At 66.0% G+C, this 57002-nt stretch carries 58 protein-coding genes (1 of these 58 running past the window's edge); 30 read left to right on the top strand and 28 right to left on the bottom strand.

Translation table 11 applies throughout. From position 1 onward, the window contains the following. The 7 genes from yihA to VGM20_00260 all read left to right on the top strand — a co-directional run. On the top strand, positions 1 to 280 hold the end of the coding sequence (gene yihA / locus VGM20_00290) for a ribosome biogenesis GTP-binding protein YihA/YsxC (GenBank protein ID HEY4099293.1). Its footprint begins 326 nt before the window's first position; 280 of the gene's 606 nt are visible here — the last part of the coding sequence; its start codon lies off the left edge, out of view; it ends in the stop codon at positions 278 to 280. After that, a complete protein-coding gene (locus VGM20_00285; GenBank protein HEY4099292.1) occupies positions 277 to 918 on the top strand; it encodes a hypothetical protein in 642 nt (213 codons plus the stop codon). The genes yihA and VGM20_00285 overlap by 4 nt, the downstream gene beginning before the upstream one ends. Continuing rightward, positions 915 to 1760, top strand: a complete 846-nt coding sequence (locus VGM20_00280; protein ID HEY4099291.1) for an acyltransferase — start codon at positions 915 to 917, stop codon at positions 1758 to 1760. The genes VGM20_00285 and VGM20_00280 overlap by 4 nt, the downstream gene beginning before the upstream one ends. Positions 1761 to 2183: 423 nt before the next feature. Then, positions 2184 to 6716 (top strand): RHS repeat-associated core domain-containing protein, encoded by a 4533-nt coding sequence (locus VGM20_00275; protein ID HEY4099290.1) that lies wholly within the window; start codon positions 2184 to 2186, stop codon positions 6714 to 6716. Beyond that, complete coding sequence (locus VGM20_00270; GenBank protein HEY4099289.1) at positions 6713 to 7009, top strand: hypothetical protein; 297 nt, start codon at positions 6713 to 6715, stop codon at positions 7007 to 7009. Before VGM20_00275 ends, VGM20_00270 begins: the two co-directional genes overlap by 4 nt. Before the next feature lie 218 nt (positions 7010 to 7227). Beyond that, complete coding sequence (locus VGM20_00265) at positions 7228 to 7863, top strand: hypothetical protein (protein ID HEY4099288.1); 636 nt, start codon at positions 7228 to 7230, stop codon at positions 7861 to 7863. A gap of 73 nt (positions 7864 to 7936) precedes the next feature. Further along, positions 7937 to 9541: a serine/threonine-protein kinase gene (locus tag VGM20_00260; protein HEY4099287.1), complete on the top strand. Its 1605-nt coding sequence runs from the start codon at positions 7937 to 7939 to the stop codon at positions 9539 to 9541. A gap of 58 nt (positions 9542 to 9599) precedes the next feature. Here the strand turns inward: VGM20_00260 and VGM20_00255 are convergent, their stop codons facing one another. The 6 genes from VGM20_00255 to VGM20_00230 all read right to left on the bottom strand — a co-directional run bounded on the left by VGM20_00255 (position 9600) and on the right by VGM20_00230 (position 16641). Continuing rightward, positions 9600 to 10058: a hypothetical protein gene (locus VGM20_00255; GenBank protein ID HEY4099286.1), complete on the bottom strand. Its 459-nt coding sequence runs from the start codon at positions 10056 to 10058 to the stop codon at positions 9600 to 9602. Next, complete coding sequence (locus VGM20_00250; GenBank protein HEY4099285.1) at positions 10055 to 10462, bottom strand: hypothetical protein; 408 nt, start codon at positions 10460 to 10462, stop codon at positions 10055 to 10057. The genes VGM20_00255 and VGM20_00250 overlap by 4 nt, the downstream gene beginning before the upstream one ends. 31 nt (positions 10463 to 10493) lie before the next feature. Further along, entirely contained in the window at positions 10494 to 11579 is a 1086-nt protein-coding gene (locus tag VGM20_00245; protein HEY4099284.1) for a hypothetical protein, read from the bottom strand. A 162-nt stretch (positions 11580 to 11741) separates the two neighbouring features. Beyond that, complete coding sequence (locus VGM20_00240) at positions 11742 to 12209, bottom strand: NUDIX domain-containing protein (GenBank protein HEY4099283.1); 468 nt, start codon at positions 12207 to 12209, stop codon at positions 11742 to 11744. Between the two features lie 45 nt (positions 12210 to 12254). Further along, positions 12255 to 14516 (bottom strand): type II/IV secretion system protein, encoded by a 2262-nt coding sequence (locus tag VGM20_00235; GenBank protein HEY4099282.1) that lies wholly within the window; start codon positions 14514 to 14516, stop codon positions 12255 to 12257. A gap of 112 nt (positions 14517 to 14628) precedes the next feature. Continuing rightward, positions 14629 to 16641, bottom strand: coding sequence for a hypothetical protein (locus VGM20_00230; GenBank protein HEY4099281.1), 2013 nt, complete (start codon positions 16639 to 16641; stop codon positions 14629 to 14631). Between the two features lie 33 nt (positions 16642 to 16674). Between VGM20_00230 and VGM20_00225 the strand changes: the two genes are divergently transcribed. Together VGM20_00225 and VGM20_00220 are read left to right on the top strand one after the other, a co-directional pair. Next, positions 16675 to 17214 (top strand): hypothetical protein, encoded by a 540-nt coding sequence (locus VGM20_00225; GenBank protein ID HEY4099280.1) that lies wholly within the window; start codon positions 16675 to 16677, stop codon positions 17212 to 17214. After that, on the top strand, positions 17211 to 18704 hold the full coding sequence (locus tag VGM20_00220) for an anthranilate synthase component I family protein (protein ID HEY4099279.1): 1494 nt from the start codon (positions 17211 to 17213) through the stop codon (positions 18702 to 18704). Before VGM20_00225 ends, VGM20_00220 begins: the two co-directional genes overlap by 4 nt. Positions 18705 to 18707: 3 nt before the next feature. Here the strand turns inward: VGM20_00220 and VGM20_00215 are convergent, their stop codons facing one another. After that, positions 18708 to 19280, bottom strand: a complete 573-nt coding sequence (locus tag VGM20_00215; protein ID HEY4099278.1) for a Maf family protein — start codon at positions 19278 to 19280, stop codon at positions 18708 to 18710. Further along, a complete protein-coding gene (gene dtd, locus VGM20_00210; GenBank protein ID HEY4099277.1) occupies positions 19277 to 19723 on the bottom strand; it encodes a D-aminoacyl-tRNA deacylase in 447 nt (148 codons plus the stop codon). The genes VGM20_00215 and dtd overlap by 4 nt, the downstream gene beginning before the upstream one ends. A gap of 77 nt (positions 19724 to 19800) precedes the next feature. Between dtd and VGM20_00205 the strand changes: the two genes are divergently transcribed. The 3 genes from VGM20_00205 to VGM20_00195 all read left to right on the top strand — a co-directional run bounded on the left by VGM20_00205 (position 19801) and on the right by VGM20_00195 (position 21483). Continuing rightward, positions 19801 to 20412 carry a YdeI/OmpD-associated family protein gene (locus VGM20_00205; GenBank protein ID HEY4099276.1) on the top strand — a complete coding sequence of 204 codons (612 nt, stop codon included), beginning with the start codon at positions 19801 to 19803 and terminating at the stop codon, positions 20410 to 20412. 66 nt (positions 20413 to 20478) lie between these two features. Further along, positions 20479 to 21081 carry a hypothetical protein gene (locus VGM20_00200; protein ID HEY4099275.1) on the top strand — a complete coding sequence of 201 codons (603 nt, stop codon included), beginning with the start codon at positions 20479 to 20481 and terminating at the stop codon, positions 21079 to 21081. A 42-nt stretch (positions 21082 to 21123) separates the two neighbouring features. Continuing rightward, positions 21124 to 21483: a hypothetical protein gene (locus VGM20_00195; GenBank protein HEY4099274.1), complete on the top strand. Its 360-nt coding sequence runs from the start codon at positions 21124 to 21126 to the stop codon at positions 21481 to 21483. A 21-nt stretch (positions 21484 to 21504) separates the two neighbouring features. Here VGM20_00195 and glmS read toward each other — a convergent pair whose 3' ends face one another. The 3 genes from glmS to VGM20_00180 are packed head-to-tail and all read right to left on the bottom strand — an operon-like array spanning position 21505 to position 25817. Then, positions 21505 to 23331: a glutamine--fructose-6-phosphate transaminase (isomerizing) gene (gene glmS, locus VGM20_00190; GenBank protein HEY4099273.1), complete on the bottom strand. Its 1827-nt coding sequence runs from the start codon at positions 23329 to 23331 to the stop codon at positions 21505 to 21507. A gap of 33 nt (positions 23332 to 23364) precedes the next feature. Then, complete coding sequence (gene glmM, locus VGM20_00185) at positions 23365 to 24717, bottom strand: phosphoglucosamine mutase (protein ID HEY4099272.1); 1353 nt, start codon at positions 24715 to 24717, stop codon at positions 23365 to 23367. Positions 24718 to 24752: 35 nt separating this feature from the next. After that, positions 24753 to 25817, bottom strand: a complete 1065-nt coding sequence (locus tag VGM20_00180) for an HD domain-containing phosphohydrolase (GenBank protein HEY4099271.1) — start codon at positions 25815 to 25817, stop codon at positions 24753 to 24755. Positions 25818 to 25896: 79 nt separating this feature from the next. Here VGM20_00180 and VGM20_00175 point away from each other — a divergent pair, with 79 nt between their 5' ends. From VGM20_00175 to VGM20_00155, 5 genes are all read left to right on the top strand, one after another. Next, complete coding sequence (locus VGM20_00175; protein ID HEY4099270.1) at positions 25897 to 26745, top strand: site-specific DNA-methyltransferase; 849 nt, start codon at positions 25897 to 25899, stop codon at positions 26743 to 26745. After that, positions 26742 to 27908 carry a cystathionine gamma-synthase gene (locus VGM20_00170; protein ID HEY4099269.1) on the top strand — a complete coding sequence of 389 codons (1167 nt, stop codon included), beginning with the start codon at positions 26742 to 26744 and terminating at the stop codon, positions 27906 to 27908. The genes VGM20_00175 and VGM20_00170 overlap by 4 nt, the downstream gene beginning before the upstream one ends. Positions 27909 to 27985: 77 nt before the next feature. Beyond that, positions 27986 to 29014, top strand: coding sequence for a M48 family metallopeptidase (locus VGM20_00165; GenBank protein HEY4099268.1), 1029 nt, complete (start codon positions 27986 to 27988; stop codon positions 29012 to 29014). Beyond that, positions 29011 to 30285, top strand: coding sequence for a phosphoribosylamine--glycine ligase (gene purD, locus VGM20_00160; GenBank protein ID HEY4099267.1), 1275 nt, complete (start codon positions 29011 to 29013; stop codon positions 30283 to 30285). The genes VGM20_00165 and purD overlap by 4 nt, the downstream gene beginning before the upstream one ends. 8 nt (positions 30286 to 30293) lie before the next feature. Then, complete coding sequence (locus tag VGM20_00155; protein HEY4099266.1) at positions 30294 to 31376, top strand: hypothetical protein; 1083 nt, start codon at positions 30294 to 30296, stop codon at positions 31374 to 31376. 21 nt (positions 31377 to 31397) lie between these two features. Here VGM20_00155 and VGM20_00150 read toward each other — a convergent pair whose 3' ends face one another. Continuing rightward, complete coding sequence (locus VGM20_00150) at positions 31398 to 31700, bottom strand: helix-turn-helix domain-containing protein (GenBank protein ID HEY4099265.1); 303 nt, start codon at positions 31698 to 31700, stop codon at positions 31398 to 31400. A gap of 22 nt (positions 31701 to 31722) precedes the next feature. Between VGM20_00150 and VGM20_00145 the strand changes: the two genes are divergently transcribed. From VGM20_00145 to VGM20_00135, 3 genes are read left to right on the top strand one after another with little or no spacing between them, the layout of a single operon-like run. Further along, entirely contained in the window at positions 31723 to 32163 is a 441-nt protein-coding gene (locus VGM20_00145; protein HEY4099264.1) for a VOC family protein, read from the top strand. Between the two features lie 27 nt (positions 32164 to 32190). Further along, a complete protein-coding gene (mutM, locus tag VGM20_00140; protein ID HEY4099263.1) occupies positions 32191 to 33015 on the top strand; it encodes a bifunctional DNA-formamidopyrimidine glycosylase/DNA-(apurinic or apyrimidinic site) lyase in 825 nt (274 codons plus the stop codon). Between the two features lie 9 nt (positions 33016 to 33024). Beyond that, a complete protein-coding gene (locus VGM20_00135) occupies positions 33025 to 34113 on the top strand; it encodes a hypothetical protein (GenBank protein ID HEY4099262.1) in 1089 nt (362 codons plus the stop codon). Between the two features lie 15 nt (positions 34114 to 34128). On the opposite strand, the gene VGM20_00130 is transcribed toward VGM20_00135, so the two are convergent. Genes VGM20_00130 through VGM20_00110 form a run of 5 tightly spaced genes read right to left on the bottom strand, consistent with a single transcriptional unit; the run spans position 34129 to position 38317 of the window. Beyond that, entirely contained in the window at positions 34129 to 34623 is a 495-nt protein-coding gene (locus tag VGM20_00130) for a metallophosphoesterase family protein (GenBank protein ID HEY4099261.1), read from the bottom strand. Between the two features lies 1 nt (position 34624). Beyond that, the gene (locus VGM20_00125; protein ID HEY4099260.1) at positions 34625 to 35209 is read right to left on the bottom strand and encodes a flavin prenyltransferase UbiX; all 585 of its coding nucleotides are present in this window, start codon (positions 35207 to 35209) and stop codon (positions 34625 to 34627) included. Next, a complete protein-coding gene (locus VGM20_00120) occupies positions 35209 to 36114 on the bottom strand; it encodes a UbiA-like polyprenyltransferase (protein HEY4099259.1) in 906 nt (301 codons plus the stop codon). The genes VGM20_00125 and VGM20_00120 overlap by 1 nt, the downstream gene beginning before the upstream one ends. Then, entirely contained in the window at positions 36111 to 37586 is a 1476-nt protein-coding gene (locus VGM20_00115; GenBank protein HEY4099258.1) for a menaquinone biosynthesis decarboxylase, read from the bottom strand. Before VGM20_00115 ends, VGM20_00120 begins: the two co-directional genes overlap by 4 nt. Beyond that, entirely contained in the window at positions 37583 to 38317 is a 735-nt protein-coding gene (locus tag VGM20_00110; protein HEY4099257.1) for a ubiquinone/menaquinone biosynthesis methyltransferase, read from the bottom strand. Before VGM20_00110 ends, VGM20_00115 begins: the two co-directional genes overlap by 4 nt. A 69-nt stretch (positions 38318 to 38386) precedes the next feature. Here VGM20_00110 and VGM20_00105 point away from each other — a divergent pair, with 69 nt between their 5' ends. The 3 genes from VGM20_00105 to VGM20_00095 all read left to right on the top strand — a co-directional run bounded on the left by VGM20_00105 (position 38387) and on the right by VGM20_00095 (position 40571). Further along, on the top strand, positions 38387 to 38995 hold the full coding sequence (locus VGM20_00105) for a sigma-70 family RNA polymerase sigma factor (protein ID HEY4099256.1): 609 nt from the start codon (positions 38387 to 38389) through the stop codon (positions 38993 to 38995). 69 nt (positions 38996 to 39064) lie between these two features. Continuing rightward, positions 39065 to 39646: a hypothetical protein gene (locus tag VGM20_00100; protein HEY4099255.1), complete on the top strand. Its 582-nt coding sequence runs from the start codon at positions 39065 to 39067 to the stop codon at positions 39644 to 39646. Next, positions 39633 to 40571 (top strand): hypothetical protein, encoded by a 939-nt coding sequence (locus VGM20_00095; protein ID HEY4099254.1) that lies wholly within the window; start codon positions 39633 to 39635, stop codon positions 40569 to 40571. Before VGM20_00100 ends, VGM20_00095 begins: the two co-directional genes overlap by 14 nt. Here the strand turns inward: VGM20_00095 and VGM20_00090 are convergent. The 6 genes from VGM20_00090 to guaB all read right to left on the bottom strand — a co-directional run bounded on the left by VGM20_00090 (position 40568) and on the right by guaB (position 46489). Continuing rightward, positions 40568 to 41002, bottom strand: a complete 435-nt coding sequence (locus VGM20_00090; protein ID HEY4099253.1) for a hypothetical protein — start codon at positions 41000 to 41002, stop codon at positions 40568 to 40570. The genes VGM20_00095 and VGM20_00090 overlap by 4 nt on opposite strands. Next, positions 40999 to 42096 (bottom strand): Mrp/NBP35 family ATP-binding protein, encoded by a 1098-nt coding sequence (locus VGM20_00085; protein ID HEY4099252.1) that lies wholly within the window; start codon positions 42094 to 42096, stop codon positions 40999 to 41001. Before VGM20_00085 ends, VGM20_00090 begins: the two co-directional genes overlap by 4 nt. Continuing rightward, complete coding sequence (locus VGM20_00080; protein HEY4099251.1) at positions 42093 to 42344, bottom strand: NifU family protein; 252 nt, start codon at positions 42342 to 42344, stop codon at positions 42093 to 42095. Before VGM20_00080 ends, VGM20_00085 begins: the two co-directional genes overlap by 4 nt. Before the next feature lie 56 nt (positions 42345 to 42400). Further along, positions 42401 to 43405 carry a bifunctional oligoribonuclease/PAP phosphatase NrnA gene (locus VGM20_00075; GenBank protein ID HEY4099250.1) on the bottom strand — a complete coding sequence of 335 codons (1005 nt, stop codon included), beginning with the start codon at positions 43403 to 43405 and terminating at the stop codon, positions 42401 to 42403. Positions 43406 to 43480: 75 nt separating this feature from the next. Beyond that, entirely contained in the window at positions 43481 to 44989 is a 1509-nt protein-coding gene (locus VGM20_00070) for an amino acid permease (GenBank protein ID HEY4099249.1), read from the bottom strand. A 42-nt stretch (positions 44990 to 45031) separates the two neighbouring features. After that, the gene (gene guaB, locus VGM20_00065) at positions 45032 to 46489 is read right to left on the bottom strand and encodes an IMP dehydrogenase (protein ID HEY4099248.1); all 1458 of its coding nucleotides are present in this window, start codon (positions 46487 to 46489) and stop codon (positions 45032 to 45034) included. 162 nt (positions 46490 to 46651) lie between these two features. On the opposite strand from guaB, the gene VGM20_00060 reads away from it, so the two are divergent. Beyond that, complete coding sequence (locus VGM20_00060) at positions 46652 to 47467, top strand: sulfite exporter TauE/SafE family protein (GenBank protein ID HEY4099247.1); 816 nt, start codon at positions 46652 to 46654, stop codon at positions 47465 to 47467. Next, entirely contained in the window at positions 47467 to 48570 is a 1104-nt protein-coding gene (locus tag VGM20_00055; protein ID HEY4099246.1) for a cis-3-hydroxy-L-proline dehydratase, read from the top strand. The genes VGM20_00060 and VGM20_00055 overlap by 1 nt, the downstream gene beginning before the upstream one ends. Before the next feature lie 11 nt (positions 48571 to 48581). Here the strand turns inward: VGM20_00055 and VGM20_00050 are convergent, their stop codons facing one another. Further along, complete coding sequence (locus VGM20_00050; GenBank protein HEY4099245.1) at positions 48582 to 48962, bottom strand: hypothetical protein; 381 nt, start codon at positions 48960 to 48962, stop codon at positions 48582 to 48584. A 10-nt stretch (positions 48963 to 48972) separates the two neighbouring features. Next, a complete protein-coding gene (locus tag VGM20_00045; protein HEY4099244.1) occupies positions 48973 to 49968 on the bottom strand; it encodes a hypothetical protein in 996 nt (331 codons plus the stop codon). Between the two features lie 141 nt (positions 49969 to 50109). Between VGM20_00045 and gpmI the strand changes: the two genes are divergently transcribed. Genes gpmI through glp form a run of 5 tightly spaced genes read left to right on the top strand, consistent with a single transcriptional unit; the run spans position 50110 to position 54813 of the window. Further along, a complete protein-coding gene (gpmI, locus tag VGM20_00040) occupies positions 50110 to 51630 on the top strand; it encodes a 2,3-bisphosphoglycerate-independent phosphoglycerate mutase (GenBank protein HEY4099243.1) in 1521 nt (506 codons plus the stop codon). 8 nt (positions 51631 to 51638) lie between these two features. Then, positions 51639 to 52343 carry a hypothetical protein gene (locus tag VGM20_00035; GenBank protein ID HEY4099242.1) on the top strand — a complete coding sequence of 235 codons (705 nt, stop codon included), beginning with the start codon at positions 51639 to 51641 and terminating at the stop codon, positions 52341 to 52343. 23 nt (positions 52344 to 52366) lie between these two features. After that, the gene (locus VGM20_00030) at positions 52367 to 52735 is read left to right on the top strand and encodes a 6-carboxytetrahydropterin synthase (GenBank protein HEY4099241.1); all 369 of its coding nucleotides are present in this window, start codon (positions 52367 to 52369) and stop codon (positions 52733 to 52735) included. Positions 52736 to 52761: 26 nt separating this feature from the next. After that, on the top strand, positions 52762 to 53583 hold the full coding sequence (locus tag VGM20_00025) for a hypothetical protein (protein HEY4099240.1): 822 nt from the start codon (positions 52762 to 52764) through the stop codon (positions 53581 to 53583). 3 nt (positions 53584 to 53586) lie between these two features. Next, on the top strand, positions 53587 to 54813 hold the full coding sequence (gene glp, locus VGM20_00020; protein ID HEY4099239.1) for a gephyrin-like molybdotransferase Glp: 1227 nt from the start codon (positions 53587 to 53589) through the stop codon (positions 54811 to 54813). Here the strand turns inward: glp and VGM20_00015 are convergent. Genes VGM20_00015 through VGM20_00005 form a run of 3 tightly spaced genes read right to left on the bottom strand, consistent with a single transcriptional unit; the run spans position 54810 to position 56919 of the window. Beyond that, positions 54810 to 55841 (bottom strand): SH3 domain-containing protein, encoded by a 1032-nt coding sequence (locus tag VGM20_00015; protein ID HEY4099238.1) that lies wholly within the window; start codon positions 55839 to 55841, stop codon positions 54810 to 54812. The genes glp and VGM20_00015 overlap by 4 nt on opposite strands. A gap of 57 nt (positions 55842 to 55898) precedes the next feature. Beyond that, entirely contained in the window at positions 55899 to 56384 is a 486-nt protein-coding gene (locus tag VGM20_00010) for a hypothetical protein (protein ID HEY4099237.1), read from the bottom strand. Between the two features lie 37 nt (positions 56385 to 56421). Continuing rightward, entirely contained in the window at positions 56422 to 56919 is a 498-nt protein-coding gene (locus tag VGM20_00005; protein HEY4099236.1) for a hypothetical protein, read from the bottom strand. Positions 56920 to 57002: the final 83 nt, after the last annotated feature.

Below are 57002 nucleotides of genomic sequence, written 5' to 3'. Positions count from 1 at the left end.
GACGGGGGTGGTCTGGCTTCTCGATGTGCGCCACTCGCCGTCAAGCGACGACGTCGAGATGCAGACGCTGCTGTCGAGCTCGGCGGCGCCGGTGCTGGCGGTTCTGACCAAGGCCGACAAGCTTTCCCGCAGCGGACAGACGGCCGCACTCGAGGCGAGGAGCCGGGAGTTGGGGCTGGAAGCCGACCAGATCCAGTTGGTGAGCGCCCGCACCGGGCTCGGCATCGCCGACCTCGGCGCCTCTTTGCTCCAGGCGGCAACAGTGGGGGAGAATCGATGAAGATCGTACAACGCGCGATGGTGGTGTTCGCCGCGAGCATCGCAATGGCAGCGTCCGCAAACGCGCAGGCTGTGGTGACCGACACGTCGCGGACCGACAATCTGCCGATCGGGATGGGCCAGATGAGCCTGTCGAATGCCACGATCAACCTGATGAACGGCAATCTCGAAATCGTCTTCGTGCCGCTCGACGAACGGATCCTGCGGCTGCTTACCAAAGACTCGTACCTGGCGATGCAGCGCCTCGTCTCCGAGTACCGGACCCAGATCGATTCGGTGGGATCGCTCGATGGGGTGACCGATCCGGGAATTGCGCTGGTCTCGTTCCATGCGACCGCACAGAACACGCGCTTCGACCCGGCGCTCGTCACGCTGACGTTCCATGGCCAGCAGTTTCGTCCCGTCGGCTGGGTGCCGCTCTCGGCCGATTTCTCGAACCTGCAGCTCGACGTGCGCCAGCAGGTGCAGGCTTTGCTGCTCTACCGGCGCGACATCCCGGTGAAAGAAGCGTTCACCCTCTCATACCTCGCCGCGACGAACGACGACTGGGCGAATCGGCTGACCCGATTCGATTCGGAGCGCTCGCGCATTCAGGGGCGGGCCCGCCTGCATGCCGACACGAGCGGAGGACACCATTGATGGTCATGCTCCCGCTCAAGCAGGTCGACATTCCGGACCAGGCGCGCGCACTCCGTGACGCGTGGCTCTCCGATCTCGACCAGCGGCTCAACGCGCCGGGCGCCGACTGGAACGTCATCGCCCGCGACACGATCTTCGAGCTCGCCTATCCCGGACAGGGCGGGTGGGAGGAGCGCGCCGACGATGCGACGCTTCCGGCTGCGATGCGGATCGCGGTCGCAGCGTGCGATCCGCGCAACATCACGCTGGAGCCGGAGTACTACGGCGATGTCGATGCGGAGAAGTTTGCGCGAGTCAAGCCGATTCTCTGGCTCTGGTATTCGTTCGATCGCCTCCCGTGCGGCGGGCAGAATGTCGACCTGGGCGTCGAATTCCGGCGGATCCTGGCGCCGCTGCTCTTTGCGCGCGTCGGGACGAATTTCAAATGCTTCCAGCACGTCGAGTTCTCGTTCGGCTATCAGCTCGAGGTCGGCGACGACGTCGTGGTGCACCGGCACGTCCTGCTGGACGATCGCGGCGGGATCACGCTGGGGAATCGCGTCTCGATTTCGGATTACGCCAACATCTACTCGCACACGCACAGCATCGTGGAGCAGAAGGATGTGACGTCGATCCGGACGGTGCTGGAGGATGATGTGCGGGTGACGTACCACGCGACGGTGCTCGCGGGTGTTCGCGTGGGGCGCAACGGGATGGTAGGCGCGTCAGCGCTGGCGACGAAGGATGTGCGGCCGTACCACGTGCACGTGGGGATTCCGGCCAAATCGATCCGGGTGAAGCCGAATGCGCCGGCGGAGGTGTTCCAGACGCACCGGGATCCGGATCGGAAGCGGGAGAGCTGAGGGGAGTCAGGCAGCGGCGTCGAGTCGCGCGCTGAAGATGCGCTGCGAATGGGAGAACCCGGCAGAAATGCCGGGTTCTTGACGTTTTGGGACCGATGAATCGTGGAACTTTCGGGCGGGTTGACAGGGGGTCAGGAAGCGCGTAAATCTGGTCCGTTGTTTCGGTTTTTATTCGGTTACCCCCTGACCGAGGTTGTCCAGATGAAGCATCCCGTTTTGGCGCCGTCCGGCGCCGCCTTGACCGTCGCCTATCCGGCGGCGGCGCTCCACCACCCACCCCGGCCATTCCCAGGCTGGACGCAGTCCCCCCGGACCTCTCCCCCTGAGGACCGGGACCGCCGTTCTGGCGCGCTCCATCGGCGCCGGAACGGTGCCCACCTTTGGAGGCGAGTCGTCGGTGCGCTCTGCACTGGCGCACTCGCCATGGCGGCACATCTCACGGCAGGCGCCGCTCAGGTCCCGATCCGCCGGACGCCGCCACCGCCGGCATCGGGGTCGGTTGACGTCGAGCCAAAGGATGGCGGGCCAGTGGGCGTTTCGGCGAACGGGGGCGGCGAGGTCACCTTCACCGTCACCAACAACCGCGGCTTTACCACTACGTACACGCCCTCCTGCGATGGGACCGGCGTCGTCACCAGCTGCGGGACGACACCGGACGACAACATCACCCTCGATCCGCTCGCGAGTACCGACGTCACTGTTGGCTACTCGGTGACCGGAACCAGCGGCTCGGGGCAAGTCGTCCTGCACATGACCGGTATCGTGTCAGACTCCGGCTGGTACGATGTCAACATCGTGTCGCCGATCGCTCCGACGCTGACTCAACCGCGGCAGAACGATTCGGTCTTCAACCGGGCACATTGTCTGACGAGTTCGGCGGGAGTCGCAGACTGGTCATGCGGCGACGCCCTGCTGATGCTGAGCACGCCAGGGTACACCACGCTCGATCGCACTCGGCGGATGACACTGACGTATGCGTCCGCTACCGCTGCGCCTCAGCCACTCGTTGCCGCGAACGTGTCACTCGATCCGGGCGAACCGACACTCACGCGGATTACGGCCGTGCTCTCCGTCCACGACACCGTCCGTACAACTGCGACCTATTCGCCGTGGAGTGCCGGCGGCATTCGGCAGCTAGTGCTGGGTTGGAACGCGGGTTCGGCGCCCACGGGGGCTTATTCCTACACGCTCACCGTCTACGCGGTGGCGGGCAGTGACTCGATGGGGAGTTCGGTCAACGGCCTTCTACAAGTCGTGAACCGAAGCACCGGGAACTACGGTGCCGGCTGGGAGTGGCTTGGCGTGGAGCGCTTGGTGCTTCATCAGCCGGTAGGAACCGGACAGTCGCAAATCTTGTGGGTCGATGGTGATGGATCGAGCAAGTTCTATCATCAAATCAACAGCACGACATGGATCGCGCCGTCGGAAGCTTTCAAGGACACGATCAAGCTTGCGAGCGGCCAATACACGCGAACCCTTCCGCACGGAATCCAGGTCGTCTTCGATAGCACCGGACGACATATCCGCACCAGCAATCGGCAAACGCAGGTCACCACTTTCTTCTGGCGGAGCGCAACCCAGCTCGACAGTGTCCACGTGCCACCCGCCGGGTCTGGCGGTAGGACATTCGTGATGCACTACAATGGCTCGGGCTTCCTCGATAGCGTGCGCGTCGGCGGACGTGATGTGGCCGTGTCGACAAGCGGCGGCAAGATGACACTCTGGCATTGGCCCGACGGAACAGCATTCTCGTTCGACTCGACGACCGGTGGCCGGATAGGCAGGGCTATCAGTCCTCAAGGAGACACGACTGTCCTGCATTATGCTTCCAACGGGTTGGTCGATTCAGCGAAGGTTCTCTACGGGACTGCCACAAACGCGAAGACCGCGGTGACGACGTTTGCGCCGTGGCAGGCCGCCGGATACGTCGGCCAGACTCCCGCGGATACCTCAACGGCCGTCACGACCATTGACGGGCCGCCGAGTGGCGAGGGGTTCACGTCGATATTTCACGTCGACAAGTGGGGCGCCCCGATCGTGGAACGCGACGCCTACGGATCGATAACGACGTATAGTCGTGCGAACTCGGCGGTGCCGGCGATGCCGACACGGATTCTCTACCCGAATGGCCGCCGTCTGAATCTGGGTTATGACGCCAACGCCAATCTGACCTCCCTGCAGGACAGCACGACCGATGGGCTGTCGCCACGTACCACTTCGTGGCTTTATGGCGACGCCAACGATCTGTTCTCGCCAAGCCAGGTCACCGATCCATCGGGGCTCGTCACCAAGTATTTCTATAACTCGCTCGGTCTGACCGACTCGGTGATCGACCCGCGGAGCCATCACACGGTGTTCGGCTATGCCAGCTCGGACGATTCCGTCCGCGGACAGATCACCAGCGTGACCGATCGGAGCGTGACGACATGGATCCAGAGTCTCACCGCCGACCGTGACACTGACCTCGTGACGACCATCAATTACAACAGCACGGGAAACCCAGTCGAGGTCAAGAATCCTGCCGGCGGCGCGACGCTGTACTACTACGACGCCGCCGGCCGGATCACCTCATCCAGCAACCCGCTGCACTACCGGCTGTCCTACTTCTACGACTCGATGGATCGTGATACCCTGATGGCCTCAAATGGTGCGACGGATTCCACGGCGGCCGGGTGCCTCTCCAGCGAGTTCGTCTGCAACGATAACAATATCCTCAACAACCTCGCGTTCGATCCAGTGTATACGAAGCGCTTCTACACGAACGGATTGCTGAGTGAGGTGGATGACTACAGGAACGTCTCCCACAAATACCGGTACGATCCGCGAGGCCTGCTGATCGCCGACATCGACGAGCAGGGCGTCGCAGACTCGAATTTCTACGATAGCCGCGGCTTGATGACCAGCCGGAAGACGCGCAAGGGGCAAGTCTTGACGTTCAGCTATGACTCACTCGGTCGCGAAACCCGTTGGACGATGCCGATCGACAGTATTGTCATGTTCGGCGAATTCTATGAGACACCCGCCGACACGGTCACCAGCGCGTATGATGCTGTCGGGAACCTGCTCGTTCACCGAAGCACTCGCGGGGATATTACCCGCAGCTACTTCCAGAACGGCGACGTTCACACCGAAGCCATTCATCCGAACACCGCGCTCACCGGAGTGCGAGCGCTTGCGGCGGATTCGGTGCGCACTCACTACGATGCCGGCGGGCGCGTCGACTCGCTCCTCTGGCGCGTCGGCGACATCTGGCACTATGTGTACAAGAGCACAGGTGATCTCGATACCTTGGTGGCGAAGCTGGTGAACAGCGACAGCGTGCAGCGGCAACTGTACGAGTTCACCTGGGACCAGCTCGGCCGTCGGCAGACGATCGTCTATCCGTTCGATACCACAGCGCAGCTCAACGTGACGTCGCACTACGACCGTCTGGGCGTGCTGCGGGAGCTGGTATCTCGAGACACGGGATCGCTCATCCCGAACCGCTTCTACTTCACGATGGCGCAGGATAGCGTGGACGCCATGGGGCGCCCGCTGCATCAGACGATGAGCTGCCGCGACGGCGCGTTCTTCGCCGACTCGATGCCGGGCGACCCGTGCGGCGACTGGCTGCCGAGCGAAGCGATCACCCGGTACTTCCGGACCGGGGCGATCGCGGTCCAGACCCTCACCGGCCGCAGCGGTTCGATCACGACGACCGACAGCTTCACATACGATCCGTCGGGGAATCGCACCAAGCAGATTCATCTCGGCGGAATTACGCAGGTGATTACCAACATTTTTCCGGCCAACAGCAATCGGGTGGACAGCCAGGTGACGGTATCGTCACTGGGCACGTCGGTCCGCCACTATGAATACCTTGCCGATGGCAGCCGGTGGGCTGACTACCTTCAGGACGCGGTCCACACCGTGGCGGCGGACGTTTACGAGTACCAGTACGATGGTGCAGGCCGAATGGCCGGTGAAGGGCATGACTTCTTCACCGCGCCCAACACCTGCGGCTACGATCCCGACGGCCGCACCTTCGAGCCGTGCGGCCGCGGGCCGGTCGTGTTCCTGGGCGACAACGTCGTCCGTGATCCCGACAACTTCTGGACCTATGTCCCGGCGCCTGGGCTCGACGAGCCGCTCAGCGCCGTACGGCGGATTACCGGCAATGTGCAGCAGGCGCAGCTCTTCCTGGTCTCGGATGGCCTCGGCCAGTTGCTGGCAATTGGTGACTCGATCGGGGCATTCAACACAACGTACGAAGGACCACAATCGTACGCCCCCGGCACATGGGCCACGTCGGGGATCACCACCCGGGCGCAGACCTTTGATCCGCGGCGGGTAGCGATTGACTCCACGGCGAACATCTCCAGCTTCCGCACGCGGCAGTATGATCCGGCGACTGGGACGTGGCTGCAGGAGGATCACGCGGGAATCGCGGGCGGAGGTAACCTCTATCAGTACAACGGGAATGACCCCAACAGCTTCACAGATCCGTTTGGCCTGTGCCCGCCACGCGACAGTTCGGCCTGTACCGTCGGAGACATCTTGACCGGAACGGTCTCCGCAGGATTTCAGGGAGGAATCTCGATATCGAGCGGATTAGTCGGAGCCTATGCCGAAGGCTCGGTTGGGGGCGTGGCTTCGATTGACCTCTCTGCAAAATACCCCGCCGAATTGACGGTCAGCAGCGGCTCGCCGAAGATCGAGTTCGGCGCGGAGGTTGTCGGACAGAGGGGCGGCGTAAAGTTGGATTTGGCGAAGTCGCCCGAGTTGACGGGAGCGCTCCGCGCAGGGAGTCAGGACTTGGGTGCCGAGCATCGAGAGCAGTTGCATGGCAAGAGCACGACAATTGGCGTAGCCGTCGGGCTTGGCTTCGACGTGACAATCAATTGGACTGCGCTTCGGGCAGTCGCAGCTCGCGCTGTCCATCAAGCTCAAACACTGATTCGGAGCACTCTACCATGATCCACAGTGGAAAACGCATCGCCATTCTAGGGATGGTTGCCTCCCTGGTCGGCTACTGCGCAATTCGTCTTTCGAGTAATCAGTGGCAAAGCCTGCCGACACAAGCACAATACGCGATCGCATCGATCGGGTTAGTCGGTGTCGTGTGCTCGCTGTGGTCGTGGTGGCTCGCGTTTGTCGATTGGTATCGAAGTAAGCCGCGCTCTTTCATTTTGGGGATTGCCTTAGCGCTGCTAAATGCGCCATTTGCTTGGATCTATTGGATCTTCGACCTCGGCGAGCCACATCGATGATGCATCGCGAGGCGAAGAGTTGCCGTCGGCCTGCAGTTCGGGGTTCGGCGGCAACTCCGCGACCGACGCGAACTGGCCATCCTGCACCACGAGCTGACACAGGGAATTCGAATCGAGTGACGAAGGATCTTGTTGAATCCTACGGATCAGATTGGGCACCAGGCAGATTCATCATAGGTGAGCATTTCGGCGCCCTGCCAAGTGCAGGAGACAGACACATGAACACGTCAAAACCACCAGACGAACATTCGATCAATGACCAACGCGCTGCAATCGAGCACCTGCTCGAGCAGTTGCCAGCCACGAAACACGCCATACGCCTGCGCGCCGCCCTGCTTCGGGAAGCGGCTCGGGCAGCCGCACAGCGTGACTCCGTGACGCTTGAGCGACTCCTTCGCGAGGTCACCACCCTGTGCGAGTCACTCGGCATCGCGTCGGGAGGGGCGATCTCTCGACCACGCCCGACCGCGGATCCAGCTGACGCTGTTATTCAGCATGCCCAACATCATCCGCCGCCAGTAATTCGTCGCGCGGCTGGTCCCGGACTTCCTGAATGGGGCCAGCCGCAGCGGTCACGATCCGCCAGTTGGCGTCGCCCGCAAGCTCCGATCACCTATCCCTACGGCGATCCGCCGACCGGTCCAGACACCCGGAAGCCCGCCTCTGACATTCTGCCGTCACCGCCGCTCTCATCGATGCCATTGAGTCGCCGGAATACGGTTCACGCAATTCGCTACCAGCGCTACGAAGAAGCCGACGCCCGCATGGACGCCCTGCAGCGCATCGGGCATCTCGATCGCTGCGGCGCCGACGACGATCAACCGGTCTGGGCTTGGCCGTACCAGCCGGACTAGAATCGTCGAGAACAGTCGGCTCGCTCTGCCACCTTGCGCCCCTCCGCGCGCCGCTGTCGATTTCGGCCTCCTGATGCCAGCCACCAGCACCCTCGACCAGGTCCGCGCCCGCTTGGGCGACCGCTATGCCGTCGACCGCGAACTCGGTCGCGGCGGGATGGGCGCGGTCTACCTCGCACGCGACGTGCAGCTCGACCGCCCGGTCGCGCTCAAGGTCCTGCCGCCCGAGTTCGCCGCTGATCCGTCACTTCGCGAACGCTTTCTCCGCGAAACCCGGGTCGCCGCGTCGTTCTCGCATCCCAACATCGTTCCGGTCTACGCCGTCGAGGACCGCGACGGGCTCCTCGCCTTCGCGATGGGGTACGTCGAGGGTGAATCGCTCGCCGAGCGGGTGAAGCGTGCCGGACCGCTGGATATCCGGACGATCGTGCGGGTGCTGCAGGACATCGGATACGCTCTCGCCTACGCGCACGGCCGGGGGGTGGTGCATCGCGACATCAAGCCCGACAACATCATGATCGAGCGCGCCACCGGCCGCGCCCTGCTGATGGACTTCGGAATCTCGCGACCGATCACGTCGACCGCCGCCGCGCCGGGGCTCACCCGCGTCGGCGAGGTTGTCGGCACGCCGGAATTCATGAGCCCCGAGCAGGCGTCCGGCGACACGGTCGACGGCCGCACCGATCTCTATTCGCTCGGCCTGGTGGCGCTGTTTGCGCTGACCGGCACGAAGCCGATCACCGGGACGTCGACGCAGCAGATCATCGTCAAGCAGCTCACCGAGGTGCTGCCGCCGGCGTCGACGCTTCGCAGCGGGATCCCCGCGGCGCTCGGTGACTCAATCGATCGCTGCGTCGCCAAGGCGCCGGACGCCCGGTTCCGCACCGCCGAAGCGCTGGTCGACGCGATCGACGCCGCCCAGCTCGCCGCGCCGGAAATCCCGCTCCCGATCCGCCTGTTCGCGCAGGATCTCGGCACGCTGTCACTGGTCGCGTTCTTCCTTCTGATCATGTTCCCGCTCATCGCGCGAGGAATGTCGGCTGGCGGACTCTTCGACGCCGCAATCCCGGTCCTGCTCATCACCGCGGTGATCATCACCCGTGCGATGATGAGCTTCTCCTCGGCGCGCCGCCTTGCGGCCGACGGTTACAGCGCCGACGACATCCTCAAGGGGATGCGCGCGGTCGCCGAGGAACGTCTGGTGGTGCGGGAAGCGTATCGCGCCAATCCGGCAGTGCTGGCGCACCGGAAGAAGACGCTGCGGATCGCGTCGGTGATGGTCGTGACGGCGGTCGTTCTCGTTGTGGTGGTTGCGAGGAGCGCAGTCAAGGCCGGGCCGGCGCGCTACCACGTCGGCCTCCTGGGATTGATCGCGTTGGTCGTGGCGGTGATCTGGTTTGGCGTGGGAATGATGTTGCTGCTTCGCAGTCCGTTCCGCGCGCCACCCGGTGACCGGATCTTTGAAACGGTCTGGCTCGGTCCGCTCGGACGAGGATTCGTCCGCCTCGCCGCGCGGAATGTCCCGCGCACCACGACGCCCGCGCGTGCAGTGCCGGCAGCGGCTGCGGTGCCCGCCGCGACCGCTGCACCATCCGCCATTGCGCCGGCGCCGGCCGCCCAGGTTGACCGGCTCGCTGAACTCGAGGCACGACTGGCGGCGCTCGAAAAGAAGGATTGAGCGCGGACGGTACGAGGGCATACCTCGTGACAGGGATGCCCTCGTCACGTCACTGGAGCTACTGCATTCCCTTCGCCGTCGCGTCATCTCTCCCGATATACGCCGGTCCGAAGCTTTCGCTCTGCTGCGCCTTGTGGAGACTGGCGGCGGTCACCAACCGGCGCGCCGACTCGGGGGCGTTGTCGCAGAGTCGTGCCTCGCCGACGTGCGACCCATCGGGGCCGAGGACCGCTTCGTCCTCACCGCAGAGCTTCATGGCGCATCCGTATGGTTCGCGCCAGATCCCGTCGGCGGCGCAGCCTTCGAACTGCTGGACGCCGTCAAACGCCTCGTAGCAGGCATACCCCGACGCACTCCCGTCGGAGCCGGTGCTCCAGTAGCAGTGCCAGGTGCACACGACCGGCGTCATCATCTGCGGGGCGGCACCCCCTGCTCGAACCTGGGCTTGCAGGGTGCGGGGACCGAGCGCGACGGTCAGGCACGCGACTGCAGCGAGGGCGACTGCGAACTTCTTCATTGCGTTCTCCTGGCAAAGGTGGTGGAAACGGTGACGGACCAATCAGGGTCGCCACCGGCGGAGCGCGAGGTCTGCAGCGCAACTGCAACGGCGTGATCGAGCTGGCAGGCGGGTGCCGCGGCGAGGACCACGCCATCGGACATGGTCAGCGTCGCGACATGACAATTGCTGAGCGAGCAGCCGGCGTCGGTGTTCGACGTGCATGCCTTGAACGTGGTATCGGTGCCCGTGTTCTCCTGGCAGCCGTCGAACTTCGGACCGTTGTCACCCATCTGGAAGGTTGCGCAGCCGAAGTTGCAGAGATTGCTCTGCATCAGGGGCTGCATCCGGCCCGGCGCTATTGTCTGCGCTCCGAGCGCGCAGGGAACGAGGACCGCCAGTGCGGCGGCGATGCGTGCGATCATGGATCGACTCCTTGGGTTGGGGGTGTGTGGTTTACTGCGGAGTTCGGGCAAACGTGACCGACCAGATGCCGTCGACATCATCCCTGGAGCCTGACGCCCACAGGGTATTGCGCGTCGCGTCGTAGCCGAACCCGGAGATCTCGGTGAGCGGCTTGGGGAGCGGCGTCTCGGCGATCCGGCGTCCGGTGCGGCGGTCGAGCAGGTCCCAGACGACATGCGCTTCCTTGGGAGTCGCGATCCGCCGCCCGGTGAGGATCCAGTTCTGGCCGATATCGATCGCGCGGAGCGGGTACACGATCGTCGCATCCGGGTTCCGCCGAATGGTCACGGTCTCCTTGTCTTCGGTGATCGACACCGCCGAATCGGCACCCATGATCAGCGTCTCGGGCCCCGGAATCACTCGCACCAGCGTGCCATCGAGACGAAACTCCGAGATGTCCCAGGGAACGCGGCGGGTGTAGTAGAGATTGCCGTTGGCCGCGACGGTGACGACGCCAGCGCCCCAATGGTCGATCTTTTCACGGACGGAATACGCCGGGAGCCGGCCGAAGGCGCGGACCAACTGCATCGGAGTGCCGCTGCCGACCCACTTGAAGAGATGGAGCGCGCTGTCGCGGGCAGGAGAGGCAATCGAAGTCACACCGCAGAAGACCACACGATCCTCGCCCAGCGCGACCATGTTGTCGACCTGCCGGAAGAAGTACGGCAGGGCGGCGCGACCGGTGAAATGACCGGCGGCATCGAAATGCGATAATTGCTGAGACTGGAAATCCCACACCCACATCGCCTGTGATGGTGTGAAGGCGACGCGGTAGGGTGCGCGGAATTCGCCGGGTCCTTCACCATTGCGGCCGATTTCGACCCAATGATCGGGATTGCGGACGAGACAGTGAATCATCTTTTCGCTGAAATCCGCGGCGCAGATTCGTCCATCGCGGCCAATGGCGCCGTCGAGGAGGTTGCCGACGCGATCCGAGTCGGTCTGGAAGGACGCGCTCGCGATGTGCAGCGGGAAGTGTGGATCGAGCGCGACCTGGGCGCGCGCGTTTCCCGCGAAGAGGATCACTGCGCCGGCGGCTGCGCACACCACCAGGGAGTTGGGGGAGATGGCTCGCATCGGGCTCGCTCTGAAAGATTGTCGATACACACGGACGACGGCGACCACCGAATCGTGTGGCGCCGGAGGTCATAGCACGTTACGTGAGAATTGGGATGCGGCAAGGCGAACAAATTGTCAAATGAAGGGAGAACGGATCAGATATTCTGTTTACGGATCTTTTTAACGCACGCGGAGGACCTCCTCCAGTATTCCCGCGCCGCCGCTGCCCAGCAACGCGATCGCATCGTCAAGCGCGCGGCGCGCGCGCGGCCACGTCAGGCGCTCGCGCGCCGGGTCGGGCTTCATCCAGAGCAGTGTGTCGTGCTCGTCGCTGAGGCGGACGACGGCGTCGCCGGCAAGGAACGCCACGAAGACGGGAATCATTGCAACCCGGTCCTCGGTGTGCAGATAGAACTGCTCGACGCGGCTGAGATTGTACAGCGCCAGCGGATGGCACCCCGTTTCTTCATGGAGTTCGCGCACCGCCGCGTCGACGGGCGACTCGCCGGGATCGATCTTTCCATGCACCCCTTCCCAGGTGCCTGCACGGACGCCACGCGGTGCGCGCCGGAGGAGCAGCACTTCGAGCTCCTCACCGCGCCCGCGCAGGACGTAGACATCAACCAGGGAAACGGATACGGTCGTCATGACATTCCATTGACGGATCAATGGATTCTGCCGGCACCGCCGTGGCTATCTGCCCCGGCGTGCCAGCGTCGCTTCGAGACGGGCCGAGAGCGCTTTCGGCCGGAACGGCTTGGAGAGGAAATCGGTGGCGCCTAGCCGGAGGACCTTCACCTCGTTGTCCTCATCGCCGCGGGCCGAGAGGATCACGACGGGAAGGTGCTCGGTCCGTGGATGGGCGCGGAGCTTCTGCAGCACGGTGTAGCCGTCGATGTTCGGCAGGTTGAGGTCGAGCAGGACGAGGTCGGGGTTGTGCCGGTCGACCTGTTCCATCGCTTCGGCACCGTCGCGCGCCTCGCAGATGTGATACCCCTCCTGCTCCAGCAGATCCTTGATCACCCGTCGCAGCGACTCCTCGTCCTCGACGAGCAGGATCGTCGCGCGCGACGGCTTGGCCTGATCGGCCGGGGCCGGCGCTTCCGGCTCATCGACCAGTTCGAGCCCGGCAAAGAGTTCGTCGGTGCTGTGTTCGTCGGTGGTCTCGATGTCGGTGCCGGCCGGCGAGGCGGTCGAGGAGGTCTGCTTCCCCTTCCCCTTCGCCTTGCCGCGTCCCTTGGCGGGTGGCGCGTCGTGGCTCTGCGGGACATCGGTGACGCGGAGCAGTTCGTCGATCGAGGTGTGCCCGTCGATCAGATGCCGGAGTCCGCATTCGAAGAGGCTCCGCATGCCGTGTTCCTGCGCCGCGCGGCCGATCTGGTCGGCGTTGGCGTTGTTGCCGACGAGGCGCTCGAGATCGGGGTTCATCGCCAGGATCTCGACCACCGAGAAGCGGCCGCGATAGCCGGTCTGCGAGCATTGGCCGCAGCCGACCGCTTTCCAGAGCTGGGCATCACGCGACAGGAACGGACGGAGCCGCTCCGGTACCTCGGTGTGCGCCTGCTCGACACGGCACGAGGGGCAGAGCTTGCGCATCAGCCGCTGCGCAATCACGCCGCGCAGTGCCGCGCCGATCTTGAACGCTTCGAGCCCCATGTCGACGAGACGGGTCACCGTGTTCGGCGCATCGTTGGTGTGCAGCGTCGACAGGACCAGATGGCCGGTGAGTGACGCCTGCACTGCGACCTGTGCCGTCTCGATGTCACGAATTTCGCCGACGAGGACAATGTCGGGGTCCTGGCGGAGGATCGACCGCAGTGCGGCCGCGAAGGTCAGTCCTGTCTTCTCGTTGGTCTGCACCTGGACGACGTTCTTGCCGAGGCGGTATTCGACCGGGTCCTCGACGGTGACGATGTTGATCCCTTCACCTTCGATGGTGCGAATGCACGAGTAGAGGGTGGTCGTCTTTCCCGACCCGGTCGGGCCGGTGCAAAGAAGAATCCCTTCCTTGCTGTTGAGGAGCCGCTTGATCAGCGTCTGCTCGTCGTCGTAGAGGCCGAGCGAATCGAGCGACAGCATCGTCGACTGGGTGTTCAGGATCCGGATGACGACCTTTTCGCCGTGCGTCGCGGGGAGCGTCGACACGCGCAGGTCGACCGGGTTCCCCTTGATCTCGACGCGCGCGCGCCCGTCCTGCGGCCGCAGCCGGTCTGCGATATCGAGTCCCGACATGATCTTGATGCGCGAGATCAGCGGCGTGCCGGCCTTGCGGGGAATCGTCATCGCATGGCGGAGCACGCCATCGATGCGGTAGCGCACCACGACGGCCTGCTCGCCCGATTCGATGTGGATGTCGCTCGCCCGGCTGGTGACACCGTCGTCGAGGAGGACGTTGACCAGCTTGATGATCGGCCGCGAACTCGCTTCTGCCGCGGCGGCATCGGCGTCCATCTCGTCCTGCTCGTCTTCGACGGTGCGGACGTCGGCCGCTTCCATCCCGGTGAGGATGTCCTTGACGCTCCCCTCGCGACGGGCGGCACCGTAGAGCTGGTCGAGCTTCTCGCGGATCCGCGGCGGCGAAGCGAGCAGCATCCGCACTTCGCGTCCGGTGGCAAAGGCAAGCGCCTGCTCGGCGCCGATGTCGAACGGATTGCTGGTCGCGACCTCGAGGAGGACGTCGTTGACCGTGAGCGGCACGATGCTGTAGCGACGGGCCAGCGGCTCGGGGACGGCGTCGCGTGCCGCTTCGCCGGCCAGCTTGAGATCGGCGATCGGGAGCTTGCAACGGGCGGCAACGGCGTCCAGGACCTGCACCTCGGTCAGGAGGCGGGCGTCAAGAATCCGCTCCCAGAGAGAGGTGGATGATTCGCGATCATTCTGCAGCCGCTCCAGCTTCTCCACCGGGACGAGCGGCCCGAGGACCACGGCTGTCCATTCGTCGTTGTAGTTACGCACGAGCCCCTTCGATACGGGTTTCCAGCCGGTTCATTGCAATCTAGGTGCCTCTGTCGCCACATGACATCTCGCTGTCAGGATGTGACCGGATTGTCGCACTGGCGCGGCGCCGCTAGAGGATTGCCCACCAATCGGGATGGGCATCGAGCGAGATGGTAACCCGCCCGGTTCGCAGCGAAATCCCCGATTCCACGCGGATCAGCGGCCCCCAGGCATCGATGCGGAGGCCGGCCACCGGTTCGATGCTCCCGGTCGCTCGCCACGGGGCGAGCGCGAAGTCGCCACCGGCAATTCCGGCGGCCAGGAACGGCTCCAAGATGCTTGGAAGCGTGACGTATTTCGAATACGGAAAGGGAGGTGTGGGGAGCCGGACCGGAAGCGCCCAGCCGACCGAAGCCATGGCCATCCTGCGGCCGCCGAGCTCGCGAAACGGGAGCCCGGGGAGGGTCCCTTTTCCGCCGAGGAGAAAGCTTCGATAGACAGGGAGATCGGCGCTCCCCCACCCGGCCGTGCCGCTCAGTTCGATCGAGCCGGTCCCGATGGCGATCGCGACGTTGCCCGCCGCCCGGATCCGGGCCCATTCAGTCGTACCAGCACCGGCTTCGCCGTCGATGGTCCAGCCGTCGCCGGCGGTGCCTTGCCGTGACAGCGACAGCCGCGCGATCGCCGCGCTGCTTCGTGGCAGGAGCGGATTGGGGAGCACCGAGTCGGTGAGCGGCGTGAAGGCGGCCGCGGCCGGACGCGATTCTTCCCACCCGCCCGCGATGGTGACGAGAGTGCGCCCGGACGCGATCGTCGCGGCGGCAGTCGCTCGATCGAGGAGGGTGTAGTCGCCCAGATCGGTTCCGGCGACGGCGGTGGCGACGGAGTTCACCACGCCGCTGATCATCGGGAGATCTCCGACGTCGGCAACGCTGCGCGTGGCGCCGACCGACCAGCGCGCCGGGCCGCTGCGCTTCGCCACTTCGCCGGCCCAGATCATCCGGTCATCGCTCAGGCCGATCCCGGCGCGGGCGCGGAGGTTGAAACCGCGACCGAGTTCAAGGGAGCTTCCCGGCTCGATTGTCACGCCTTCGACGCGGTTGACGCGCAGCAGATCGCTCAGGGCTCCGTCGACGACCCGGAAGCGCGGCAAGCCGTCGAGCGAACGTCCGCCGATCGATTGCGATGCGCGGCGCGCCACCTGGGCGACGTCCAGCTCGGTCTCCGGGAGGTCGCTGAGTTCGTTCGCGATCGGCGCCGTCCATCCCGAATCGACGGGCGCCGTGCGGCCTCCGATCGGGGGGCCTGCAAAGAAGACCGGCGGATGCACCGTGCCGAAGCGGTAGTCGTCGATCACCCAGTCACCGCGAATCACGGTATGGAGCGGCGTATCGAGCCACGGCGTCGCGCGGCGGATCACGATCGACTGGCGCCAGGGGAGCCAGCGAGCGTTTTCCTCGAGGGCGTTGTCGAGGGTGACGGTGATATCCTCGACGGTGCGATCGCGATAGGCAGGAGGTGTGAAGGTGAACTGGAAGCGGACCAGCGCGGCGCGGTCGATGTCGATGTAGAGGGTCCCGATCGTTCCGGCGGTCCCGGGGTCGCTCGGCCGCACGTCGATTGCGACGACGCGGACCGTTCCGCGCGGTGCGGTCAGCCGCAGGGTGTCGCCGAGCGCGAAGCGGTAGAATGAGAGACCGGCGGCCGAGAGCGGATGGGGGACGTTACGGACCTCGTCGCCCTGGCCCAGCCGGATCAGCGGTCCGAAGTCGTTCGCGACGATGCCGAGATGGTCGCGATGGTACTGCATCTGGTTGGGAAGGAAGGAGGTGTCGCGCCAGGCGACGATATTCTGCTTGCTCCAGTTCGGGGCCTCCCCGTACACTTCGACCCGCAATTCGTCGGCCCGAATCACCCGTTCGACAGGACCATCGCCGTGATCGATGACCGAGGCAAACCGCAGGAACCCGTGCGCTTCGGCTTGCCACGAGGCGAGAAGGGTATCGGCATCGCGGCTGGCGCGGTGAGCAACCGCCGCCTGGATCAGCGGCAGCGAATCGCCGGCGACCCAGCGCTGCGCGGTGAGCGGAGCCGCAACGACCGTGGCGAGAAGCACCGCGATGCCGGCCGATCGACGAAGCATCGCCGGAAGATAGGCGTCGCCGCGCTGGCGCTGGTGGCCGCCTGCCATGGAACCAACGTCAACGTCGGCGCGGTCCCAGCCACGATGGCGATCGCGCCGGGGACGCAGACGACGACCGACAAGGTGTGGATGCTCGAAACCTCGGGGGGCGTGGTGCGTGACACGCAGGTCGTGTTCGCCCGAGCAGCAGGGCGGACGATCGTGATGAAGCATGCCGACGATCAGGCCATCTTCCTGATGCTCCATTTTCCCGCCGCCCATGATTCGACTCCCTCGCGCGATTCGATCCGCGTCGAAGTGCATCCCGTCGCCGGCCAATACGCGGTGACGATCTCGCTTCCCGACAATGTGCCGACCGGTTCGACCGGAACGTTTTCGTATGCCATTCATTTCAAGACGCCATCCGGCGCCGCCGCAACCCATCCGAGCCCCGGACAATTCGAACAGCTCGTCGCGCCGGCCCTGGTGACCGACACCCATGTCAAGTTCCTCGCCGGGAATCGTCCCGCCGCCGACATGATGCGCTTTCCGCTCACCACGTCCGGCGTCTACGCGTTGCTGGCCCTTCGATGAGCGACCTGCGATCGCGCTGCCGCGATGCCGCGCGCAACGGATTCACCCGCGTCCCCGTGACGCGCGAGGTGGTCCTCGACGGCGATACACCAGTATCGGCATTCGCGAAGATTCATCGCGGCGAGTACGGCTTTCTCCTCGAATCGCTGGAGGGTGGCGAACGGTGGGCGCGGTATTCATTCCTCGCGACTGAACCGGGCGCGATCTATCGCTACCGCGGTCGCCGCTGCGAGATGTCGACGGACGGTGATGACTGGGTTCCACGCAACGACCCGATCGCCCCGCTGGCGCATCTGAGCGAGATGCTGCGCGCCGATCGGTCGGTCGAGGTTCCCGGATTGCCGCGCTTCACCGGCGGCGCGGTGGGGTTCTGGGGCTACGATGTGGTGCGCACGATCGAGCGGCTTCCCGATCCGCCGCGCGACGACCGCGACCTTCCCGATGCCGTGGTGATGCTGGTCGACACGCTCCTCGTGCTCGACAATCTCTTTCATCGGGCAACGGTGATCGCCAACGTCGCGGTGGACGAGCGTCTCTCGGACGCCGATCTCGACGCACGGATCGCCGATGCCGAGCGGCGGTGCGACGAATGGGTCGCGCGGCTCGATGCGCCGAACCATCTCGCGCCGCTGGCGATCGACGGGGTCCACCGTGCGGCCGCCACCGCGAACTTCACCGACGCCGACTTTCAGCGCGACGTGCAGCGCTGCCGGGATTACATCGCTGCGGGCGACGCCTTCCAGATCGTGCTGTCGCGCCGCCTCGACGTCACGCCGGCGCCCGATCCATTTCTGGCGTATCGCTGGCTCCGCGCGCTCAATCCGGCGCCGTACTGCTATTTCCTGCGGCTCGCGGGGATCACCATTGCCGGCGCGTCACCGGAAGTGCTGGTGCGCGTGGAGCACGATCGTGTCACGGTGCGCCCGATCGCGGGAACCCGCCCGCGCGGCGCGACCCCCGAGGCCGACCGCCAGCTCGAAGCGGAAATGCGTGCCGACCCGAAAGAAGTCGCCGAGCACACCATGCTCCTCGATCTCGGCCGCAACGACGTGGGACGGGTGGCGCAATACGGATCGGTCCACGTCGCGGAGCGGATGGTGGTCGAGCGCTATTCCCATGTGATGCACCTCGTGAGCGAAGTTCACGGAACGCTCCGCCCCGAGCTGGATGCGCTCGACGCACTGGCGGCGGCATTCCCAGCCGGGACGGTGAGCGGCGCGCCGAAGGTGCGCGCCATGGAGATCATCGACGAACTCGAGCCGACGCGGCGCGGGCCGTACGCCGGCGCGGTGGGGTACGTCGGGTGGGGGGCCCGCACCCTCGACACCGCGATCGCGATCCGGACGGTCATCTTCCACGGGAACATCGCGAGCGTGCAGGCAGGTGCGGGGATCGTCGCCGATTCGGTGCCGGTGGGTGAATTGAACGAGACGAGCGCCAAGGCGGGCGCGGTGCTCGCGGCGCTTGGCCAGGCGATGAAGGATCGCTAGCCACTATCGCGGGAAGCGGTACTCGTATCCCGCCTGACGGAGGAGATCGAGGACCAGACGCACCGGCAGGCCCATCACGCCGAAGAAATCTCCGTCGATTCGCTCGACAAGTGCCGCGCCCCATCCCTGGATCCCGTAGGCACCGGCCTTGTCGTGCGGTTCGCCCGTGGCGATGTAGTCGAGCAGCATCGGCTCGCCGCAGCGGCGGAAGGTGACGCGGGTTTCGTCGGCGGCGTGATACTCGGTGCCATTGGCGATCAGGCAGACCGCGGTAATCACCACGTGGCTCCGCCCCTGCAACCGGCGCAGCATCTGCAGTGCGTCGGCATCGTCCGCCGGCTTCTCCAGCACGTCATCATCGACCACGACGATCGTATCCGCACCGAGAACGAGCGCGCCCGGGACGGCGCGGGCCTTGTCGCGGGCGAGACGGCGCGAGTAGGCGGGCGGCGCTTCGCGCGGCAGGCGGATCTCCTGCACATTCGCCGGAGCGACAATCACCGGAATGTGCAGCATGTCCATCAGCTGGCGACGGCGCGGCGACGCCGACGCCAGGACGATCGTCGGCATTGTCATCGCGGCGGATACTCCAGCATCAGTGTCACGGGGCCGTCGTTGACCAGGGCGACCTTCATGTCGGCGCCGAAGGTGCCGGTCGCCACCGTGAGGCCGGTGGTGCGAAGGTTCGCGACGAATTGCTCGTATAGCGGGATCGCCGTCTCCGGGCGCGCCGCGCCGATGAAGGAGGGCCGCCGGCCGGCAGTTGCATCGCCGTAGAGGGTGAACTGCGAGACGACCAGCACCGCCCCGCCGATCGAGGCAAGATCGAGATTCATCTTCCCCTGCACGTCGTTGAAGATCCGGAGCCCGGCAATCCTGCTCGCCATCCACGTCAGGTCGGCCGGTGTGTCGGTGGGAGCGATCCCGACGAGGACCAGCAATCCGGCACCGATCGCGGCCGATACTTCTCCGTCGATCGTGACCGATGCTTCCGTGACCCGCTGGATCAGGCAGCGCACGCGGAGAAGGTAATGGAATCAGATCGACGGCCTTGCGCCGCGTCGTAGCTTTGACCCTCGTCCGGAGAGGATCGATCATGGGAACCCGCGACCCGCGCGTCGACAAGTACATCGACAACGCTCCCGAATTCGCCCAGCCGATCCTCACCCGGATCCGTGCCGCGGTGCACCGCGGCTGCCCCGACGTCGAAGAGACGATCAAATGGGGGATGCCGTCGTTCAACTTCCACGGCATTCTCTGCGGCATGGCTGCGTTCAAGGCCCATGCGGCGCTGGGGTTCTGGAAGAGTGCACTGGTGGTGACGCCGTCGGGCCAGCGCGCTGACGAGGCGATGGGTCAATTCGGCAAGATCACGACGATGGCCGACCTCCCGCGGATGAACACGCTGGTGGGATATGTGCGGCAGGCGGCGCGGCTCAATCGCGAGCGGATCAAGGTCGCCAAGCCAAAGCGTGCGCCCAAGCCAGTTCCCAGGACGCCGGCTGATTTCCAGGGAGCGCTGAAGCGGAACCGGAAGGCCTTGTCGTCGTGGGAAGCGTTCGCGCCAAGTCACCGGCGCGAGTACATCGAGTGGATCACCGAGGCGAAGACCGACGCGACGCGGACCAGGCGCCTTGCCACCGCGATGGAATGGATCAGCGAAGGGAAGCAGCGGAACTGGAAGTACATGCAGAAACCGAAGCCGTAGCGTTCGCGTTGATCGACCGTTGACGCGGTGGTGCGATCGTGTGCACCACTTCATCCGGACGGTCCGATGCGTCGCGCGCTTCTCCTCATCCTCCTTCTCGCCCTCCCCGGCCACACTCCGCTTTGCGCCCAGTGGAGCGCCACCCTCCTCGGTGGCTCCATCACTTCGCGCGGGGACGCACGGGACGCGCTCGATCCCGATCACCCTGAAATCCGCGCCGACCGCCTCGCCGTGGTTACCGTCGCGATCGGGCGCACGATCGGTCGGTGGCGAGTGGGACTCGAGGGGCGCCACGCCGGCGCCGATCTCTCCGAAGCGAGCGCGGCGGCAGTTGTTACCACACCCGGGGTGCTGAGTGCATGGGGCGCCGGCTTCGAGGTCGCCACCCGAATCGTCGGCCGCGCCCCCCGGCCGTCGCTCGAAGTCGCCCTCGGCGCCGGCGCCGACCGCTGGTCATTCGACCTGTCGGATGATTCGCCGCGGTGGCGGAGTACGCTGCGGGGCGCGCTCGAAGCGAGTCTTCCGCTCGGCGGCCGCTGGGATGCCGTGATCCGCGGCGAAGTGACCAGGTCGCCATCGATCTTCCGCACGGCGGAGCTTCCTGAGGGATTTCAGTCGCTGACCGCGTGGCGGCGCGGGGTAGTGCTGGGGATCAGGCGGCGGTGGTGACCGCCCTCCCGGTCGCCGATGGTCGGTGTGGTAGATTCGGCGATGCGCCGCGTCTTGTTCGCCGTCGCCATGCTGGTGGCTGCACTCACCGTTGCCGGATGCGCCCACTGGCAGCCGGTTGAACCGGCCAGGCAGCCGGTGCTCAAGGAACGCGACGTCCTGCAATTCGATTTCGTCGGCGAGAAGGTGCGGCTGCATTCCGTCCGGTTCACTGCGGATTCGGTCAGCGGAATCCCGTGGCTTCGCAATCCGGCCTGTGATTCGTGCCGGACGTCATATCCGTTGTCGCGGGTGGACAACCCACGCGTCGGGAGGCCAGAGGAGAACCTCTGGTTCCTGATGCTTCCGGTCGGATTGGGGTTCGGGTACCTGGTGATCTACGCCGTGCGCGGCACCCAGTGACCGCGCCCGGAGTGATCGCTGTTATTCGACGGTTACCGACTTGGCCAGGTTTCTCGGCTGATCCACGTTGCAGCCACGGTTGACGGCGACGTAGTACGACAACAGCTGCAGCGGAATGATCGTCAGCACCGGCGTCAGCAGGTCCAGCGTCTCGGGCACAATGAATGTCGCTTCGGCGAGCCGCGCGATCTCCTCGTCGTTTTCATTGACGATCGCGATCACCTTTCCTCCCCTCGCCCGTACCTCCTGCACATTCGACACGATCTTGCTGTGCACGGCGTCGCGCGGGGCGACGACGACGACCGGCATGTTCTCGTCGATCAACGCGATCGGCCCGTGCTTCATCTCCGCCGCAGGGTATCCCTCGGCGTGGATGTATGAGATCTCCTTCAGCTTGAGCGCCCCCTCCAGTGCCACCGGGAAGTTGACACCGCGTCCGAGATAGAGGGCGTTGGTCATTCCGTCGAACCGCGACGCGAGCGCCTCGACCTCTTCGGCGCGGTCGAGAATCTGGCGGACCTTCCCCGGCAACTGCTGCAGTGCCTCGATGTAGCGCCGTCCTTCGAGGAGCGACATCGTCCGCAGCCGCGCGAATCGCAACGTCACGAGCGCCAGAGCCGCGACCTGCGAGGTGAACGCCTTGGTGCTTGCGACGCCGATTTCCGGACCACATCGCAGATAGAGGCCGCCGTCAACTTCGCGCGAGATCGTCGAACCGACCACGTTCACCAGGCCGAGGACACGGGCCCCGCGCTGCTTGGCCTCCATCATCGCGGCCAGCGTATCCGCCGTCTCGCCCGACTGCGAAATCGCGATGACCAGCGTGTCGGAATCGACGACGGGATTGCGGTAGCGGAATTCCGAGGCGTATTCGACTTCGGTGGGGATCCGGGCCAGCTCTTCGAGCATGTGCTTGCCGATCAACCCCGAATGCCATGAGGTGCCGCAGGCGGTGATGATGATCCGCTTGACCTTCATCGCGTCGGTGTCGGAGAGCTTGAGGCCGAAGACACGGACGTTGCCGGTTTCCTCGAGGAGGTGCCCGCGCATCGTGTTCTCGATGCTCTCGGGTTGCTCGAAGATTTCCTTGAGCATGAAATGGTCGAATCCGCCGCGCTCGATCGTGGCGAGGTCCCATTCGATCTGGTTGATCGGCTTGTCGACATGGCGCGTCGTCAGCGTGCGGACGCGGAAGTCATCCTTGGTGAGGACGGCGAGTTCGCCGTTGTCGAGGTAGACCACCGACCGGGTGTGATCGAGCAGCGCCGACTGGTCCGACGCCACGAGGTTCTCCCCTTCGCCGATCCCGAGGACGATCGGCGAGCCGTTCCGCGCGGTGACGAGGGTGCCGGGCTCGTCGGCCGAGATCACCACGATGCCGTATGCGCCGTTGACGTCGCGCAGCGCGGCGGCGACCGCCTCCTCCAGCGAACCCTCGTACAACTCGCCGATGAGGTGCGCCAGGACTTCGGTGTCGGTTTCCGAATGGAATGTATGACCGCGGTCGACCAGCGCCCTCTTGATCGCGGTGGCGTTCTCGATGATCCCGTTGTGAATCAGTGCAACCCGCCCCGACTGATCGGTGTGCGGGTGGGCGTTCGGCGTGGTCGGCCCGCCGTGCGTGGCCCAGCGAGTGTGCCCGATGCCGAGCGTGCCGACCGGCTCCTTGCCGCAGAGTTCATCGGCGAGGACGGAGAGCTTGCCGGCGGCCTTGTGAATTTCGAGACCGTGCCCGTTGAGGACGGCGATGCCGGCGGAGTCGTACCCGCGGTATTCCATGCGGCGCAGCCCTTCCATCAGAATCCGCGTCGCCTGCTTGGGTCCGACATATCCCACGATTCCGCACATGCTCGTCAACTCCTCAGTGGTGCTGTATTCCCGCTAACCCTCGCGGGCGTCGCGCGCCCGGGCAATCAGTGCGTCTGCTCCTTCGATAGTCGGCGCCTCGGCAATCAGGCGAACGATCGGCTCGGTCCCCGACGGCCTGACGTGAAGCCATCGGTCGGACCATCCGAGACGGAGGCCATCACGCCGGTCGAGTTCGGCGTCGGGAAAGATCGCCGCAAGCCGCCGATATTGCGCTTCGAGATCGCCACCGCGTTCGGCCTTTGCTTTGACAATGACGTATCGGGGCGCCTCCCGAACCATGGCAGAGAGCGACCGACCCAGGCCGGCGAGGTATTGCAAGATGAGGGCCGCCCCCAAGGGAGCGTCGCGCCCGACGTGAAGCGCTGGGAGGATCACGCCGCCGTTCCCCTCGCCACCGATGGTGGCGCCGTTGGCGACGATCGCCCGGGCAACGTTCGCCTCGCCAACCGGGGCCTGAAGGAATCGAGCGCCACCTGCGCGGGCGGCATCTGCCACGACCAGTGATGTGGAGAGGTTGGCGACCACGACCGGCGGCGTACTTCCCGGCATTTGCCTCGCGAGTACCGCACGGATGGCGAGGGCAAGGGTGTAATCCTCGCCGATCGGAGCGCCGGTCTCGTCGACGAGCGCCAGGCGATCGACGTCGGGGTCGACGGCCATCCCGATGTCGGCGGCCGACTGCTGCACCAGTTCGCCGAGCGCGCCGAGATTCTCGGGGACCGGCTCCGGGGGGCGCGGAAATCGGCCATCACTTTCGAGATTGATGCCGCTCACCCGGACGCCGAGGCGGTCGAAGAGCGCCAGCATGGTGGGCGCACCGGCACCCCGGACGCAATCGAGTGCCACATGGAATCCGCGGGCGCGAATCGCCTCGGCGTCGATATCGGGGAGGGCAAGGATGGCGTCGAGATGGCGAGCGATGGCGCCGTCGTCAATCGTGGCGCTGCCAATCTCATCCCATCCGGCGCGCTGGGGACCGTCCGCGGCGAGCGCACGTACCGTCGCGCCGGCCGCGGCGTCGAGGAAGATTCCGTCGGGCCCGACGAACTTGAGGGCGTTCCATTCGATCGGATTGTGACTCGCCGTGATGATCAAGCCGGCGCCGGCACAGTGGTGCTCGACGGCCATCTGCACCGTGGGCGTGGGCGCGACGCCGACATCGATCACGTCGACGCCGACCGATTGCAACCCGGCGGTTGCTGCCCGCGCGAACATCTCGCCCGAGGTGCGCGCGTCGCGACCGAGCACGACGTGGGTTCCACCACTCGAGCGAACCCAGGCACCGAGGGCCGCGGCGTGACGGGCGACGATTTCCGGCGTGAGATCGGTTCCGACGAGACCACGCATGCCGGAAACCGAGATCATCAATGTCCCGGCGGGAGATCCTTCGGAGTTGGCGGTCACACCCGGATCGGCAGGGCGTCGGGGCCGGGATAGGCGCCGAGGAACGCCTCGACGATCCGGGGGTCGAACTGTCGCCCGGCGCACCGCTGCAATTCGGCAATCGACACCTGGGCTCCTTGATGTTCGCGATACGCGCGGGTGGACGTCATCGCGTCGAACGCATCCACAACCGACACGATCCGCGCCGCGATCGGGATCTGGTCGCCGACCAGCCCATCCGGGAATCCGGTGCCATCGAGGCGCTCGTGATGCCACCGCACGATGTGCAGCACCTCCGGGTGATCGGCGCGGAGGACGCTGAGCATCGCTTCGCCTTCGACCGTGTGACGCCGCATCTCGGCGAATTCCTCGGGGGTGAGCGCGTCGGGCTTGTGCAGGACGGCATCGCGCGTCCCGATCTTGCCGATGTCGTGCAGTTCGCCGCCGAGCCGGATCTGTTCGAGCATGGCGCTGTCGAGCCCGAGCTGCCGGCCGGTGGCGACGGCGTAGATCGATACCCGCGCCGAGTGGCCGCGCGTGTATGGATCCTTCGCCTCCAGCATCGTGACGGCCATCTGCACCTGCGCGAGGAACATTGCCTGATTCTTTCGCGACAGCTGCTGCACCTGCCGCTCGAGGTCCTGCTGGTAGCTTTCCTTGAGCCGGCGGATCTCCAGCGACATGCGGCGTTCGGCGAGCGCCTTCTCGATGCGCGCACGGACTTCCTGTGCCTGCACCGGCTTCGAGAGATAGTCGCGCGCGCCGATCTTGAGACACTCCACCGCGGTGGCGACTTCGCCATCGCCGGTCAGCATCACGACAGCTGTGTCGGGATAGCGGCCGCGCACTTCGCGCAGGAGTTCCATCCCGTCGCGCCCCGGCATGTGCAGGTCGCTCAGGACCAGTGGCACCTCGCCGCTGCTGGCGAGCATCGCGAGCGCGGAGTCGGTGTCGCCGGCTTCGCTGACGTGGTACCCCTGGGTCTTCAGCACGCGCGCGAGGATCTCGCGCACGCGATAATCGTCGTCAACGATCAGGACGCGCGGGATCGGCACTTCATGCGGACCGCTGTCAGACGCCATGCGCGCAAAATACAGTGAACCGGGGGCAGCGGGCAGTGATCAGGAGTAGATTCGTCCCGGGCGCGAACGCGGAGGCGGCGTGATCGACATCCATCTGGGCGACAATCTCGACGTGTTGCGCCGATTCCCCGATCGCCGGTTCGATCTGATCTATATCGACCCGCCATTCAACACCGGCTCGCCGCGGCGCCTGACACGGACGCGCACGGTTCGCGACGACACCGGCGACCGCACCGGCTTTCAGCAGCGCCGCTATCGCACGCTTCGGCTCGACACCCGCAGCTATCCCGACACCTTCGACGACTACATCGGCTTTCTCGAGCCGAGACTCCGGGAGGCGCACCGCGTGCTCACGAGCACCGGGAGCCTCTTCGTGCATCTCGATGTTCGAGAAGTCCATTATGTGAAGGTGCTGCTCGATCAGATCTTCGGCCGGGCGTCCTTCCAGAACGAAATCATCTGGGCGTACGACTACGGCGCGCGGTCGACCACGCGCTGGCCCGCCAAGCACGACAACATTCTCTGGTACACTCGCGATCCCGCCCGCTACACCTTCCGTCTCGACGATGCCGACCGGATCGCCTACATGGCGCCGCAGCTCGTCGGACCGGCCAAGGCGGCGCGCGGCAAGACGCCGACCGATACCTGGTGGCACACGATCGTCAGTCCCACGGGGAGGGAGCGCACCGGCTATCCGACGCAGAAGCCGGTCGGCATCCTCGAGCGGATCGTCAAGGTGCATTCGGAACCTGGCGCGATGCTGTGCGACTTCTTCGCGGGGAGCGGCTCGTTCGGCGACGCCGCCGACCGGCATGGCCGCGACGTGGTACTGATTGACAGCAATCCTGAAGCGATTGACGTGATGCGGCGGCGCTTTGCCGGCCGCAACACCCGCTTCCCTTCTACCCAGACCCGGCGCGCCAAATGACTCACGCCCACGACGATCAGACCGACCAGCGCATCGCCACGCTCGCCGTGCATGCGGGCGCGATTCCCGACCCGCTCTCCGGCGCCGTGATGCCGCCGATCTATCAGACCTCGACCTATGCCCAGGACGGGCTCGGCAAGCCGCACAACGGCTTCGAATACGCGCGGACGAGCAATCCGACGCGCAACGCCTGGCAACGGAATCTCGCCGCGCTCGAAGGCGCGACGCATGCCTTTGCGTTCGCGTCGGGACTCGCCGCGCTGGACGCGGTGCTCAAGCTGCTTGCTGCCGGCGATCACGTCGTCGTCGGGAACAACATCTACGGCGGCAGCCATCGTCAGATGGAACGGATCTACGGTCAGTTCGGCCTCTCGTTCACCTTTGTCGACATGCGCGAGACCGCACGTGTCGACGCTGCGATGCAGCCGAACACCAGGATGATCTACTGCGAGACGCCGACCAACCCGATGATGTTTCTCGCGGATCTCGCGCAGCTGGGCGACCTCGCGCAGGCCCGCGGCGTGGTGCTCGTCGCCGACAACACCTTCGCCACCCCGATGCTGCAACGCCCGCTGGCGCTCGGCGCCGACATCGTGCTCCACTCCACGACCAAATATCTCAACGGTCACTCCGACATGGTCGGTGGAGCGCTGATCACGTCGCGCGACGATCTCGCCGAGCGGATCGGGTTCATCCAGAACGCCAGTGGTGCGGTCCCGGGCCCGTTCGATTGCTGGCTGGCGCTCCGCGGCGTCAAGACGCTGCCGCTTCGCATGCGGGCCCACTGCGACAATGCCATGCAGCTGGCTCAGTGGCTCGCGTCGCGCAAGGATATTCCGCGGGTCTATTATCCCGGACTGTCCAGCCACCCGCAGCACGCGCTCGCGTCACGGCAGATGTCCGCATTCGGCGGCATCATCTCGATCGAGCTTGGCTCGGTCGAACGGGCGCGCACCGTCGCCGAAGGGACGCGCATCTTCACCCTCGCGGAATCGCTCGGCGGGGTTGAAAGCCTGATCGGACATCCGGCGTCGATGACGCACGCCTCGGTGCCCAAGGCGATGCGGGAAGAGATGGGGCTCACCGATTCGCTGGTCCGGCTTTCCGTCGGGATCGAGGATGTCCGCGACCTGATGGCCGACCTCGATCGGGCACTCCGTTGACCGGCGGACACGGTGCACCATGAAACTCGACCTGCCAGGGCGCGTAGGGTCCGCCACTCCTTATCGTTGAGCCAACCATGACTTCGCTGCCAGCTGCCCGACCCCGCGTTGCCCTCCCCGACATCGCCCCGGTGTCCTGGGAGCATCCTGCTGACCGTGCCGCGTTGCAGGCGCTCCGGGCACTCCCCGGCGTCGACCAGGTCATCCGCAAGATTCTCGGGATTCTCGGTGGCGAACGCGGGATCCGCCTCCTCTTCCAGGGGAACGCGATTCGCGTCGGGCCGACGCAATTCCCGCAGCTCTGGGCAATGCACCTCGAGAACTGCACCACCTTCGGATGGGAGAAGGTGCCGGAGCTGTACGTTACGCAGACCCCGATCTTCAACGCCGGTGCGTACGGCGTCGACGATCCGTTCATCGTGATCCATTCGTCGGCGTTCGAACTCCTCGATACCGACGAGCAGCGGGTGCTGCTGGCCCATGAGCTCGGCCACGTGATGAGCGGGCATGCGCTGTACAGCACGATCGCGGCGATCATGCTGCTGATCAGCATCGGCGCGCTCCCCTTTCCGGTCGAACTCGTCGTCCTTCCGGTACGGCTCGCGTTCCTGGAATGGTCGCGCAAGTCCGAACTCTCGGCCGATCGCGCCGGGCTCCTCGGCTCGCAGGATCTCGCCGCGACGATGCGCCTGTTCATGAAGATGGCCGGCGGTGCCAATATCTCGAATGTGCGGCCCGGCGACCTCAACCTGGAGCCGTTCATGGTCCAGGCGAGCGAGTACGCCGAGCAGCACGACGGCTTCGACATCGTGTACAAGGTCCTCAACACCCTCGCGTTGACGCATCCGATGAACGTCGTCCGCGCCGGCGAAGTGCAGAAGTGGGTGCGCAGCGGCGCCTACGAGCGGATCGTCGGTGGTGAGTACGTGCGTCGCGGTACGCCGGAAGCCGACGAGCGTCCGTTGCGCGACGACATGAAGGACGCGGCGCAGCACTACAAGGAAGAGTTCAACGTCTTTGCCGACCAGCTCAAGACCGCGGCAAAACAGGCCGCCGAGCGGGCACGCGATGCCTTCAACGAAGCGCGCCAGCGAAACGTTGGATGAGGATTCTCGTCGTCGGTAGCGGCGGCCGCGAGCACGCCCTCGCCCACGCCTTCGCTGCCGACGACGCTTCCCATCTGCTCTACGTCGCGCCGGGAAATCCCGGCACCGCGGATCTCGCCACCAATCTCCCCATCCAGCCGACCGATATCGACCGGATCGCCGACGCCACTGATGCGTATGCGATCGACCTGGTTGTCGTCGGTCCGGAACTTCCACTGGCCATCGGTCTCGCCGACCGGCTCCGCGCCGAGGGAAAGACCGTGTTCGGGCCGGGAGCGCACGGCGCACGCATCGAAGCGTCGAAATCGTTCGCCAAGGATCTGATGCGCGCGGCCGGGGTGCCGACCGCCGCCAGCGAAACCTTCACCGACCTGCAACGTGCTCTCGCGTACGTCGAACGGCACGCCGAGCCGCTGGTGGTCAAGGCGTCGGGACTCGCGGCCGGCAAGGGTGCCGTGGTCTGCGAAACCAGGAGTGATGCGCGGCGCGCCGTGACCTCGATGCTCGCGGACCGCGTCCTTGGCGACGCCGGTGCCATGGTCGTGATCGAGGAGTTTCTCCAGGGCGAGGAGCTCTCGGTCCTCGCCATCACAAACGGTCGCGACGTGACACTCCTTCCCGCAGCGCAGGACCACAAGCGGCTATTGGAAGGAGACCGCGGGCCGAATACCGGCGGAATGGGCGCCTACGCGCCAGTGTCGATCGCCACGCCGACGGTGCTCGAACGGGTGAGGAATGAAGTCCTGCTGCCGACGCTCGCCGAACTGGCGCGACAAGGGGAGCCGTATCGCGGCGTCCTCTATGCCGGCGTGATGCTCCACCCGGATGGAACGCCCAACGTCGTCGAATTCAACTGCCGACTCGGCGATCCCGAAACGCAGGTCGTCCTGCCGCTGGTCCGGTCGGGGCTGGTCGGCCTCTTCGACGCCGCAGCACGTGGAGACGCACTCCCGCCGATCGCGATTCGAACTGCGAGCGCTGTGACGACGATCGTTGCGGCGCGCGGATATCCCGACACGCCGGAACGCGGCGCCGTCATCACACTGCCGGCAGAGCTCGGCGACGGCGTCACGGCGTACCACGCCGGAACGGCGCGGAGTCCCGATGGAGCACTCGTAGTGAACGGCGGGCGCGTGCTGGCACTCACCGCGGTCACCGATCACTTCGATGCAGCACAGCAGCGGAGTCGTGGTGCGGCGGAAGCGGTGCAGTTCGACGGAAAGCAGTTTCGTCGCGACATCGGGTGGCGCGAGAAGGAACGGGCTCGGTGAGGACGGCAATGTCAGGCGCACTTGCCGTCTCCGCTGCGCTGTTTGCGGCGGCCGCCCGGCCAGTCATTGCGCAGGGTCCGGTGTGGCCGGTGACGGCGCGACCGCTCACGGTGGTGGGCGCGACCGCCGGCGATCCGAATCAGGAACTGGTCGGGATCACCGGCGCATTCCGGCAGGAGGACGGTCACCTTGTCGCGGTTGCAAGTGACCCGCTGCAGATCCGGCGCTACGAGGAACACGGCACCTTTCTCGCGCGCATCGGCCAGCACGGCAGCGGACCGGGCGAATATCGCGGTCGCGTGACGATCTACCCGCTCCGCGGCGATTCGATCGTGGCCTTTGATGATCAGACCTCGCGGTGGACGCTGTACCTCCCCAACGGCACGCTGGTGCGCAGCTGGGTTTCGACACCGGAAGAACGACGCAACATCACGCCGATTGCCTACCGGCGCACGCTGATCCACGCGACCGGCCAGCCCCTCTCGGCGTGCCTCCGACCGCTGATCGATCGATTGCCGCCGCCGCACGACACCGCGTATCGCGAACTCGTCCCTGATGGCGCCGACCGCGTCTGGCTCAGGGACGAGGGATCAGCGACGTGGTCGGTGCGCGCGGCGGATGGCCGCGAACTGGGACGAGTTCTGCTGCCGGCTGGATTCGAGATGATGCAGATTCGACGCGACGTCGTGGTGGGCCGCCGGCGCGACGCGGACGGCCTCGAACGGATCGAGGTATTCGGCGTCACGATGCCGCCACATTCGGTGAGTCCGGCGTGCGCCCGCCGGGGCGATGAGTTTCCGCCAGATACTTCTCTCGGTACACGCGTCCTGGCGATCGACCTGCGCAATCTCGAAGCGGCGGGGACGGCCTTCCGGATGGACTACGGTCACTACGCGGGGACGCTCGACAGCGTCACCAATGCGTCGAACTTCGTGCTCTCCGCCGGGACCGTCGCGCAGATCCACGCCGCGCACGACGGAGTGGGATGGGATGTAGTGGCGCGCACCGCAACGGGTCCGCGCTTTTGCCGGATCCTGGTCGGCGAGATCGCACCGGTGTGGATGTACCGACTGCCGTTCTGCGGACCGTAGGCGCCGGGCGCTACACGCGTGCTACCGGCGCCACGGCGTCAATACCTCGTACTCCGGAATCGACGTTGGCGTCGTGCGTTCGACGCGGATCAACCGCCGGCGCTTGAGCGTCCGCACCGCCTGCTGCACACCGCTCTTGGAGAGGCCGGTCGCCGTCGCGAGATCCTCGTACGACGCCGTGACCGTTGCGTGCCGGCCGCCGGTCGCACGAATGGTGAGGTGGAGGTAGACGAGATACGCCGAGGGATGGCGGTCATGCCCCACCAGGTCGCGCAACAGGGTGGTCACGATGTAGCGGTCGAGGCGGATCGTCTCGTGAGTCACTATAGTATCCGTTGGAATAGTGATGAAAAAGATGCTGGACACCCCCGGGACGGCGCAACAGATTGGGCGCCATCTCTCACCCGGACAGGTCATGATCACCCAGGTCAAGTTCGTCGGAATCCCGGTGGCCGATCAGGAGCGCGCCCTGCGGTTCTACACCGAGAAGCTCGGATTCGACGTCATCACCGACCAGCCGATGGGGTCGCAGCGGTGGATCGAACTGCGCTGCGGCCGCGCCGAGACCGGCGTCGTCCTCTTCACCCCGGAGGGGCATGAGGACCGCGTCGGATCGTTCTTCAATGGATCGTTCGCGACCGACGACGTGGCGAAGACCCACGCCGAACTGTCGGCGCGCGGGGTGGAATTCACCTCCCCGCCCGAGAAGATGCTGTGGGGGACGTTCGCGAAATTCAAGGACAGCGAAGGGAACCAGTTCGTCCTGAGCAGCGCGCGGGGGAAGTGACGACCGGGGCGCCCTATCTTTCCCGGGGTGCCCGAACTCCCCGAAGTCGACACGATCGTTCGCCAGCTGCGGCCGCACCTCGTCGGCCGGACGATCGTGTCGGCCACGCTGTCGCACGATGATCTGCTGGAAGCCGTCTCGCGCACACTGCTGCTGCGGGAATTGCGGCGGCGGCAGATTACGGCTGTGACGCGCCGCGCCAAGCACGCGCTGATCCATACCGACACGAACATCCTTGCGGTCCAGCCGGGGATGACCGGCGCGCTGCTCCGCTACGATCGCGCCCTGACTCCGGCCGAAGCGAAGTATGCCGTGCTGTGCTGCGGCCTCGACGACGGTGCGATCCTGGTGTATCGCGACGTACGGCGGATCGGAACATTGCGATGGTTGACGCCGGCGGCATGGGACAAGTACCAGGCGCGACTCGGCCCCGAGCCGCTCGACCCGGAATTCACCGCGGAGCAGTTCGCCGACCGGATGAGCCGCTCGCGATCACCGATCAAGAAGGTGCTGATGGACCAGCGCGCGGTCGTCGGGGTCGGAAACATCTACGCCAACGAAGCGCTCTTCGCCGCGCGCATCGATCCGTCGAAGCCGGCCAGCGACGTGCCGCGCCCTCAGTTGATCGTGCTGTACCACGATGTACGTCGGATCCTTGCGGCAGCGATCGCGAGCGAGGGAACGACCTTCCGCGACTACGTCACCGGCCGCGGCGAGCCGGGAAATTTCCAGCTGGAGATCGTCGCGTATGGCCGCGAAGGGGAGCGGTGCGTGGTCTGCGGGACGCGTCTCGCGGCAACCCATTCGATCGACGGCCGGAGCACGGTGTTCTGCTGGCGGTGCCAGACCTAAATTGCAGCCGTGTCCACGCTCGCGCTGGCGCTTCCCGCAACCGACCTGCCCGCCCTTCGATTCCGCGTCCAGCGGCTCGCCGAGGACCGTCCCGGCACCTACCGGATGCTCGACGCAAGCGGCCGGGTCCTCTATGCCGGCAAGGCGAAGGCGCTGCGTACCCGGCTCCTGACCTACTTCCGCGCCGCCTATCCCGACGACAAGCAGGCGAGGATCCTGCACGCCGCGAGCGACATCGCGTTCGACTATGCGCCGAGCGAATTCGCAGCGTCGCTCGCCGAATTGCGGCTGATCCGCAAGCACCGCCCGCCGTTCAACGTCGCGATGAACCGGGCGCGGCGTCACGCTTTCCTGGTCCTCACCGACGAAGCAGCCCCGCGCCTCGTGGCGACCAGCACCCCCGAGCGGCTGCGGGGGCGGACGTACGGGCCGCTCCCGTCGCCGATGCGCACGCACCTCGCCGCGCGCGTCCTGTCGGACCTGCTCGGCCTCCGCGACTGCCGTGCCGACATGCCGGTCCACTACGCCGAGCAGGGCGAGCTCTTCAGCGAGCCGCGCCGCGCCGCCTGCGCGCGCTACGACTTCAAGACCTGCCTCGGTCCATGCGCCGGCCTCGTGGCCGAATGGCAATACCGCGAACGGGTCGATTCGGCGGCGGATTTCTGCGAAGGGCGCGCCGTGCAACCGGTCGACCGCGTCGTGCACGAGATGACCACGAGGTCGGACGCCGCCGATTTTGAGGGCGCGGTGCGCTGGCGCGAGAAATTCGAGGCGCTCGAATGGCTGCTGGCCGCGACAACACGCGCCCGCGCGGCACTCGAACTCCTCACCTTCGCGTACCGCGATCCGGGAGCGCAGGGCGACGATCGGATCTACCTGATCCGGTGCGGCGAGGTCCGCGCGTCGTTTCCCGATCCGGTGTCGCCGCTCGAGCGCGAGATGTTCGCCGGCGTCGTGACGGCAGAGCTCGAGAAGCCGCTCGCGCCGATCGAGCGCGTCGACGCCGAGCGGCTGCACGAACGCCTGCTGGTGATGTCGTGGTTCCGGAACCACCCCGAGGCGTGGCGGCGCACGTCGCCGCTGGAAGGGTGGCACTGACGCCGGGATGTGCCGTCAGTCCTCGTCGGCGGCGGTGAGCGGAACCAGCCGCCCGCGCGGGGGAATCCCGGGCTCCAGTTCCATGATCCCCACCGACGCGGGAAGGTCGAATCGCCGCGGCCCCGCACCACCCGGGTTCATCACCGTCACCACCACGTCGACCAGCTCGAGCTTGGGGATGTGGGTGTGTCCGTGGATCAGAATGTCGGCATCGGGAAAGAGTTCGTGCAGCGCGTCGCTCGGCACTCCGCGACCGACCTGGTCGCCGTGCGTCACGACGATGATGAAACCGTCGAGTTCGACACGCGCCACTCTCGGCAGCCGGGCCCGCAGATCGCCGCCGTCGATGTTGCCATATACCGCGGTTAGCGGCGCAATCGCCTCGAGCTCCGTGAGAATGTCGAGCGTGCCGACGTCGCCGGCGTGGAAGATGTGATCGACGCCCGCGAAGAGATCGAACACCTGCGGGCGCAGCAACCCGTGGGTGTCGCTGATGATGCCGAGTCGCATGTCAGCCTTGCCAGCGCGGCGCGACGGCGATGTCGAGTCCCAGCTGATCGAGCACGCGCTGCACGATGAAATCGACGAGTTCATCGATCGTCGTGGGACGATGGTAGAAGCCGGGCGCGGCCGGGATCACGACGGCACCCGCTTCGGTCACGGTCGTGAGATTGCGCAGGTGGATCAGCGACAGCGGCGTTTCGCGCGGCACAAGGATCAGTTTGCGCCGCTCCTTGAGCATCACATCGGCGGCACGCTCGACCAGCGAACGCGACGTCCCGGCGGCGATCGCCGCGACCGTTCCCATCGAGCAGGGACAGATCACCATCCCCGCGGTGCGATACGACCCTGACGCCGGTCGCGCACCGCGATCGTCATCGGTGTTGACCGTGATCGAAGTCCAGTCGCCGCCGGTCCGCGCCTTGAGCCCCGCGTCGTCGGCGATCCCCGACTCGGTTTCGAGGAGCCGCCATCCGTGCGACGAGATGATCAGTTCGACCGGGACGTGGTTGCGCGCCAGGAGTTCGAGGAGCCGCACACCGTATGGCGCGCCGCTCGCACCCGTGATCGCCAGGACGACCGGACGCTGGCTCATCAGGCCACCAGCCGATCGGCGAGCGCAAAGGCGAAGACGGTGATGCTCATCACGCCGTTCAACGTGAAGAATGCGGCGTCGAGGCGCGAAAGATCGTCGGGTCGGACCAGGCGGTGCTCGTACATGAGAATCGCCATCGCGATGATGAGCCCGACGAAATAAAGGGTCCCGAAATGTGCCCCCCAGCCGAAGATGATCAGCGCCGGAATCGTCACGCCATGGAGGAGCTTCGCGATCAGGATCGCCCGGCGCCGGCCGAAGCGCACCACGACACTGTGGAGTCCTTCGTCCCGATCGAATCCTTCGTCCGGCAAGGCGTAGAACATGTCGAAGCCGGCGACCCAGGTCGCGACGGCGATGGTGATCGCGACGAGGAGCCACCACGGACGGCTCCATGCGCCGGTGACCGCGAGCCATCCTCCGACCGGCGCGATCGCCAGCGACATTCCGAGCCAGAGGTGCGGCCAGTGGGTGAATCGCTTGGCATAGCTGTAGCCGAGGATCCATCCGAGCGCCACCGGCGAGAGCAGCAGACAGATGGTGTTCAGCATTGCCGCAGCAGCGACGAAGAGTGCACCGGCGATCACGACCGCCATTGACGCTTCGAACACCGTCATCGCACCGCGCGGGAGCTCGCGCGCGCTGGTGCGCGGATTCTTCGCGTCGTAGACGCGGTCGGCGAGGCGATTGAATCCCATGGCCGCAAAGCGCGCAGACGAAAACGCGACGATCACGAGGATCACGATCCGCGGAGTGAGTGGCGCGACCTGGGCGGCGGCGAGCATGCCGAGCAACGCGAACGGCAGCGCAAAGACAGTGTGCGGCAGCTTGACGAACGATGCGTAGCGCGCGATGCGCGAGGCGCCGCCAAAGGTCTGCCCTTCGCGCACCGGCTGGCTGGTCACCGGATCCCGAGCGTGGGCCAGAGTTCGTCGATGCGGCGCCGCGTGTCGGGATCCATCACGATCCGCTCCGGCCATTCGCGGGTGAATCCTTCCTCGGGCCATTTGCGGGTTGCGTCGATCCCCATCTTGCTGCCGAACGTGAATTGCTGCGACGCGTGATCGAGGACGTCGACGGGGCCGCGCACGAATTCGGTGTCACGTTGCGGATCGATGTGATTGAGCGCGATCCACCAGACCTCGTCGGCGTCGTGCACGTTGACATCCTTGTCGACGATCACCAGCACCTTCGCGAGCGACATCAGCCCCTGTCCCCAGAGCGCGTGCATCACCTTGTACGCCTGGCCGGGGTACTGCTTGTCGATCGACACGAACACCAGATTGTGGAAGATGCCGGCGGCCGGCATGTGGTAGTCGACAATTTCGGGGACGGTGAGCTTGAGCAGCGGCAGGAAGATCCGTTCGGTCGCGTGCCCGAGCCAGTAGTCCTCCATCGGCGGCCGGCCGACAAGGGTGGCGATGTACGTCGGCTGACGCTGCATCGTCACCGCGGTGACGTGCATGCGAGGGTAGAGATCGGCGAGTGAGTAGAACCCGGTGTGATCGCCGAACGGACCTTCGGTGACCAGCGCTTCGGCGGGATCGATGTACCCCTCGATCACGATCTCGGCATCGGCCGGGACGTCGAGATCGCAGGTCACTGCGCGGGCGAGCGCCACATGATTGCGACGGATGAAACCGGCGAAGAGGAATTCATCGATGCCGGGAGGGAGCGGCGCGGACGCGGAGTAGACGCTTGCCGGGTCGGCCCCGATGGCGATCGCCACCGGCATCCGTTCGCCGCGCGCCGCCATTTCGCGCCAGTGCGCCGCCCCGCTCTTGTGGCGCTGCCAGTGCATCGCAAGATCGCGTTTCCCCAGGATCTGCACCCGGTACATCCCGACATTGCGGGTCCCCCGCACCGGGTCGCGGGTGATCACCATCGGCAGCGTGATGTAGCGGCCACCGTCGCCGGGCCAGGTCTGCAGGAAGGGGATCCGGTCGAGGTCGATCTCGTCCCCCTGCCAGATTACCTGCTGGCACGCTGGTTTTCCCGAGCCAACCCGCGGCGGAAACCTGGTCAGTTCCGCGAGGCGCGGCAGCAGCGCGAGCTTGGCGAGCAATCCGTCGGGGACCTTGAGGTTGATCATCTCGCCGATCCGATCGCCGATCTCGTCGAGCCGTTCGGTTCCGAGCGCGAGCGACATGCGCCGCTCCGATCCGAAGAGATTGATCGCCACGGGAATCGGGCTCACCGCGCCATCGGGAAGGACCGGCTTTTCGAACAGCAGTGCGGGGCCGCCCCGCGGCGATTTCATGGCGCGGTCGGCGATCTCGGCGATTTCAAGATGGGTGCGGACCGGCTCGCTGATCCGCACCAGTTCGCCGACCCGGTCGATCGCCGCGAGGAATTCGTTCACGGTGTCGAGGCTCACCGCGGCATCCTCACCGCCGTGTGAATCGCCACGATCCCGGCCCACCGGGTGCGCCAGGTCACCGGGGCGAATCCCGCCTGTTCGAGTCGCGCGGCGAGTGCCGGCGGATCGGGAAACGGCAGGACCGACGCTGGAAGCCAGTCGTAGGCGCTCCTATGTTTCGACACGAGTCGACCGATGCGTGGCAGGATGTGCCGCAAGTATGCGAGGTACAATGTGCGAATCGGCTCGCGGCGTGGTGTGGTGAATTCGAGGACGACCAGGCGCGCACCTGGGCGGAGTACCCGTGCAGCCTCGCGGAGGCCGGCATCGAGATCCATCAGATTGCGCACCCCGAACCCGACTGTGGCGCCCGCGAACGTCGCGTCGGCGAACGGCAGCGTCAGCGCATCCGCCGCCGCGGGAGCGACCCGCGACGACTTGCCGATCCCCCGGCGCAGCATCGCGGCGACAAAATCGGCCGCAATGACCTCGCCGGCGAATCCGCGCCGATTCCCGAGGTCTGCGGCGAGGTCGAGGGTGCCGGCGCAGAGATCGAGATAGCGTCCTGCCGGAGCGTCTTCCCAGCGCAACTCGTCCACTGCCGCGCGACGCCAGCGGCGATCGGCGTTGAGCGAGAGCAGGTGGTTGAGCAGGTCGTACCGAGGTGCGATCGCCGTGAAGACACCGCGCACGTACTCGCGCTTGGCGAGGCCTCCGGTGACCGGTAGCGGCTGGTCGAGTGCAGGCATCGGCGCGAAAGGTACCGGACTGCCGATTCCGGGGCCAAGGCGCGCCCGCGGGCCGCTCGCGGCCGGTCAATGACCCACCCCACGCCGATCGAATGGGCCGGACTCTCCGACCAGGATGTGGTTCGCCACGCCGCCCGGGGTCGCGAGGCCGCGTACCGGGAGCTGATCCGCCGATACCAGCGGCCGGTCTTTTCCCTGATCTACCGCATGGTGCGCGACCGCGAGCTCGCGGAGGACCTGGCGCAGGAAACGTTCATGAAGGTTCTCAACGCGATCGACAGCTATCGGCCGGAATACAAATTTTCCAGCTGGATCTTCAAGATCGCCAACAACGCCGCGATCGATCAGCTCCGGCGGCGCGGGCTCGACACGCTGTCGCTCGACGGATCACCGCATGCCGCCACGTCGGATGCCGTCGAGGCGACCACGCTGCAGATCGGCGACGCGCGGGAATCACAACTCGATGAAGTGACCAGCCGGGAGCTCGGCTCACAGATCGAAGCGGCGATTGGCAAGCTCCGCCCGGAGTACCGCAGCTGCATCATCCTGCGCCATATCGATGGCCGCCCCTATGAAGAAATTGCCGAAATTCTCAACCTCCCGCTGGGGACGGTAAAGACCTACATCCACAGGGCCCGCAACGAGTTGCGGATCCTGTTGCAGGACACACGAGCATGACCCGGGACGAGGCACCTGCTACCGGGTCCAATGAAACCGGACTTCACCGTCACCGTATGAGGCTTTAGCATGAATTCGCATGATCCGCAGCACCTGACCGCCGATGAACTGGATGCATTCCTGACGGAATCCAGTTCGCCGCGGGTACTGTCCCACCTTGGGACATGCCCGACGTGCGCCCTGATGGTGGAATCCGATGCCCGGCTCGTCGCGTCACTTGCGACCCTCCCCTACTTCGACCCGCCGCGCGGCTTCGAGGAACGGGTACTGCTGGCCGCATCGAAGGTGGCCAGTGCCCGGGCTGCGATCCTCACTCCCCGCGCCAAGGCGGCCCGCCCCCGGGCACTCATGGCGCTCGTCGTCGGCCTCGGAAGCATCGCGGCGGGATTCGCCTGGGCGACGCTGCACCCCGCCGATGCGATCCGCGTTTCGATGCCCGAACTGCAGCAGGCCGCACAGGCGGCATGGCTGTCGCTGCAGGCGTCGGCAAGTCACGCGGCAACGGAACCATGGTTTCTCTCGATCCGCGAGACCGTGGCGGCGCCGGGACGCGCGCTGCTCTTCTTCCTCGGTGGCACCGGTCTCTATACCGTTGCTCTCACCGGTTTTCGGCGGCTGATGGCGGAGCCGACGACCGATGCGGGCTGGTAACCGCGGTGCCGCTCTCCTCGTCATCGCCGCACTGACCTTCACAAGCCGCCTCACCGCGGCGCCAGTGCGTGATGTCGCAGGACCATCGGGGCAGCTTCGGCAACTGCAAGAGTCATCGATTCTCACAACCGCGGATGCGCCATTCATCATGGCGGATGCGGCAGCGGGAGATCCGTTGGCAGCGATCGATCAGCGCGCACGGGAGCCTGGTCGTTCGGACAACATCGTCTTGCTCGCCCCGGAACGATCGATCTCAATCGGTGGCGAAATCGTCCAGAGCGCGGCAGGACTCATCGGCCTCCTCTGTGCCCTGATCGTCCTCGGCCTCGGTCTCGTCACGTTCGGCCGCCCCAATCTCGAAATCGTTTCCGATACCGTGACGCATTCGTTCGGTCGCGCGTTCCTCGCCGGGCTCCTGGGGCAGATGCTCGTGCTCCCCACCTTCGGGCTGCTCATCGTCGGATTGGCGCTCACCATCGCGGGCGCGCTGCTGCTGCCGTTCGCCATCATGGTCTATGCGCTGCTCGTCGCGATTGCCACGGTCGGCGGGCTGCTCGCCGTGGCCCACGCGATGGGCGAGCGGATCACGCGACGCCGGATGGCTCGCGGTGTCCTCGTCTCGCCGAACTCGTACCGCTACCTGTTCACCGGTCTCGGAACGATTGCGACGATCTGGATCGGCTGGGTCCTGTTCGGATGGGTGCCGGTCGCCGGGACCCTGCTGCTGGTGTTGGCGGGGGTGACGACGTGGACCGTGGCGACTGTGGGGCTGGGCGCCGCGTTGCTCTCGCGGGGCGGCATCCACGAGCACTTCGCCGGCCGTCTTCTCGGCGCCGACACGATGACCGACGAGTATTTGTGGGCCACGCCGCAGTTTGGAGTCCCCGCGGTGAAACGCCCCGGCCGACCGAAGACCGAGGCCTAGCGGTCGATATTCACGCTGGCGAGTTCGACACGGCATCCGCGCCGCGACTGTGGCGCGCAGACCATCTGGGCCCAGACGGCGCCCAGTGCAATCGAAATCCCCTGCGGACCGAGGGCGGCCCGGTCCGGCTTCTGCGCGAGAATGGCGTCACGGACCCGCGATATGAAGATCGCGGCGTAGCCTGCCTGCAGCGCGGCGCTTGTCCTGACCAGCTGATGCACCTTGGGGCCATGGTTGACCCGCAGCGGAAAGTGCGTGAGTCGTGCGACGCCCGCGCGATCACCTGCACGCACCGCGCGCTGCAGCGCCACGACGAACGATGTCACCGCCTGCTCTGTTCCGGCAGGTTGCTGGGCCGGTGCGCCGGACGGCGTACAGATCATCAGGACGATCGGCAGTGCAGCGATCGCCGCGACGTGCCGCGCGGTCATTCGAGAATCGGCAATGAGACCCCAGTGCGCTCCACTCCGCTCCGGATCCGGGTACTGACTTCGCGCAGCATCACGCCGGCGGCGGAGGTCGGTGCCGCGAGCACGACCGGTTCGCCGCGATCGGCTGCATCGGTCAGCCCCGGCTGCAACGGAATCTGACCGAGGAGCGGCACGCCGAGCTCATCGGCGAGTCTTGCGCCGCCACCCGAGCCAAAGAGATCGTGACGCGCACCGGTTACCGGATCGATGAATCCGCTCATGTTTTCGATCACACCGAGGACCGGGACGTTGACCCGCTCGAACATGCGCGAACCACGCAGCGCGTCGCCCACGGCGACTTCCTGCGGCGTCGTCACGATCACCGCACCCGACACCATCACCTGTTGCACCAGTGAGAGCTGTGCGTCGCCGGTACCCGGAGGCATGTCGGCGAGGAGGAAGTCGAGCTCGCCCCATTCGACGTCGTGCAGGAATTGATGGAGGATCTTGGTGATGATCGGACCGCGCCAGATCGCCGCGGCATCGCGGTCGATGAGGAATCCGATCGACATCAGCCGGACGCCGTGCGCGTCGAGCGGAATGATCCGGCCGTCGCGAACCGCCGGCTTCTCGTACACGCCCATCATGCGCGGGATGTCCGGGCCGTAGAAATCGAGATCGACGATCCCGACGCGGAACCCCGCTTCGGCCAGCGCGACCGCGACATTCACTGTCACCGTCGACTTGCCGACTCCGCCCTTTCCCGACGACACGGCGATCACCTTGTGCACGCCGGGCACCTGCATCGGCGTGGGAGCGGGAACGCCGGCCTGCGCGCTCTGCGGCGCACCGTGCGTGACTTTCTGTGGTCCGGCGGGATCCTTCACGTCGATCCGCGGCTGCGGCAGCCCCGCGGTCACGACCGCCTGGCGAGCCTGGCGGACCAGCGTCGCAGGATCATCCCGGCGCAGCAGGAAGGTGAACGATGCGTCGCCAGTGCTTTCATCAACCGTGAGACCGTCGATCATCCCGGATGCGATCAGCCCCGTGCCGGTGCGCGGGTTGACCACGCTGTCGAGTGCCGCACGAATCTCCTCGTCGCGGGATCTGCTCACACGGCCTCGACGACCAGCACCTCTGGGACGGCAGAGCGGAGCCGGGACTCGAGCCCCTGCTTGAGCGTGACCGTGGAGGCCGCGCAGCCGGCGCAATGTCCGCCGAGACGGACGAGGAGGCGGCCGGCAGCCACGTCGAAGTCGATCACCTCGACGCTCCCCCGATGGGATGCGATGTAGGGTCGGAGTTCGTCGATGGTGCGTTCGATGCGCTCGAACAACGCTTCTGAGGCGACAATGGTGGTCACGGCGCGGAAACTACCACGCTCCACACGCGGTACAAGGGGCGCAGATCCGCGCGAATTCAACTGCGCAGATATTCGCGCGAGGCGGCGAGTACCGTCGATTGCACCTGCGCCATCGTTCCCGGCAGTGCCACGCCGGACGCCTTCGCATGGCCGCCACCGCCAAACCGGCGTGCCAGCTCCGCAACGTTGACCGCGCCGACACTGCGGAACGAGACCTTGATCCGATCGCCGGAGACTTCGCGGAACAGGAGCGCCAGCCGCACCCCGCGAACCGATCGCGCGTGCTCCACCGCACCGTCAAGATCGTCGGATTCGACCTGGTGGCGCTCGAGCGCCCCCGATGGAACGGTGATCCAGGCGAGGCCGATTTTGTCTTCGACCACCAGCGTTTCGAGCACCTCGGCCAGCAACCGCGGCCGGCCGGGCGGCGCGCCGGCGTAGACGTCGAGATAGACCTGCTCGGGGTCGACGCCTGCCTCCAGCAGGTCAGCCGCAACGCGCAACGTCCGGGGGCGGGTGTTGGAGAAGCGGAAGCCACCGGTGTCGGTCACCAGGGCGACATAGAGCGCTCGTGCCATTGCCGTGGTGAGGTGCCACCCCGATTCGCGAGCAAGGAGGGCAACCAGCTCTCCTGTCGCGGCGGCGGTGGGATCGACAAGCCTCGGCCCGGGCGGGAGCGTGCCGGGACTGACGTGGTGGTCGATGCATCCCACCGGCACGCCGCGCTCGCGAACCGTATCGGCCAGCGATCCGAGCCGTGCGAGGTCGGCGATGTCGAGCACGATGATCGCCTCGGCCCGTCGGAGTTCCTTGACCGCATGGTCGGAGCGATCAACGCCGGGAAGATCCTCGAAGAGGAAACCGAAGCGCGGCGGCGTCGCGGTGGGATTGGTGATGCAGACGTCGGCGCCGGCCGCGCGGAGCAGGTGCGCCATGGCGACCTCGCTCCCGAGGCCGTCTCCATCGGGATTCACATGGGTGGTGAGGCAGATTCTCCGGCGTGGCAGTGCCAGACCGGCGATTGCCGCGATTGCATCCGGATCAAGTCCCGAGGAAGACATGTCGTGAAGGTAAAACGAATGGGGGCGTCGCCGCTCTCCCGGCTCCGCCCCCATTCGCATGCGACCGTTGAGCGATCAGCCGTGCGGTGCCGCTCCTCCCGCGAGCGAGCGCTGCAGCGTACTGTGCTTGCGACCGTAGGTGAAGTAGATGCAGAGGCCGATGATCAGCCACACGATGAGTCGGAGCCAGGTGTAGCCCGGCAGCGTCAGCATCAGACCGAAGCAGCAGATCACGCCGAGAATCGGTACCAGCGGCACCCATGGCGTGCGGAACGGCCGTTCGAGGTCGGGACGCACTTTCCGCAACACCATCACGCCAATGCAGACCAGCACGAAGGCGAGCAGCGTGCCGATGTTGACCAGCTGCGAGATGACGTCGAGGGGAAGGATGCCGGCGGCGATAGTGACCGCGATGCCGGTGAAGATCGTCGACAGATACGGCGTGCGAAACTTGGGATGCACCCGCGAGCCCCATCCACCGATCAGGCCGTCTCGTGACATCGAGTAGAAGACCCGCGACTGGCCGAGCAGCATCACGAGCACCACTGAGCCGAGACCGAGCACTGCACCGACGTCAACGAGAATCCGGATGATGAACGGGGCACCGATCTTGTCCATCGCGAATGCCATCGGAGCCGAGACGTTGAGCTCGGTGTACGGCACCATCCCGACGAGCACCGCGGACACGGCGACGTACAGGAGCGTGCAGATCCCCAGCGACGCGAGGATGCCGATCGGGAGGTCGCGCTGCGGATTCTTCGCTTCCTGCGCTGCAGTCGAGACCGCGTCGAATCCGATGTACGCGAAGAAGACCATCCCCGCGCCGCGCAGCACGCCGGAATAACCGAAGGTGCCCCATTTGCCGGTGTTGTCCGGGATGAACGGATGCAGGTTGGCGGTGTTGATGTGGCCGAGACCGACCGCGATGATCAGCAGGACGATGAGGACCTTGAGGATCACGATGAAGTTGTTGAACGTCGCCGATTCCTTGATGCCGATCACCAGGATCGTCGACATCAGGATGACGATGAACATCGCCGGGAAGTTGAGCAATGCACCGGTCATGTTGATACCGGTGTGGGCGCATCCGGCAACAGCCTTCGCCACGTCTTCGGCTTCGCACCAGCGCGTCGGCGCGTTGGTCAGCGTTGCGGGGAGCGCGATCCCGAGATTGTGGAAGAGGTCGACGAGGTGTCCACCCCAGCCGACGCCGACCGTCGCGGCACCGGCGGCGTATTCGAGGACCAGGTCCCAGCCGATGATCCAGGCGACGAGTTCGCCCATCGTCGCGTAGGAGTAGGTGTAGGCGCTCCCGGCGACCGGGACCACGCTCGCCATCTCGGCGTAGCAGAGTCCGGCGAAGGCGCACGCGATGCCGACGATGATCATCGAGAGCGGGACCGCGGGCCCGGCGTACAGCGCGGCCGCCTGTCCCGTCAGGACGAAGATCCCGGCGCCGATGATCGCGCCGATCCCGAGTGCCGTAAGGTTACCCGCCGTCAGCGAACGCTTGAGGCTGTGCTCGTTCGTCGCCTCAGCCTCGGCGCGCAGATCGGCAATGGACTTGGTGGCCCACAGACTCATGATGCGATTCTCCCACTGGAGTGGATGGTGCCCCGCGAAGCGTCAGACGCTGTAGTTGGGCGCTTCCCGGGTAATCGTCACGTCATGCGGATGCGATTCGCGCAACCCGGCCGAGGTGATCCTGGTGAACTCGGTGTCGCGCTGGAGTGCCTCGATATCGGCGACGCCGCAGTATCCCATCCCGCTGCGCAGCCCGCCGACCATCTGGAAGAGTACATCGGCGACCGGCCCTTTGTACGGGACGCGCCCCTCGATCCCTTCCGGAACGAGCTTCGAGACCGAGACTTCGCCCTCCTGAAAGTACCGGTCCGCCGAGCCATCCTGCATCGCGCTCAGCGATCCCATTCCGCGAATCAGCTTGAAGCGCCGCCCCTCGGCGAGGATGCTCTCCCCCGGGCTCTCTTCGGTTCCGGCGAGCATCGATCCCATCATCACACTGGCGGCCCCGGCGGCGAGCGCCTTGACCATGTCGCCGGAATACTTGATCCCGCCGTCGGCGATCACCGGAATCTCCCCCGCACCGCGCACCGCGTCGATGATCGCCGTGATCTGCGGGACGCCGACGCCGGTCACCACCCGCGTGGTGCAGATCGAGCCCGGGCCGATCCCGACCTTCACGGCGTCAACGCCGCGCTCCACCAGCGCGCGAGCTCCCGCCTCGGTCGCGATGTTGCCGCCGACCAGCTGGACCTCCGGGTATGACTCGCGCAGCGCAGCGACGGTCTCGAGGACGCCGTCGGAATGTCCGTGCGCCGAATCGATGACGACCACGTCGACACCGGCGCCGACCAGCGCCTTGGCCCGCACCGCCGCCTCGGCACCGGCGCCCACCGCGGCAGCCACGCGAAGGCGGCCGTGCTGATCCTTGTTCGCGTCGGGAAAATCGCGGCGCTTGAAGATGTCCTTGACGGTAATCAGCCCCTTGAGGATGCCGTCGGCATCGACAACCGGGAGCTTCTCGATCCGGTGCCGCGCGAGAATCGCTTCGGCTTCGGCGAGCGTCGTGCCGACCGGTGTCGTCACCAGCGAGTCGCGGGTCATCGCTTCGGCGATCGGCCGGCCGAGATTGGATTCGAATTGCAGGTCGCGATTGGTGATGATCCCGATCAATCGCCCGTTCCCGTCGACGATCGGGACCCCCGAAATCCGGAACCGCCGCATCAGCGCGTGCGCTTCACGGAGCGGACGATCGGGGCCGAGGGTGATCGGGTTCATGATCATCCCGCTCTCGCTGCGCTTCACCCGGTCGACCTCCGCCGCCTGGCGGTCGATCGACATGTTCTTGTGGATCACGCCGATGCCGCCGGCGCGCGCCATGGCGATCGCCATCTCGGCTTCGGTGACGGTGTCCATGGCGGCGGAGACCAGCGGAATATTGAGCGGGATGGCGCGGGTGAACGACGAGGCGGTCTGCACGTTTCTGGGGTGGACGCTCGACCGCCTGGGGATCAGGAGGACGTCGTCGAACGTCAGGCCGTATTCGGGTCGGAGTCGACTCATCAGCAAGACAATTGTGCAGGCGGGAACATCCAGAAGTCTAGCGCGGACGCCAGAAGCAGGCAACCGAGAGACTCACGGCGCGCGCCCGATTCCGCTATCATCAACGGTCACTCCGACATCCCGAATTCGCCGCGCCATCACTGTTTCCATGAAGGGACCCTGATGTCTGCCATTCCGTCGACCACGGCCAGCCGTGAACGCGCCACCCCGATGGCGGGGCTGTTCCTCCTCGGCACCGTCACCGACTTCTTCGACACGCTCGGGATCGGATCGTTTGCCACGACGACGGCAATTCTCCGCCTCGGTCGAATCGTCGAGGACGAGAATATCCCCGGCACGCTGAATGTCGGTCATGCGATCCCGACAATCACGGAGGCGGTGATCTTCATCATCCTCCTCGGCGGATTGATCGACCTGCCGACGATCGTCACGATGGTACTCGCCGGCGGGGTCGGCGCGTGGTACGGCGCCGGGATCGTGGCGAACTGGCCGCGTCGCGCGATCCAGCGCGGCATGGCCATCGCCCTGGTGATCACTGCGGCGTTCATGGCGGTCCGGATGCTCTTGAATCTTTCGCACACCGCAGGCACCACGGGCTTCACCGGCCTCCCGCTTGTGGTCGCGATCATCGGCAGCGTGGTGATCGGCTCGCTCACGTCGCTCGGTATCGGCAATTACGCCCCCACGATGGCGATGACCTACATGCTCGGCATGAACGAGAAGGCCGTCTTCCCGATCATGGCTGCGTCGGCGTCGCTGATTCTCCCCGCCGCGGCGCTGCGCTTCTTTCGCGCCGGACGATTCGATCGCCGCACCGCGATCGGCCTCGCGATCGGCGGCATCCCCGGCGTCTTCATCGCCGCGTTCCTGGTGAAGGAGTTGCCCCTGAGCGTGGTGAAGTGGGTGGTTGTCGTGGTGCTGCTCTACACGTCGGCAACGCTCTGGGTCGCATCGCGCAACGCCGCATCGGTCGCCTGATGCGAATTACCGGCATTCGCGCCTATCAGATCGACCTGCCGCTGCACGAGGCGAGCTACAAGTGGTCGGGCGGCAACGCGGTCACGGTCTTCGATTCGACCGTCGTCGCGATCGACACCGATGCCGGCATCACCGGCTGGGGTGAAGTCTGTCCGCTCGGCCCGGCATATCTGCCGGCGTATGCGCGCGGTGCGCGGACCGGGATCGCCGAACTCGCGCCGCAGCTGATCGGCTCCGATCCGTGCGACCTCGCCCGCCTCAACGACCAGATGGACGCCGCGATGCGCGGACACCCGTACGTCAAGTCGGCGATCGACATGGCGTGCTGGGACATTCTCGGTCATGCCTGCGGACTCCCCGCAGTGACGTTGATGGGCGGCCGCGCCGGCGAGGATTTCGCGCTGTACCGCGCGATCTCGCAGGAACCTCCCGACGTGATGGCGCAGCACATCGCGCAGTACCGCAGCGAGGGATACACCAAGTTTCAGCTCAAGGTCGGCGGCGATCCCGACACCGATATCGAGCGGATTCGTGCGGCGGCAGGAGTACTGGCACCGGGTGACGTCCTGATTGCCGACGCGAATACCGGATGGACACAGCACGCGGCGATTCGCGTCGCCGGCGCGGTGCGCGATGTCGATGTCTACCTCGAGCAGCCGTGCACTTCGTACGAGGAATGTCTCGCGGTGCGCCGCCACACCGATCGTCCCTTCATCCTCGACGAAGTGATCGACGGGATCGGCATGGTGGTGCGCGGTGCCGCAGACGGCGCGATGGACGTGATCAATCTCAAGATCTCCAAGGTCGGCGGCCTGACCCGTGCGCGACAGATTCGCGACCTCTGCGTCTCGCTCGGCATCGCGATGACGATCGAGGACACCTGGGGCGGCGACATCATCACCGCGGCGATTGCCCACCTCGCCCACAGCACGCCGGAACGCTTCCTTTTCTCGGCGACCGATTTCAACTCGTATGTCACGGTGGCATTTGCCGATGGCGCGCCACGCCGACAGCACGGGCGGCTCGCTGCGTCGCGGGAACCGGGTCTCGGCGTGCGCCCGAAGATGGCGGCGCTCGGCGATCCGGTCCTGTCGATTTCCTGATTACCGCCGCATCACGGCTTTGCGCCCGGATCGGGCGACGCGGACTCCCCTTCGCCCGCTGACGGTGTCGCGGGTGGTTTTTGTGCCGCAATGTTCTGCGCCGTGCGCGACGCCTCTTCGACCACCGATTGCGCCGCCGATGCGAGTCCCTTCATCACCTTCGACGCCCCATCGAAGAACGTCACCGTCCCGCTGATGGCGTCGATCGGCATCTTTCCCGCACGCAGCAGGTCTTCGGCCTTGTCGGTCATTTTCGCGAAGATGTTGGTCGGGCTGGACCGCTCGGCGTACTTGCTGCCCAGGAACTCGATGTAGTCGAGAATCTGGTAGCCGCGCTCGTCGGACAGGTTGTCGATGGCGCGCTCGATGCGATCCTTGAGATGTTCGTTCACGGTCCGTCCTTCAGTCGAGACGCCGGACCAGGTTGAGCACCGGCGTCGGTAGGAAGCGTGAGCGGCCGGCACGGATCGTCGCGCGGATCTTCACCCGGGCGAGCGGTTCCAGCCGCCGGAACGATTGCGCCTCATCCTTGGTGATCCCGATGTAGAGGAAACCACTCTCCGGCAGCGGACCTCGCGCCAGGAGATACGGTTCGCCGGCAGGAAGCTCGGGACGCAACTCGTCGGCGGTTTCGATGCCGAGTATCTGCACTGTCCATTCCACGGTCTGGCCGACGTACTTGTCGGGAGCGGCGCGAATCTCGGCCGCCGTGATCGTGTTCGGCGCCTGTGCATTGCCGAGCGTCGCATCGTGCACCCACGCATCGATCTTCACGTGGGCCCAGCCGTTCCTGTGCTCGACGACTTCAGCGGGGAGTGGCGCCTCGACCGTGGCAACCGGAGCGCTTCCCGCTGACGCCGAGATCGCAGCACCGGCGGCAATCGTCGTCGCCGGGTGCGCCGGGGCTGCCGCCAATGGCTGTGGCGCCGCGGGCGGCGGCGGATTGGGCTTCGGCGCGACCGGATTCGTCTTCGGCGCAATCAGCGCGCTCGACACGATCCACCCGGTCCGCCGCACATGGGTCCAGCCACCTCTCGTCTCGACCCGGTCGAAGAGCGCGCCGAGCCGAGCGGTCGCGAGCGTCCCGCCGCTGGCGGGACCGGCGCGAAGCGTGGTGCCGGCGGTCGGACTCACGCTGACGTCGAATCCGTCACGCTTGTCGTCGCGCAGCGCATTCTGCGCAATCCATCCGTCGACTGTTGCCTGGATCCACTCGCCGCGAGCCGGCCCCGTGGTCACCGGCGTTCCACGCGTGAGATGCAGCAGGACGATCCCGGACGGATCCTTGTCCAGGTCAGTCTCGACCGCGAGCGGCCGCGGCGATTGCGCCCGGAGGCGCGGCGCCGTGCCGCAAACCATCGCCATCGTGAACAGAGCCAATCGGAAGACGCGTGGCATTGTGGGCAGTCTATCGTGCGTGAGGTCGCACGTCAAAGGTTCTGGTTGGCCGGTTCCCGCAGGTCGGCTACCTTCGTTGCTCTTCCCGGTACCGCCGGAGCACGACTGACCGTGAGCCCCGCCACTCGATCTTCGCCTGCAGTGCTCCTCCTCGTCCTGGACGGCTGGGGGTGGCGCACCGAAACCGACGGCAATGCCATCGCGATGGCGAATACACCAGTATGGGATCGGCTCCTCGCGACCGCGCCGATGACGCTCCTCGATGCCAGCGGACTCGCCGTCGGCCTGCCGGCGGGACAGATGGGAAACAGCGAAGTCGGGCACCTCAATCTCGGGGCCGGACGCGTCGTCCCGCAGGACCTCGTCCGCATCAACCAGAGCATCGAACGCGGCGAATTCCAGCACCTCCGGGCGATCGAAGCGGTGGCCGCGCACGCGATCAGGAATCGCAGCACGGTGCACCTGGCCGGACTCCTCGGCCCAGGCGGCGTGCATGCGATCGACGCCCATCTCCGTGCCGTCATCGCGGCGATGGTCGAGCTCGATGTTCCCCGCATTGCCATCCACGGCTTCCTCGATGGTCGCGATTCGCCGCCGAAGTCCGCCGGCGATGTGGTGGCCGGACTGCAGCGCGATATCGCCAGTATCGGCGGGGGCCGCACCGTCATTGCATCGCTCACCGGGCGGTACTTCGCGATGGATCGCGACAAACGGTGGGATCGAACCCGTCTGGCATATGACGCGATGGTCCATGGCGTCGGAATCCAGGCGGCGGATCCGGTCCCTGCCGTGCTCGACGCGTACGCGCGCGGCGAGACCGACGAGTTCATCAAGCCGCTCGTCATCACCGCGCACGGCGAGCCGGTCGCGACGATGCGCGGTGGAGACGCCATCTTCTTCTTCAATTACCGGTCCGACCGGATGCGGCAGATCGTTGCGGCGCTCACCTCGCCGGGATTCACCGGCTTTCCCGTCGGCGAGCGGCCGGAATTGTTCGCCGCGACGATGACGCAGTACGACCAGACCTTCACACTGCCGCAGGCGTTCGCCCCGTTCTCGATGGTCCGCATTCTCACCGAAGTGCTGAGCGGCGCCGAGCGGCGGCAGTTCCGGACCGCCGAGACCGAGAAGTATCCGCACGTGACGTACTTCTTCAATGGCGGTCACGAACCGCCGTGGCCCGGCGAGGAGCGGACGCTGGTCCCGTCCGCCAAGGTCGCCACCTACGACCTGCAACCGGAAATGAGTGCGGCCGGGATCACCGAGGTCCTCTGCACCGCGCTGCAGCATCGCGAGCATGACTTCTATCTCGCCAACTTCGCCAACGCCGACATGGTCGGGCACACCGGGGTCCTCCCGGCAGTGATCAAGGCGATCGAGACGGTTGATGATTCGCTCGGACGGATCCTCGCGACGGCGGCCGCATCAAATGTGATGGTCATGGTGACCGCGGATCACGGCAATGCCGAACAGATGATCGATCCCGCCACCGGTGGCCCGCACACGGCCCATACCACCAATCCAGTGCCGTTCGTGGCGCTGGGTACCACCCATGCGCTGCGCTCGGGCGGCGCGCTCTGTGACGTCGCCCCGACCCTCCTGGCGCTGCTGGGGCTCGAGCAGCCGGCGGAGATGACGGGGCGAGCGCTCTTGCGAGGCTAGTTTTGAGGATGCGCACCTACCTGGCCTTCGCCCTTGCCCTCGCCCCCGCCCCGCTCGTCGCGCAGGTGGGGTTTCTGCCATCGCAGTCACCGTATCACGAAATCCAGCGCGGTGCCTTCGTCGAAGCCCTCGGCGGCCGGATCCTCGGCACCGGTGGCCTGCTGCAGCTCGGCCCGCGCAATGGCTATTCGGAAGGGGCACGCTTCGTCCTTCGCGGCAAGAACGCCCTGCAGTTCTCGTTCGGCGGATGGACCGCCGGGACGGTGCGATCGGTCATCGATGCCAATGACTCGCTTGCCACGCGCAACAAGGGCCTGTTCAATCAGCGCCTCATTGCCGGCGAAATCGGGATCCAGCTCAACGTCACCGGAGGCAAGACCTGGCGTGGATTCGCGCCGTTCGCCGCTGCGAATTTCGGATTCCTGCACGGGCAGAGTGGTCCGGCCACCGACACATCGGGGTACTCGTTCGGAACCAAGGTCTACTTCGGCCCCTCGCTGGGAACGCGGTACTTCCTGTCGCAACGGCTGTATCTGCGCGCCGAGGTTCGCGGATTGTTCTGGAAGCTGGACTACCCGACCTCGTACTCGCTCGAGCCGTCGCAGCAGCCGGGAACGCTCACCGCACCGAATGCGGTCAATCCGACCGGCGTCAGTTCGCAATACACGTTGACGCCGGAGATCCGGGTCGGCTTCGGATTCGCATGGTGGTAACGAAAAATACAGCACGCTGTGCCTTGACGCGGGCGATCTCGCTGCACGCGCGCCATCGCTATCCGGATGCCGGTCCAACCGGCGATCACGGCCATCTGTATCGCATCGAGATCACGGTCGGCGGCGTGATCGACGAGGCCAGACAGACCCTGATCGATCTTGCCCTCCTTGACCGCATTCTGACCGACGAGATCGCCAAACCGATCGACGGACGCCACCTTAATGAAGCGATCGCTGATTTCGCGTCGAGGGGATGGCTGCCGACGTGCGAAGCATTCGCGGCATGGTGCTGGCGCCAGATCGCACCACGTCTCCCTTCCGGTGTGGAGCTGGAACGAGTCCGCGTGGCGGAGGATGCCACGCTCTGGGCCGATTGCACCGGAACTGGCTGACCCTCTGGAGTAGGGCGGAGTCTTCGATGATCGAGCGTCACCGTGTGCTCGCATGCCGTACCGCAGCGGTCGTGCTCTTCGCCGCGACGACCAACCTCTCCGCCCAGCGTACCAATGATCAGGCGCGCCTCGCCGTGGGAATCTCGGGCGGGTATGTCTCGTCGCTGCACCTCTGGGATGTCGACCAGCCGATCTGTTCGGTTGGCCTGAGCTGCAATCCGGAGACCTGGCATCTCACCCGTGAACTCCGGTCCGATATTTCGCTGAGCGGATCGGTGACCTATTTCCCGAGGCCCCACTTCGGCTTCACGGGGGAGTTCACCTATCTCGGCCTCGGTTCCACCGATGGATGCACCATCGTCCACGACAACGGCGATCCCGACCTGGCGGCTGCGTGCAACGCACTGAAAGGCGACCAGCGTCCCGCGTCGGTGACCACCATGCAGGGAGGCGCGATCTATCGGCCACTGACGCGCACGTTGATCCAGCCCTATTTCAAGGGGATGGCGGGACTCGCGTTCACCCCGCTCAGCACGGTCGAAATGGAGTCGATCTACGGCGTGGTGGCCGACACCGCGGTGCTGCAACTCACGGTGTACCGCGATCCCGCCTGGAAGCCGATCCGGGTCAGCGCGTCACTCGCCGCGGGATTCGCGACCGCACCGAGCAGCGGCTACCAGATCAGGGCTGAAGTGCGCGAAACGTGGCTGCCGCTGTCGATGGTCGCCGGACCGGTTTCCGAGGGCCAGGGATTCGTCCCATCAATCACGCACGCGTTCAGGCACGTCATCAGCGTGATGGTGGGCTTCGACGTCGTGCTCGAAAAGAACCGCGGGAGACGCTACTAGCCGATGCGCGTCGTGTCGGCCGACGACGCCGAGCGCGCGATTGCGGCGCAGCTCATCCCCCAGCCGGCGGTCCGAATTCCCCTCGCCGATGCGGTCGGCCACATCCTCGCCGACGACGTTCGCGCCACCATTCCGCTGCCCCCCTGGACCAACGCCGCCATGGACGGATACGCGGTGCGTGCGGCCGATCTCCACGGCGCCACGCGTAGCCGTCCCGTCTCGCTGCGCGTCGTCGGAACGAGCCAGGCCGGGACATTCCCCGACCGAACCGTCGAAGCCGGCGACGCGATGCGGATCTTCACCGGTGCCCCGGTCCCCGCCGGCGCCGATAGTGTGGTGCGCCAGGAAGACACCGACCGGGGACGGGAGATGGTCCAGATCGTCGACGCCCGCGACGCGGGGGCCAATGTTCGCCGAGGAGGCGCTGACCTTGAGCGCGGCGCCGTGGCGTTCGCGGCGGGGACGGAGATCGGCCCACGGCAGATCGGACTGCTCGCCGCGCTGGCCATCACCCATCCGATGGTCCATCGGGCGCCGCGCGTCGGCATCCTGGCCACCGGTGACGAGGTGGTGAGCCTGGACCAGGTCGACCGGGTCCTCGCATCCCAGTCACTCGCCGACGTCAACGGACCGGCCCTCGCGGCGTTGGTGCGCGATGCCGGCGCGGTGCCGGTTCCGCTCGGCATCGCCCCCGATAGCTGCGGCGCTCTGAAGGAACGGATTGTCTCGGCTGAGCAGATTGACCTGCTGATTACGGCGGGCGGCGTGAGCGTGGGCGATCACGACCACGTGCGAGAAGTGATGACGGCGCTGGGCGTGGTCACGCCGTTCGACCGGGTCCGGATGCGCCCGGGCGGGCCGACCACCTTCGGCGTCTTTCCCGGCGGACTGCCGTGGCTCGCGCTGCCCGGGAATCCGGTGAGCGCGATGGTGACCTTCGAGCTCTTCGGCCGGCCGGCGATCGCGATCATGCGAGGAAGCCGGTCGCCGGCGCGGCGGTGGCAACGCGCCGTGCTCACGCAGGACTTCCCCCGGGAGCCAGTCCTCGATCAGTACATCCGGTGCGTGATCGAATGCGCCGACGATGGCGAGCGGCGAGTCGTCCCCACCGGCCCGCAGGGGTCGGGCTTTCTCACCTCGATTGCACGCGCCGACGCGCTGGCGCTGATCCCGGCAGGGAATGCTGCGCTCCCGGCCGGGACCAGCGTGCAGATCCTGCCGCTTGGCTAGAGGATCAGGCCGCCGCTGAGCAAAAGCGTACGCGTCCTCAGGCTTCCACCAAAATCCGAATCGAAGTTGTGCAGGCCAAAGGTGTACCGCACCTGGAGAACCAGTGGGCCGAGCTGCGCGCCGGCGCCGCCAGTGATTCCGTAGTCCAACCGGTCGCTGCCGCTTCCGGTGCAGGAACCCGAGAACGAAAAGCCGTCGCCGGAAGTCGATGCATTGCAGTGGACGTCGTAGGTGATTGTGGGTCCGGCCACGATGAAGAAGCTGGCGCTCTCCGACCCGAACCTGGGACGGACCAGGAACGACGCCACTGCGTCGTACTCGACCAGGGAGGAAGTGCTCTCGACACCGAACGAGTTGTCCGTGGTCGTCCTGGTGTACCGATTGACACCAAGTTCCGGCATGATCCCGACGCCACTCGCGACGGGCACCACAAATCCGACCGCGCCACGAATTCCGTGGACCGCATTGCCGCTGGCGTCACTGCCTGCGCCAGTCGTCCGGAGCCAACCGGCAATTAGTTGTACGTGCATCCGGTCATCGGTGCTCGCGGCGGCGGTCGCCGCCGCCATCGGTGGCAAGTTGCTCGTCGGGGAAGCGTTCGCAGCGCCGGGCCGCGTCGATGACAAGGGCGCTGGTGGTGGTGGCGGCGGTGGCTCGGCACGCGTCGCCGACGCTGCGGTTGACGTTGCCGGAGCTGATGCTGAGCTCTCCTGCATGCTGGCGGCCTTCGTCGCGGCAGCGACCGGTGCAGCGCCCGCAGCGGTCACCGGTTCCACGAGGTTGCGCGCGATCCACCCCTTGAGCTGCAACTCGGCGAGCTCGACCTTGACCCATCCGCTGTCGTGCCCGACGGCGGTCAGGACTGTCCCCTTGGAGAGGACCCGGGTCACCATCGAATCAATCGACGGCGCGACGCGGACATTGGCACGGTCGGCGCGGACGCGGACCAGCTCTGGTTGCTGCGCGGCCACCGTTCCCACTCCGAGCACGACCAGCAACGCGCCCGACCAGCATCTGGTGCGGAACATCGGCATCTCACTTGTTCGAGTAGGGGTCAGGAATCGAACCGGGCCGCCGCAGTGGTCTCAGTGACCGGCGGCCATCATCACGGTCACCACTTCCTTCGGCACCTTGTTGGTGTTCAGCGACACAAGGCCATCGCTCGTGATGTCGAAGTTCTTCTTGGTCGACTGGATTTTCGCGAGGATGACATCCTTGGGGAGTTTCGATGCCACCATGTTGATCACGGACTCGTTGGTCAGGACTTCGGTGGACGGTTTCTTGGCGCCGGCCGACATCATCGCCTTCATGAGGTCGGCCGACACCTTGTTCGCCTGGAGGCCGATCAGGCCGGAAACGGAGATATCAAAGTCACTCCTGGTCGATTGCACCTTCGCCTGGATCACGTCCTTCGGCACCTTGGCGAGAACCATCTGGACCACGGACTGGTTGGTCAGCACCTCGGCACTTTTCGGCGCCTGTGCCTGTGCCTGTGTCTGTGCCTGTGCCGGCGCGCGGGGAGCGATGACAAGCGCCAGGACGACCGTCAACGTGGCAAGACGCAATCGCATCGAGACTCCGGAACAAGTCAGCAACAGGGACTGCAGATCACATCTTGAAGTCGACGCCGGCCGTCAGGAAGCCGATGCCGTATCCGACGCGTCCGGTCAGCGCGAGATTGTCCTTCAGCCAATAGCGGACTCCGCCGAACGGCCCGATGAGCAAGCCGGTCGATCGGGCGCCGGCGCCGCAATCGCCGTGCGCGCCGCTGCAGCTGAAGATGAAGACGCCCACCGAGCCACCGACAAATGGGTCGAGCTTTTCGTTGCTGACCGTGAAGTGGTATGCGACGGTCCCGGCGACCGGGATGACGTGGTAGTTGAAGTCGACCACGCCATAGGACCAGTATCCCGCCGACAGCCCCCAGCCCCACTTGTCATTGATCGCGTGCTCGAAATTCCCCTCGAAGGCGACGGTGCTCCCATACGTTGCGAGCGAGATCGATGGACCGATGTAATTGGTGCCTGCCTTGAATGCCTGCGCGTTGAGCTGCGCGGCACCGACCGCAAGGAACGCCAAGGGGAGAGCCAGCACACGAAATCGCATCAGATCCCTCCTGCAAGTGGTTGGAGAGACGCGACCCCGCGGCCCGCGCGGGGTGCATCTCGAGCGGCAACATGGAGCGTGGT

The organism is Gemmatimonadales bacterium (genome assembly GCA_036500345.1).
In the GTDB taxonomy this organism is placed as follows: Bacteria; Gemmatimonadota; Gemmatimonadetes; order Gemmatimonadales; family GWC2-71-9; genus Palsa-1233.
This window is presented reverse-complemented; position numbering and strand designations above follow the sequence as displayed.

Bases quoted from the DNA above. Each gene is read 5' to 3' on its own strand.
- VGM20_00285 (HEY4099292.1), top strand. From the start codon at position 277: ATGAAGATCGTACAACGCGCGATGGTGGTGTTCGCCGCGAGCATCGCA.
- VGM20_00275 (HEY4099290.1), top strand. From the start codon at position 2,184: ATGGCGGCACATCTCACGGCAGGCGCCGCTCAGGTCCCGATCCGCCGG.
- VGM20_00270 (HEY4099289.1), top strand. From the start codon at position 6,713: ATGATCCACAGTGGAAAACGCATCGCCATTCTAGGGATGGTTGCCTCC.
- VGM20_00265 (HEY4099288.1), top strand. From the start codon at position 7,228: ATGAACACGTCAAAACCACCAGACGAACATTCGATCAATGACCAACGC.
- VGM20_00260 (HEY4099287.1), top strand. From the start codon at position 7,937: ATGCCAGCCACCAGCACCCTCGACCAGGTCCGCGCCCGCTTGGGCGAC.
- VGM20_00255 (HEY4099286.1), bottom strand. From the start codon at position 10,058: ATGAAGAAGTTCGCAGTCGCCCTCGCTGCAGTCGCGTGCCTGACCGTC.
- VGM20_00250 (HEY4099285.1), bottom strand. From the start codon at position 10,462: ATGATCGCACGCATCGCCGCCGCACTGGCGGTCCTCGTTCCCTGCGCG.
- VGM20_00245 (HEY4099284.1), bottom strand. From the start codon at position 11,579: ATGCGAGCCATCTCCCCCAACTCCCTGGTGGTGTGCGCAGCCGCCGGC.
- VGM20_00240 (HEY4099283.1), bottom strand. From the start codon at position 12,209: ATGACGACCGTATCCGTTTCCCTGGTTGATGTCTACGTCCTGCGCGGG.
- VGM20_00230 (HEY4099281.1), bottom strand. From the start codon at position 16,641: ATGCTTCGTCGATCGGCCGGCATCGCGGTGCTTCTCGCCACGGTCGTT.
- VGM20_00220 (HEY4099279.1), top strand. From the start codon at position 17,211: ATGAGCGACCTGCGATCGCGCTGCCGCGATGCCGCGCGCAACGGATTC.
- VGM20_00215 (HEY4099278.1), bottom strand. From the start codon at position 19,280: ATGACAATGCCGACGATCGTCCTGGCGTCGGCGTCGCCGCGCCGTCGC.
- VGM20_00205 (HEY4099276.1), top strand. From the start codon at position 19,801: ATGGGAACCCGCGACCCGCGCGTCGACAAGTACATCGACAACGCTCCC.
- VGM20_00200 (HEY4099275.1), top strand. From the start codon at position 20,479: ATGCGTCGCGCGCTTCTCCTCATCCTCCTTCTCGCCCTCCCCGGCCAC.
- VGM20_00195 (HEY4099274.1), top strand. From the start codon at position 21,124: ATGCGCCGCGTCTTGTTCGCCGTCGCCATGCTGGTGGCTGCACTCACC.
- glmS (HEY4099273.1), bottom strand. From the start codon at position 23,331: ATGTGCGGAATCGTGGGATATGTCGGACCCAAGCAGGCGACGCGGATT.
- glmM (HEY4099272.1), bottom strand. From the start codon at position 24,717: ATGATCTCGGTTTCCGGCATGCGTGGTCTCGTCGGAACCGATCTCACG.
- VGM20_00180 (HEY4099271.1), bottom strand. From the start codon at position 25,817: ATGGCGTCTGACAGCGGTCCGCATGAAGTGCCGATCCCGCGCGTCCTG.
- VGM20_00170 (HEY4099269.1), top strand. From the start codon at position 26,742: ATGACTCACGCCCACGACGATCAGACCGACCAGCGCATCGCCACGCTC.
- VGM20_00165 (HEY4099268.1), top strand. From the start codon at position 27,986: ATGACTTCGCTGCCAGCTGCCCGACCCCGCGTTGCCCTCCCCGACATC.
- purD (HEY4099267.1), top strand. From the start codon at position 29,011: ATGAGGATTCTCGTCGTCGGTAGCGGCGGCCGCGAGCACGCCCTCGCC.
- VGM20_00155 (HEY4099266.1), top strand. From the start codon at position 30,294: ATGTCAGGCGCACTTGCCGTCTCCGCTGCGCTGTTTGCGGCGGCCGCC.
- VGM20_00145 (HEY4099264.1), top strand. From the start codon at position 31,723: ATGAAAAAGATGCTGGACACCCCCGGGACGGCGCAACAGATTGGGCGC.
- VGM20_00130 (HEY4099261.1), bottom strand. From the start codon at position 34,623: ATGCGACTCGGCATCATCAGCGACACCCACGGGTTGCTGCGCCCGCAG.
- VGM20_00125 (HEY4099260.1), bottom strand. From the start codon at position 35,209: ATGAGCCAGCGTCCGGTCGTCCTGGCGATCACGGGTGCGAGCGGCGCG.
- VGM20_00110 (HEY4099257.1), bottom strand. From the start codon at position 38,317: ATGCCTGCACTCGACCAGCCGCTACCGGTCACCGGAGGCCTCGCCAAG.
- VGM20_00105 (HEY4099256.1), top strand. From the start codon at position 38,387: ATGACCCACCCCACGCCGATCGAATGGGCCGGACTCTCCGACCAGGAT.
- VGM20_00100 (HEY4099255.1), top strand. From the start codon at position 39,065: ATGAATTCGCATGATCCGCAGCACCTGACCGCCGATGAACTGGATGCA.
- VGM20_00095 (HEY4099254.1), top strand. From the start codon at position 39,633: ATGCGGGCTGGTAACCGCGGTGCCGCTCTCCTCGTCATCGCCGCACTG.
- VGM20_00090 (HEY4099253.1), bottom strand. From the start codon at position 41,002: ATGACCGCGCGGCACGTCGCGGCGATCGCTGCACTGCCGATCGTCCTG.
- VGM20_00075 (HEY4099250.1), bottom strand. From the start codon at position 43,405: ATGTCTTCCTCGGGACTTGATCCGGATGCAATCGCGGCAATCGCCGGT.
- VGM20_00070 (HEY4099249.1), bottom strand. From the start codon at position 44,989: ATGAGTCTGTGGGCCACCAAGTCCATTGCCGATCTGCGCGCCGAGGCT.
- guaB (HEY4099248.1), bottom strand. From the start codon at position 46,489: ATGAGTCGACTCCGACCCGAATACGGCCTGACGTTCGACGACGTCCTC.
- VGM20_00060 (HEY4099247.1), top strand. From the start codon at position 46,652: ATGTCTGCCATTCCGTCGACCACGGCCAGCCGTGAACGCGCCACCCCG.
- VGM20_00055 (HEY4099246.1), top strand. From the start codon at position 47,467: ATGCGAATTACCGGCATTCGCGCCTATCAGATCGACCTGCCGCTGCAC.
- VGM20_00045 (HEY4099244.1), bottom strand. From the start codon at position 49,968: ATGCCACGCGTCTTCCGATTGGCTCTGTTCACGATGGCGATGGTTTGC.
- VGM20_00035 (HEY4099242.1), top strand. From the start codon at position 51,639: ATGCGCACCTACCTGGCCTTCGCCCTTGCCCTCGCCCCCGCCCCGCTC.
- VGM20_00025 (HEY4099240.1), top strand. From the start codon at position 52,762: ATGATCGAGCGTCACCGTGTGCTCGCATGCCGTACCGCAGCGGTCGTG.
- glp (HEY4099239.1), top strand. From the start codon at position 53,587: ATGCGCGTCGTGTCGGCCGACGACGCCGAGCGCGCGATTGCGGCGCAG.
- VGM20_00015 (HEY4099238.1), bottom strand. From the start codon at position 55,841: ATGTTCCGCACCAGATGCTGGTCGGGCGCGTTGCTGGTCGTGCTCGGA.
- VGM20_00010 (HEY4099237.1), bottom strand. From the start codon at position 56,384: ATGCGATTGCGTCTTGCCACGTTGACGGTCGTCCTGGCGCTTGTCATC.
- VGM20_00005 (HEY4099236.1), bottom strand. From the start codon at position 56,919: ATGCGATTTCGTGTGCTGGCTCTCCCCTTGGCGTTCCTTGCGGTCGGT.